Origin of the sequence: Sphingosinicella sp. CPCC 101087 (genome assembly GCF_004151485.1) — a bacterium.
Lineage (GTDB): Bacteria > Pseudomonadota > Alphaproteobacteria > Sphingomonadales > Sphingomonadaceae > Allosphingosinicella.
This window is the reverse complement of record NZ_SBFF01000009.1, coordinates 113,847-167,248: the sequence shown is the minus strand read 5'-3', so window position 1 is coordinate 167,248 and position 53,402 is coordinate 113,847. Positions and strand designations below refer to the sequence as shown.

Below are 53,402 nucleotides of genomic sequence, written 5' to 3'. Positions count from 1 at the left end.
CGCGTGACACGGTGAATCTTGCGGCCGTAGCACGGGTCCGGCCCTCAGGCCGTCCGAAGCGCAATGTGGGGAAGGCAAGTCCCACCGCGCGCCAATATCCCGCCTTGTGCCCATCGGCTGAACGGTCGCGCAGAATCCGTTGCGATTTCCAATTGTTCGCCTCCCCGATTCATTGACTCCTTGGCCCCGCAATGGGAGTTTGCACGAGCGGCAACGGAGTCGCGCTTGCGCCTGTGCCCTCATTCGGGGTGCGCCTGATCGGGAGAAGGCGAAGATGCTCAGCTATGCCGTTCGGCTCGTCACGCGCTACGACGGACTGGTGATTGCGTCCTTCCCGGATCTCCCGGGCGTGACCGCCCTCGGCCGCGACGACGAGGAGGCGCGCGAGGAGGCACGCCGTGCGCTGATCGATGCCCTGACCGGATTCGAGGCCGAAGGCGTTCCGCCGCCGGAGCCGACCACGCGTTCGGGCACGATGTTGAGCGTCGAGCTGGTCGCGCGGCCGCTGCCGGCCTGAGCGCAAACGATTTCGAGTCAGCAGGAAGAAGCGCTGGCGGAAGCGCGGCGGGCTTCCGTGATGGCGAGGATCGCGCTGATCCTGGCCGCGATCGCGGTCGCTTTGTCGCTGCTCGGCATGTTCCTGCCGATCAGCTGACATGCCGCCCGACCGCGGGCTCCCGGGGACCGGGGATCAGGCCTCGTTGGCGATCCAGGCTGTTGCCAGATAGAGCAGGATTGCGATCGGGCCGAGGAGCAGCACCGTCGCCAGGACGGCGCCGAGGCGGATCAGGAGCGGGTCCCAGCCAGTCGACCGCGCCAGGCCGGCGCAGACACCGAGGATCTTTCCTTCGCTTTTGTCGAGGGCGTAGCGGCTGTTCATGACGACGATTCCGATGATGATTGGGTTGTAGGGGGCGGACCGGCCCGATCAGATGATCGGGACCGGACCCACCGCGGCGGAAACGAACAGGCTGCTGGCAACCAGCGCGCCGACGATCGAGAGAGCGATCTGGTGCAGATTGGCGAAGGAAAGAGTCATTTTAGGTCTCCCTGTACTTGGCCACCGGACCATCCGGCGGTCATGTCAGGAAGTTTGCACGGGGTGTGCCAAGTGCGAAAAACGGCTGAAAACTGCCGATTCCTGATGTGAGGCACATTTCTACCAGATGAATGAAGCCCAAATATCGGCGACTTTCACCAACTCTCGGCGTCCGTATCCGAACAATGCTGCCCGGCTCCGGACGGTCAGCGAGGTCCGGGCCTTTCCGGGACCACACCGGCGCGTTCCAGTTCGGGGCCAAGCCGCCCGGACAGCCACAAGGCCCACATTTTGAAGTCCGCGGCCAACGACCAGAGCGGATAGGTGAAGGTCGCCGGCCGATTGCGTTCCACCATCATGTGGGCCGCCCAGGCGAAGCCGTAGCCGGCCACAGGCACCGCGGCGAGCAAGCTCCAGTGCCCCGTGACGACCGCGCCCAGCGCGATCAGGACGACGAGGCTGGTGCCGGCATAATGGAGCCCGCGCGTGCGCGGCCGCGAATGCTCGCGCAGGTAGAAGGGCCAGAATTCAGCGAAGCTGCGAAATTCACGCATTGACGGCTATCGCGTCCGGAGCCCCACGTCGAAGCGGCACCAGGAGTTGGGCGATCGCGCCGCCCGCGAGCGGCCCGAGCACGGCGATCGTCTGCATCCAGATCGGCAGCGGCACCAGGAAGGTGCCCGCCAGCAGGAGAGCGAGCAGGCCGGCGATCGTCCAGCCGGGCCAGGACGCCCGCGAGATGAAACGGGCGGCGGCCGCGCCCGCCAGAGCGGCGGCGAACCACGCAAGCAGCACCGTCACCTGTGCGCCGAGCGGAGCGGCGGCGAGGGCCACCGTCACCGCCTCCGTCTCGCCCGGCACGGGCGCGTCGGACAGAGGCACGAACAGATTGCCGACGAAACCGACGGCGATCATTGCGGCGACTGCCGCCACCAGACCCGCGACCAGTCCAGCAAGGCTTTTCATCGTTGGCATCCCCTCATCCTGTCGGGGGAAGCTATATCACGAAGTCTTCGGCAGGAAGCCTCGACCCTAGCTGCCGACGATCGTGCCGCCGTTCGGATGGAGCACCTGTCCCGACATGTAGCTCGAATCCTCGCAAGCGAGGAAAAGGAAGCTCGGCGCGACTTCGTTCGGCTGGCCGGCGCGGCCCATCGGCGTATCCTTGCCGAAATCCTTGATCTTCTCGGGCGGCGACCCGCCTGACGGGTTGAGCGGCGTCCAGATCGGCCCGGGCGCGACCGCGTTCACGCGAATGCCGTCGGAGATCAGATTCTCGGAGAGCGAGCGGGTGAAGGCGGTGATCGCGCCCTTGGTGGCGCTGTAGTCGAGCAGGAGCTTCGAGCCCTGATACATGGTGATCGACGTGCAGTTGATGATTGCGGAGCCCTGCTTCAGGTGCTGCCGTGCGGCCTGGGTGAGGAAGAACATGCTGAAGATGTTGGTCTGGAACGTCCGCTTCAGCTGCTTTTCGGAAATGTCGGTGATGTCCTCGTCCCAATGCTGCTCGCCGGCATTGTTGACGAGTATGTCGAGCCCGCCGAGCTTCTCGACTGTCTCCCGGACGACCTGATCGCAGAACGCCTTCTCGCCCAGATCGCCGGCAATGGTGATCGCGCGGCGCCCTTCCGCCTCGACGATCTCCTTCGTCTTGGCGGCATCGTCATGTTCGCAGAGATAGGCGATGGCGACGTCGGCACCCTCGCGGGCGAACAAGGCGGCGACCGCCCGCCCGATGCCGCTGTCGGCGCCCGTGACCAAAGCCACCTTGCCCTTCAGCCGACCGGAGCCTGGATAGCGCGGCTCCCAGTCCGGCTTCGGCTCCAATGCGCTTTCGTGGCCCGGCAGCGCGTCCTCGTGGATCATTTCGACGGTTTCGGTTTCGGACATTTCGGAAGGTCTCCTGCATCTGCTGCAAGAACCCGCTTTACCCATGCCACGTTCCGCGAAGCGCGCGGCAGGGATGCTGGGTCGATCGCAGATCTTCGCGCTGACGTCGGCGGCACGATCCAGGGTCCGAATCCCAGGTTTCGAACCCTGGACGTTGGAGCGCCGCGGCGCCTTGCCGATCGTGGAATGGTGCGCCTAGGGTGGCCGCGCCTCTCCCGGAGAAATTCATGCGCTTGTTGCCCTTCGCCTGCACCGTCGCCTTGCTCACCGCACCCGCCGCCGCCCAGGAGCTGGGCGAGCGCACGCGCAGTCCCGAATCGCTGCTCTCGGAGTTCGGCCTCGCGCCCGGTCAGGACGATCTGTCCGAGGCGATCGCTGCCGCGCAGGCCCACCCGCTGGGGTCGCGGGAAAACCCGGTGCGGGTCGGCGGCCCGGAAGGCGAGCGCGCTTACATCGCTCGGCTGCGCTGCGCCGACGGCTCAGCGCCCCGCGTCGGACAGCGCGGCAGCGCCGGCGTCGGCGCGTTCGGTACGGTGGTCGACGTCTATCCGCTCGACTGCGGGTCGGCCGCGCCGGGCCGGACCAGCCTGATCATGGACATGTACCATAGCGAGCATGAAGAGGATGGGGCGCCACCGGGTTTCGCCATCCTTCCCCGCTAGAAGAGGTCGAGCCGTTCAATCTCCTCGGCCGTGAGGTCGATGCCGAACCGTTCGCTCAGAAGACGGCGATATTCCTCCCCATCCGCAATCTCGTGCGTCTCCGCCTTTCCCATGCGGCTGGCGGTGAGGGTGCGGCCGATCAGCGACAAATATCCCTCCGGAGTCGCGGCCGACACGATCCGCAGGGTGGTGAACCGCGTGCCGGGGCAGGTGGCGGTGAAATGATTGGCGGCCTGGAGGTCTCCCGGCCAGACCCGGTCGAGCCCGAAACTGTATTGACGCTGCCAGCCGTCGCCGCCGTCGCGCTCCAGCAGCCAGCCATGGTCGGAATCCTCGGTGAGCCGGTGCCGCGCTCCGTCGGCGGTAACGGCCTGCGCGCCGGCAGCGAGGCGCAGCGGCGGCACGAACGAACCGCCGAAACCGACATCGACGATCGAATCCTCGCCGTCGAGCCGCACCAGGTTGAGCGTGTGGGTGCGCGGCGGCACGCCCTCGGCGGCGAGCCAGACGCGGGCGAGCAGCGGACGCCCCTCGAAGCCGATCGTCTCTGCCATGCCGAAGAACAAGGCGTTCTGCTCGAAGCAATAGCCGCCCCGCCGCCGGGTCACGAGCTTGTCGAACAGCCGCTCGCGATCGAGCACGATCCCGCGACCGAGCGGGATGTCGAGATTCTCGAACGGAATGGCGAAGCGATGAGCACGGTGCAGGCGGTCGAGAGTGGTGGCGTCGGCCCGAACAGGCCCCTCGAAGCCGATCCTCTCCAAATAGGCGTTCAGCTGGTCGTCACGATAAGCCATCGGGCTCCTCTTGCACGGAGCGAGGGGCGCACCAAGGGGGATTGCCCAAGGGAGTTGCCGAGCGGGATTGGTTGCGGCGGGACATGCGGCTATCTGGCGCCGGATGCGGACCTTCCTGCGGCGGCTCGGCGCCTTCCTCCTGTTCCTGCTCGCCGGCCTCTGCTTCGCGCCGACGGTCGTCCCGCCCTTCCTCGACCGGATCTATTATCGCGGCCCGCCCAGCGGCCATTTCGACGGAGAGCGCTTCTTCAACCCCGATGCTGCGGCGCCGAGCCCGGCCCGGCGCAACTTCTTCGCGCGCTGGGCCGTCTCGACCGAGCGGGCCGAATGGCCGGCCGAAGTGCCCGTAACTCCGGCAGTGCCCCCAGGCCGGGTTCTTGGCGACGAGATGCGGGTGACCTGGATCGGCCATGCCACCGTCCTGGTGCAGACCCGCGGGCTCAACATCCTCACCGATCCGATCTGGTCGCAGCGCGCCTCGCCTTTCTCCTTCTATGGGCCGCGGCGCGTGCGCGCGCCCGGAGTGAGGTTCGAGGACCTGCCGAAGATCGACCTCGTCCTGGTCAGCCACAATCATTACGACCATATGGACCTGGCGACGCTTCGGCGCCTCTGGGCGCGGGATCGTCCCCTGATCGTCACCAGCCTGGGCAATGACACGATTCTCGAGCGCGCCGGAATCGAGGCGACGGCGGCGGACTGGAGCGCAGCCGTGCCGGTGAGGCCAGGCGTGGACGTGCTGGTCGAGCGCAATCATCATTGGGGATCGCGCTGGTTCACCGATCGCAATCGCGCCCTATGGTCGGCCTTCACCGTCCGGCTGCCGGGCGGCAACATCTTCTTCGCCGGGGACACCGGCTGGGGAGACGGCACATGGGTCCGCGAGGCGGCGCGCCACGGCCCGTTCCGGCTCGCGATCATCCCGATCGGGGCCTACGAGCCGCGCGACTTCATGCGCGCCCACCATATCAATCCGGAAGAAGCCGTCGCGATCTTCGAAGCGCTGGATCCGGCGCGCGCCATCGGCGTGCACTGGGGAACCTTCCAGCTCACCTTCGAGCCGATCGACGAGCCGCGCCAGCGCCTGGCGGCCCTTCGGCGCGCTCGCGGGATCGATGCCGACCGCTTCGTCGCGGTGGAAGCGGGCGGCGGTCTGGTGGTTCCCTGAACCGCTGGTCGCTCCGAACCCTCAGGCGGGTCCCATGCGGAACACGCAGATCTTGTTGCCTTCGGGGTCCCGGAAATAGGCGCCGTAGAAGGCGCGGTCGCCTTCGGGCCCGCGAAGGCCAGGCCCGCCTTCGTCGCTGCCGCCGAGCTCGAGCGCACGGGCGTGAAAGGCGTCGACCTTGGCGCGGCTGTCCACGACCAGCGCGATCATGTTGCCGTTGCCCGGCGCCGCCGTCCCGCCGTCATAAGGGGGCGTGATGGCGACCCCGGGGCGGCGCCAGTCGGTGCCGTACAGGGTGAATCCGTGGGGAAGCTCCATCAACCGGGAAGCGCCGATGGATTGAAAGAGCGCATCATAATATTCCCTCGCCTTGGCGAGGTCGTTCGTGCCGATCGTCACGTAGCCGATCATCCTGCTTTCTCCTCTGGGCAATCGCCGATCCGGCTGCCCCGCGCGCGCAACTGGAGCGTCATCGTCGCACCGCCGGGCATCGGGCTCTCCATCGCCATGCGAAGCTCGTAGGATTCGGGCCGGTACTGGCCGGACATGCTCGCTACTGCTTCGGGGCAGACCATCGTCCCGCGCATCTCTCCGCCGCGCACGCTGAAGTCGCGATAGGTGCAGGCGCTGTCGGACTGCATCGCGAGGAAGTTCGCGCCGGGGCGCGAGGCTTGCTGCGGGCTGATGCAGTTGCGGATCCGGCTGCGAGGCCCCACCATCCGGTTGCGGACCTCGCGCGGCAGGCCCGGCGCGCTGACCTCGACCACTTCGCTCGTCAGCTCCCAAAGCCCCGGCTCGATCTGCATGTCCGACAGTTCGTCGGCGACCTCCTCGCCGGTCATGTTCCGCGCGACCTCCCCGCCGCAGCCCGCCGCGACGAGACCGGCCGCGGCGAACAGTGCGGCGAGGGGCCGCATGGCAAGGTCAGCCCGCTGCGGCGTTGGACGGTTCCTGGCCGTTCGACGCGTTGTCGCCCTCGGCTTCCGGGGCGCAATCGCCGGTCCGCCGGCCGGTCACCCGGGCGGTGATCTGGACGTCGCCGTCGCTGGCGAGAACGGTGCGAAGCTCGCGGACATATTCCAGCGATTCCGCCTCGAAGCTTCCGTCCACGGTGATCGGAATCGTGCCGGAAAGATCCTCGCGCGCGCACTGCATGGTGACGTTGATGCGGCCGTTGCGCAGATAATAATTGTCGAAGTTGCACCGATAGCCTTCACCGGCGAACAAGGCGGCAGGCGGCCGTCCTCCGCCGACGCAGACCTGCTCGGTGGCGCGGGTGCCGACCGGCGTGTCGATCTTCGGCGCGCCCTGGTCGACGGTCTGGAAGGCGGTCACCTCGGATGTCAGCTCCCATTGGCCGGGCGTCAGGCTCGAAGCCTTGGTCGCGGCGACATTCTGCTCGGCGGCTCCATCGCCGCAACCGGCGACCAACAGCAACGTCATGCAAGCCAGGATACGCATGTCATCCTCCCCCTTTTTCTTATCATTGGAAGCTAGCGTGTGGGGGCGGACTTGGCCATATCCTTGCAGCAATTCCGGTTTGCCGTCGCTCGTCGCCCCTCAGCCTGCCGCTGACCCTGCCGGACAGTCGCCGATCCGGCGCCCGGTGATGCGGCTCTCGAATTCCGTCTCCGCCGCCCCGTCGCCGCTCATCCTGGCGCGGTGCGTCACCTCGTAGCTGGTCGGCGAGAATTCGCCTTCGAAGGTCGCGTTCATCGTCCCTTGCGCGGTGGTGCACTGCACGCTTCCCTGCATCCGGCCGCCCGTCATCGACATATTCTCGTAGGTGCAGCCTTCATTCTCGCCGTTGCCGGTGAGGAAGTCGGCGCCGGGCCGGCTCGCCTCCTCGGGCGTGAGGCAGGTACGGATCGTCGTCGCGGGGAAGTTCGACGCGGCGCCCTCCGGCATGCCGCTCATCCGGACCATCTGCATGGACATTTCCCACTGACCCGGCGCCAAGGCGAGCGATTCGCCACCCCCGTCGCCCCCGGCTTTCGTCGCGGCCGCCTCGCCATTCGTTCCGGCCTCATTCTCGCTCTGGCCGCCGCAGGCCGCCAACGTCAGCGCCGCCGCAGCGGCGATGGACCATTTCGTCATGACGAGCTCCCCCTTCGATCGCGGGCATCAAGGCCGCGTCCGGGACGCTAGCGCCTGGCGGTGGGAATCGCCATATGAAAGCCATGTCCATCGCCATTCGCACCAGCCTAGAGGAGCCCGAGGCCCCGACCTTCGTGCCCCATCGCCCGACGCGCCCGGAAAAAGCGGAGGGCGGCAAGGCCTTCAGGATCGTCTCGGACTATCAGCCGTCCGGCGACCAGCCGCAGGCGATCGCCGAGCTGGTCGAGCAGATCCGCGCCGAGGAGCGGACCCAGGTGCTGCTCGGCGTGACCGGCTCGGGCAAGACCTTCACCATGGCCAAGGTGATCGAGGCGTTGCAGCGGCCGGCCCTCGTGCTCGCGCCGAACAAGATCCTGGCCGCGCAGCTCTATGGCGAATTCAAGAGCTTCTTCCCCGACAATGCGGTCGAATATTTCGTCAGCTATTACGATTATTACCAGCCCGAGGCCTACGTCCCCCGCTCCGACACCTATATCGAGAAGGAGTCGAGCGTGAACGAGGCAATCGATCGGATGCGCCACTCGGCGACCCGCTCGCTGCTCGAGCGCGACGACGTCATCATCGTCGCCTCGGTGTCCTGCATCTACGGCATCGGCTCGGTCGAAACCTATTCGGCGATGACCTTCAGCCTGAAGAAGGGACAGACGGTCGACCAGCGCGAGATCGTGCGGAAGCTCGTCGCGCTCCAGTACAAGCGCAACGACCAGGCCTTCGCGCGCGGCAATTTCCGCGTCCGCGGCGACAATCTCGAAATCTACCCCTCCCACTATGAGGACATGGCCTGGCGGGTGGCCTTCTTCGGTGACGAGATCGAACAGATCGTGGAGTTCGATCCGCTGACCGGCAAGAAGATCGCCAGCCTCGAGCATGTGAAGGTCTATCCCAACTCCCACTATGTGACTCCCGGCCCGACGCTCAAGCAGGCGATGGAGGCGATCAGGCACGAGCTCGCGGAGCGCCTGAAGGAGCTGATCGCCGAAGGAAAATTGCTCGAGGCGCAAAGGCTCGAGCAGCGCACCAATTTCGACCTGGAGATGATCGCCGCGACCGGCTCGTGCGCGGGCATCGAGAATTATAGCCGCTTCCTCACCGGCCGCCTGCCGGGCGAGCCGCCGCCGACCCTGTTCGAGTTCCTCCCGGAAAATGCCCTGCTCTTCGTCGACGAGAGCCACCAGACCGTGCCGCAGATCGGCGCGATGGCGCGCGGCGACCACCGCCGCAAGCTGACCCTCGCCGAATATGGCTTCCGCCTGCCGAGCTGCATCGACAACCGGCCCTTGCGGTTCAACGAGTGGGACGCGATGCGTCCGCAGAGCGTCGCCGTTTCGGCGACGCCGGGCAATTGGGAGATGGAGCAGACCGGCGGAGTCTTCGTCGAGCAGGTGATCCGACCGACCGGGCTGATCGACCCGCCTGTGGAGATAAAGCCGGTGGAGGATCAGGTCGACGATCTGATCCACGAGGCGAAGGAGACCGCCCGCAAGGGCTATCGCACGCTCGTCACCACGTTGACGAAGCGGATGGCCGAGGACCTCACCGAGTTCCTGCACGAGGCCGGCCTCAGGGTCCGCTACATGCATTCCGATGTCGAGACCCTGGAGCGGATCGAGCTGATCCGCGATCTCCGGCTCGGCGTCTATGACGTGCTGGTCGGTATCAACCTGCTGCGCGAAGGGCTCGACATTCCCGAATGCGGTCTGGTCGCCATCCTCGACGCCGACAAGGAAGGCTTCCTGCGATCAGAGACCTCGCTCATCCAGACGATCGGCCGCGCTGCGCGCAACGTCGAGGGCAAGGTGATCCTCTACGCGGACACGATCACCGGGTCGATCGAGCGGGCGCTGAACGAGACCAACAGGCGGCGCGAGAAGCAGGTCGCCTATAACGAGGCGCACGGAATCACGCCGACGACCATCAAGCGCAACATCTCGGACATTCTGTCGGACGTCTCCAATCGCGATTCGGTGCTTATCGACACCGGGGACGCGGAGACGCCGCACCTCGTGGGGCACAATCTCAGGGCCCATATCGAGGAACTGGAAGGGCGCATGCGCAAGGCCGCCGCCGACCTCGAGTTCGAGGAGGCCGCCCGGCTTCGCGACGAGATCCGCCGGCTCGAATCGGACGAGCTCGGACTTCCGGACAGCGAGAAGCGCGCGCCGCTCGTCGGGCACTCCAACGAGGGCAAGCCGGGCACGCGCAAGACCCGCTACGGCAAGCAACAGGCTATAAGGATGGGCCGGCGGGCGAAGGGGCCTTGATCGGCAAGCCCTTGTCGCGCCCGGCGCTCCTCGGCATCGCGCTCGCGCTCGGGGTCGTGATCGTGCTGATCGGGAATGCGGCGAGGGACCTCGTTCTTGGACAGCCGCTGCTCGGCGACGGCGCCCTGGGATCGATCGACGCGCCTGAGGTCGCCATCCTGCACCTGCTGCTCACGTCGCTCCCTTTCATCGGGCTGGCGCTGGCGGGCTCCAGGTCGCGGTCGCTCTGGTGGAGCGGCATCGTGATGAGCGTGGGGTTCTGGACCTTTTTCGTCGTGCAGACCTGGCGGGATTCGCTGACGGGCTTCGCGGGCGGTGCGAATATCGGCCTGGGGCTGATCATGCTTGCCTCGCCTTTCGCGATCCTGGCGCTGCTCGGCCTGATCACCCTGGCGAGTCGAATCCGTCGGCCGCGATAGCAGCCTCGCAGCGTGGCAGGCTCTTCCGCTTCCGGCCGAGCCGCTTCGAGAGCAAGGTTCGGGACGGCAGCCGGACCCGATGCTGTCACAGGAATGATCATGAGTGAAACGGACTGGAGCGCCGTCGAAGCCGAGCTCGACGAACATGGCCATGTGCATCTTGCGCAGCTGCTGAAGCCCGAGCAGGCCGCCGGCCTTGCCTCCCTGTGGGACGAACCGGATCGCTTCCGCAGCGAAGTGGTCATGGCCCGCCATGGCTACGGGCGCGGCGCCTATCGCTATTTCGATTATTCGCTGCCCGAAGCGGTGGCGCGGCTGCGGGCGCAATTCTACCCGCCGCTCGCTCAGATCGCCAATCGGTGGGCGGCGGCTCTGGGCACCGACATCCGCTTCCCGCAGGAGCATGAGGCCTTTCTGGCGCGCTGCCGCGAGGCCGGCCAGGTGCGGCCCACCCCGCTGCTGCTTCGCTACGAGGCCGGCGACTGGAACGCGCTGCACCAGGATCTGTACGGGGAGAATGTCTTTCCGCTCCAGATGGCGATCCTGCTTTCCGAGCCGGGCGAGGACTTTACCGGGGGCGAGTTCGTCCTTGCCGAGCAGCGCCCGCGCATGCAGTCGCGGGCCGAGGTGGTGCCGCTGCGACGCGGCGACGCGGTGATCTTCCCGGTGCGTGAGCGACCCGTGCGCGGCAGCCGCGGCTTTCATCGGCGCGCGATGCGCCATGGAGTCAGTCGGGTCAGGAGCGGCCTGCGCTTCACCCTCGGAATCATTTTCCACGACGCGCGCTGATCCGGCGCGCCGCGGGAGCTTCAGGTCTGCGGTCGGTGCGGCTATGACCGGCGAGGGGGCATAGCGGCCCGCGCCGCGCAGTGGAGGCTCGAAAATGGACCGACACGATTTCGATCCCGAAGGCCGCCGCCTTCCGATCAAGATCGACCGCACGTCCAACGGGGAATATGCGCCGCCCGTCCTGACTCCGGCCCAGCGGCGTGCGCGCCGGCTCGCGCACGAGGCCGCTACCGAGTATGCCCGCGCGCTCGGGCTTTCCCGCCGCGCCTTCCTGGTGTCCGCGGCGGGCGCCGCGTCGACCCTGGCGGCCTGCAACCAGGCCAATCCGGACGCAAAAGGCGGCGCCTTCGCGATTCCGACAGGCGCGGCTCGCGACCAGGAACTGGCCGCCGCGGCCGTCGGCGGCGACGAGTTCATCTTCGACGTCCAGACCCATTGCGTCGAGCCGAGCGGAAGCTGGGCGACCGGCGCCACCGGCGAAGCGTGGCGCAAGACCCTGGAAAGCGTGTTCGGCCAGGCGTCCAAATGCACGAGCGGCAATTTCGACTGCTATTCGGCTCAGATGCTCGCCAAGGAGGTGTTCCTCGACAGCGACACCGACGTCGCCGTGGTGTCGGCGCTGTGGGGGCGGCCCAATCCGACCCCGATCGACTATGCCGCGGAAAGCCGGGAGATCATCGCCGCGCTGGGCGGGGAAGGCGCGAGGGCGCTGATCCACGGCGGCGTGTTCCCGAACGAGCCGGGCGAGATCGAGGCGATGGACGAGAAGGCCGAGCGTTACGGCGTGAGCGCCTGGAAGCTCTATCCGCAATGGGGATCGAACGGCCGCGGCATCTTCCTCGACCGGAGCGACGAGGCGGACCGCTTCTTCGAAAAGGCCCGGCAACTGGGCGTTCGGACGGTCGCGGTCCACAAGGGCGTCCCGCTCCCGGGCCTGGATTATGAATATTCGTCGCCACGCGACATGGGGCCCGCAGCGCGCGCCAATCCCGATCTTACCTTCCTCGTCTATCATGGCGGCTTCGAGAGCGGCGTCCCTGAAGGCCCCTACGATCCGGCGGATCCCAAGGGCGTCGACCGGTTGATCAAGTCGCACCAGGATGCCGGCTTCCGCCCCAATGAAGGCAATCTCTACGCGGAGATGGGCTCGCTGTGGCGCCACTTCATGAGCCGCCCGGATGAGGCGGCGCACGTCATGGGCAAGCTGCTCAAGTTTTTCGGCGAGGATCGGATCATGTGGGGTACCGATTCGATCTGGTACGGCAGTCCGCAGGATCAGATCCAGGCGTTCCGTACCTTCGCGATCAGCGACGAGTTCCAGGAGCGCTACGGCTATCCGCCGCTCACCGCCGAGGCGAAGCGCAAGATATTTGGTCTCAACGGCGCGGGCGTCTACGGGATCGATGTCGCCGCCGTGCGCCGGGGCGGCTTCGACCGCCGCCGCGCCGAATATCGGCAGGAAGCCAATCCGAGCTTCGCGACCTTCGGCCCGAAGAGCCGGCGCGAATTCCTCGCCTTATGGGATGCGCGCGCAGGCCGGCCGGCGTAAGACCGTGCGGCCGAAGTCGCCGTGGCCGACGCGGGAACGTCGCGCCGCGGGATGTTTCCATCCGGCTCGAAATCGCTTTAAGGGGGCCTGAAGGAGGCTGCATCACATGGTTCGTCGCTCGATTTTCCTGGGACTCGTCCTGCTCGCCGGCTGTGCTCGCTCCGAAGATGCGAGCGTCGTCGCCGACCTCAACGAGCTCCAGCCCGTCGAGCGGGTGCGGACGCCCGAGCAGGACGACGAGCAGGTGGCGATCGGCAATTGGCGCGAGACGCTTCAGGAGGACGAATCTTCGCTCGAATTCGGCCCCACCGGAACCCCGCCCTTGTTCAGCCTTCGATGCAATGCCCGGCGGAGCGTCTTCCTGCAGCGCCACGGCACCATTCCGACCGGCGACCTGCCGATGATGCTGGTCTCGATCGGCAGCGAGACCCGAAGGCTCGCCGTCACCGCCTCGGAAGGGCCGGTGCCGATGCTGCGCGCCTCCTTGTCTCCCAGCGACACCCTGCTCAGGTCGCTCGCCGACGCGGCCGAGCCGATCATGATCCGAGTCGGCGACGCGCTCCCGCTCGCGCTTCCGCCAAATCCGAGCGTCGGCGCTTTCCTCGGCCGCTGCGAGAGCGGCGCGGGCGCCGTCGCCGCGGAAACCGACGGCAATGAGACGGAGGCGAACAGCGCCGCCGAGGCCGAGCCTGTCGACGAGGCCGCCGCGCCGGCGCCGGCCGAACGCTGAGCGGAGTCGATTGTCGATGCGTAACCTGATCACCGCCTGCGCCGTGACGGCGCTCGCAATCCTGGCCTCCTGTGCGCCGATTCCGGCCCCGCCCGCTCCGGCGCCTCCGCCTCCGCCGGCGCCCGCTCCGGCGCCGCCTCCGCCCGCGCCGCCGCCTCCGGCTGTCTGGGAGGACGCACCGCCGAGCCCGGGCGACTGGAGGCTGAACGGCCCGTCGGCCGCCTTCGGATCCGCGCAGGGGCCTGAGCTTATCGTCCGATGCGAAGGCGACCGGCAGGTCAGCCTGATCCGTGCCGGCGCCCGCAGCGGCACTTCACTTACGATCCGCACGACCTACGGCGCCCGCGCCTTGCCCGCCGCGCCCCGGCCGGAGGGGCTGGCGGCGCGCCTGGCCGCCTCCGATCCCCTGCTCGACTCGATCGTCTTCAGCCGCGGCCGCTTCGCCGTCGAAGCCCCCGGCCTGCCGCGGCTCGTCGTCCCTGCCTGGCCGGAGCCGGCGCGGATCGTCGAGGATTGCCGGGCCTGAAAAAGCCGCCTCCGGACCAGTGGCCGGGGCGACGCGCGAAGCATGAGATTCTAACGGGAAAATAATCGAGTTCAAGACTTGATCCCGGATTCGAGGAGACTCATACAGGGGGCGTGTTCAACAAGCGAAAGGAGGTGATCCGATGTCTCATGGTTCAGCAGAGAGGTCGGTCAAGTCCGTTCGGGGGATGAAAGCCTAGGCTTTTCAATGTCTTCCGGGCTGGAAAACTTCCGGCCGCTGACCATGTCGAATGGGCCGTCGGGTTTTACCCGGCGGCCTTTCGCACGCTTGGGCCGCACGCATCTGCGCGAGACCGGAGAAAGGCCCTCTCCCGCGCGTTGCGGGTGAGCTTGGCGGCAGTGTCGAATTCGAAGCGGGCCTCGGCCAGTCGGCCGGCCCGAAACAGAAAGTCGCCTCTCGCCGCCGGCAAAGGCGCATAATTGCGCAGGGCCGGGTCTTCGGCGACCTCTTCCAACAGCACCAGGCCTGCCTCCGGTCCGAAAGCCATGCTGTGGGCGATTGCCCGGTTAAGGTCGACGACGGGCGAGGGCATCACGACTCGCAGCCGATCGTAGAGCGCCGCGATGCGCGGCCAGTCCGTATCGTCCGCACTGCGCGCCCGCGCATGGCAGGCTGCCAGAGCGGCCTGCAGGGCATAGGGCCCGTTCCCCCCGAGCGCTTCCGCTCGCGCCAGTGCGGCAAGGCCTCGGCCGATCAGCAGCTGGTCCCAGCGCGCGCGATTCTGCTCCGTGAGCGGCATGAGGGCGCCGTCCGGGCCGATACGGGCCGGGAGGCGGGATGCCTGGATCTCCATGAGGGCGAGCAGGCCGAACACTTCGGCATCGTCGGGCATCAGTTCCGCCAGCATCCGGCCCAGCCGCCCGGCCTCCAGGCACAGGCTCGGCCGGACCAGGTCGTCGCCCGCCGTGGCGGCATAGCCTTCATTGAAGATGAGGTAGATGACCTCCAGCACCGAGGAGAGCCGCGCCGCACGTTCGGCGCCGCGCGGCACTTCGAAGCCCAGTCCAGCCTTGGCGATCGTCTTTTTCGCGCGGACGATCCGCTGGGCGATGGTCGCTTCGTTCGACAGGAAGGCACGGGCGATCTCGTCGGTGGTCAGGCCGCCGATCACCCGCAGCGTGAGCGCTGCGCGGGCGTCGGCGGAAAGCACGGGATGGCAGGCCGTGAAGATGAGGCCCAGCAACTCGTCGCCAAGATCGTCGTCCAGGGACGCCTCGATCGCCTCGGCGGTGTCGTCGACGTCGCCGTCGAGGTCCCGCGCGATCTCCTCATGCTTGCGCTCGCGCATCTTGTCGCGACGGATCGCGTCGATCGCGCGGCGCTTGGCGGCGGTCATCAGCCAGGCGCCGGGATTGGCCGGAACGCCGGTCCTCGGCCATTCCGACAGGGCAATGACCAGGGCATCCTGCGCCAGCTCCTCGGCGAGGTCGACGTTGCGCACGATGCGGGCCAGGCCCGCGATGAGCCTGGCCCGTTCGATCCGGAAAATCGCCTCCGTCGCCTGGTGCGTCTCGCCTGCCGCCACGCCGCCTTTTCGCCCGAAGCCACGAGGGAGGCAAGCAGGCCAGGGATGCCGGCCTCAGTCGCCGGAGTCGGACCCCTTTTGCAGATCGGCCATCTCGTAGATCGGCCGGATTTCGATCTCGCTCGGTCCCGGCATGGGATTGGGGCAGCGCTTCACCCAGGCTACCGCCTCGTCCAGGTCCTTGACTTCCCAGAGCCAGAAGCCCGCGACCAGCTCGCGGGTCTCGGCGAAAGGCCCGTCGATGACCGTACGACGGGGACCATCGAACGCGACACGCTTCCCCCGTGAGGAGGGCGTGAGGCCGTCGGCGGCGAGCAGGATCCCGGCTTTGCGAAGCTCGTCATTGAATCTGCCCATTTCTTCCATCGCTGCCATCGTTTCAGGCGTGGCGACGAATTCCTTTTCGCTGTCCTCGGTCGCCTTCACCAACACCATCACTCGCATCGTCTGTCTCCTTGTTTGCGCCGCCTTCATCGGCCTGGCATTGGAACGACGAGCGGAGTCTTGGGATATCGACATCGTCCCGCAAAATTTTTTCGACGGCCGCGGTGCCGGGCGCGAATAGTCTCCAGGCCAGGGATCGGTCCCTCATCCCTGTTCCGGCCGACGATCCTTCGGAGCCCATCGGACCGGCGGCTTCCCAACCCTTGAGTTGGGACGATCGCACCGGGGCCCCGCACTTTCCGCAAGGCGGGACCGTTCTGGGCGCGGAACGGGGTAGCGAGAATTGCCCGCGCCCAGTCGCGCGACGAAGCCAGGAACGCCGCCGCCGGCCGGTTCGTTGATCGGGCAGAAAAGAGGTGGTGATGACTGAAACCAGGAAACGCGGCGAGCCCGCATCTTTCGATCGCGAAACCGGCGAAGTGCGCGGCAGCGGGTCCGGCGCGGGTGTCGGCGCTCCGGGCGAGGATTATGACGACGATCCGATGGCCGGCGGCGGTAGCGAGCCGACAGGCGCCCAGCGGCCCAACGCCCCGGCGGAGCGGGATCGGGAAACGCGGAGCGACGGCGCGACGAGCGGCAAGGGCCACCCCCTGCCGGCGAGCGCCGAAGCGCGGCACGGCGAAATCCCGGAGCATCTCGAGCGCGAGAAAGGGCGCGGCGACGATCCTGCCGGGCTCACCCAGCCCGGCGAGGAAGCGGTGAGCCCGGAGGGCGAGGCCTATCGCTATGGCGACCTCGGGCGCGGATCCTCGGCTCCGGGCCGAACCGACAAAGGAGCATGACATGAGCGACGACAAGCGAAACGATCAGACGGGCGGCCTTCCGCGGGAGCAGGAGCAGAGCGGCATTCCGCCAAGCGGCCGGCAGGCCGGCGGTGGGCCCGAGGCATCCGATCAGGCGGCGCCGGGCGGAAGCAGCGGATCCGGCGGCTATGGCAAGGCCCAGAACCAGCAATCCCATCAGGGACAGCAGGACCGGAGCCCCTCCGGCGGACGTATCGACGAGACACTCTCGCGTGGGGAACGGTTCGACGAGCAGCAGGGCGGCGGCCGCGGCGACGATTCCGTCAGTCCGGCCGACGCGGCGGAAGAGGGTCGCGTCCCGCATCAAGATCGCGGTCAAAGCATCGCCGAATCCGAAGTGGAGGATCGCTGAGCCCGATGCCCGCGCGGCAGGCTCCGACAAGTCGCTTTATTCATGGAACTGTTCGGCGGCTCGCGGGTCTGTTACGCGGCAGTTACGAACCGCAGGAGAGTCTCTGATGGCGAGAAAGACGTCTTCCGGAAATCAGTCAGGCAGCACGAACGGAAAGGGTGGCGGAAAACGCTCGTCCGCCGAGGCCATTCCCGACGCGCTGCGCGAGGCCGGGAAGCGGGCGGCGGAGCTTGCGCAAAATCCGGTGGCGCGAAGCCTGCTCGCGGCGGGGCTGGTGACGGCGGCCGCGGCGCTCGCGGCCAACAAGTCGGTCCGCGATTCGGCCAAGCGTAGCGCCCGTCAGGCGCAGGACGCGGCCGAGGCGGCGGCGGACGCCGCGGCCGAGAGCGCCAGCAAGATCGGGGCGGCGATGATCAACGCCGCTACGGAAGCCGTGCGCCGGATGATGGCCGTAGGGGACGCCGAAGGCGGCGAGGAAGCCGCCCCGACCGCTTCGCGCTCGACGGGCCGCGCCGGCAAGGCTTCGTCCTCGGCGCGCACCAAGGCCACGAGCGGCGCCGGCCGGACCCGCAAGACCGCAGCGGCGGGCAAGACGAGTGGCCGTTCCGCCAAGCCGGCAGCCGCCAAGGCGCCTGCTGCCCGCGCCGCTCCCAAGCGCGGCGCCTCCGGCGCTCGCAAGACGAGCGGCGCGGCCGGTTCGCGCCGCGGCGGCTCGACCCGGCGAACCGGCGGATCCACGGGCGGTTCGGGCGGCTCCACACCGACCGGCGGCGGATCCGAGGGCGGCGGCGCCTGATCGACCAGCCTGCCGTAGCGGCAAAGCATGACGAAACGGGGCGCCGGTTTCCCGGCGCCCCGTTCCTCTCCTTCAATCCGTTCCTTTAGCGGCAGCGGCGTCGGCTGCCGCGATCGACCTCGCGGCCGAGCAGGGCGCCCGCCGCAGCCCCGAGGATAGTCCCGGTGGTGCGGTCGCGGCCGCCGTCAATCTCGCGACCGATCAGCGCACCCGCCGCGCCGCCGACGATCAGGCCGACGGTGCCGTTGGGGCGCCGACAATAATAGCGACCATCGCGCCCGCGCCAGGTCGGCCCGCCATAATAGCCGTCGCGGCTGTAATAGCGGCGCTGGGCCTCGGCTGAATCGATCGGCAGCGCCAGGGTCGCGGGAACGGCCATCGCAGTCGCCGAAGCTGCAAGAATAAGGGTACGCATGACGTCTCTCCAGTTTGGAAAAGCTCGGGGGATGAACGCCAAGCCTGGATGCCGGTTTCATTAACCCAAAACAACGATTCCGTCATCGCGCCGCAAGCCTGCTGGACGCGGCGCGCGCCGCATTTTAGAGGCGACCCGTCGAGAAGTTGCAGCCCGGACGTTGATTGGGCCGCTCGCTCGGGTGTCTGCGATCGCATCGTCCGGCGACCGCCGCTTCGGCGGAGTCGGCGCGATGCTCTGTTTCGGGGAAGCGGCTTGGCGAATGTGACGGTGATCGGCGGCCAGTGGGGCGACGAGGGCAAGGGCAAGATCGTCGACTGGCTTTCCAGCCGCGCCGACGTCGTCGTCCGTTTCCAGGGCGGCCACAATGCCGGCCACACGCTGGTGATCGGCGACCAGACGTACAAGCTGTCCCTGCTCCCCTCCGGCATCGTCCGGGGCAAGCTGTCGGTGATCGGCAACGGCGTGGTGCTCGATCCGTGGGCGCTGCGCACGGAGGTGGGACGCCTCGGCGAGCAAGGCGTCGCCGTCACGCCCGACGTGCTGCGCATCGCCGACACCTGTCCGCTCATCCTGCCGATCCACCGCGATCTCGATGCGCTGCGCGAGGATGCCAGCGGCGCCGGCAAGATCGGCACGACGCGCCGCGGCATCGGTCCCGCTTATGAGGACAAGGTCGGCCGGCGCGCGATCCGCGTCTGCGATCTTGCCCATCTCGGGCAGTTGGGGCCGCAGCTCGATCGGCTGTGCGCGCATCACGATGCGCTGCGCGCCGGGTTCGGCGAGCCGCCGGTGGATCGAGCCCGGCTCGAAAGCGACCTTGGCGAGATTGCGGGCTTCGTTCTCCAATATGCGGCGCCGGTGTGGAAGACGCTGCACGAATCGCGGCTCAATGGCGATCGCATCCTGTTCGAGGGTGCGCAGGGCGTGCTGCTCGACGTCGACCACGGCACCTATCCGTTCGTGACCTCGTCCAACACGGTGGCGGGGACGGCTGCCGGCGGTACCGGACTCGGGCCCTCCGCGGCCGGTTTCGTCCTCGGAATCGTCAAGGCTTACACCACCCGCGTCGGCTCCGGGCCGTTCCCGACCGAGCTGGACGACGCGATCGGACAGCGGCTCGGCGAGCGCGGTCGCGAGTTCGGCACGGTCACCGGCCGCAAGCGCCGCTGCGGCTGGTTCGACGCGGTTCTCGTGCGCCAGTCGATGGCCGTATCCGGCGTGACCGGGATCGCGCTGACCAAGCTCGACGTGCTCGATGGGCTCGACGAGATCAGGATCTGCACCGGCTACCGGCTCGACGGAAACGTCCTCGATCACCTTCCCGCGCACGCCGCCGACCAGGCCGGAGTCGAGCCCATCTACGAGACGATCGAAGGGTGGGGAGAGTCGACGGCAGGCGCCCGCAGCTGGGCGCAGCTGCCGGCCCAGGCGATCAAGTACATCCGCCGGATCGAGGAACTGATCGCTTGTCCCGTCGCTTTGGTGTCCACCAGCCCGGAACGGGAAGACACGATCCTCGTGCGCGATCCGTTTGCGGATTGACGTTGCCATAGCGTAACAATCGAAATCTAGGATGGCACGAGAATCATGACGACACGGGAAGCCACAAGCCTGCTGCCGCGCGCCGCCGACACGGCCGTGATCGGCGAATATGGGCGCTCGCTGTCCGAATGGGCCGCGGTCGTCGCCTTCGGCGCCATCCAATGGCCCTGGCTGCTGCGGAGCCTCCATGGCGGCACGCTGGCGCAGAAGCACGCGCTTCTCGACCGGCTCGACCTCCCTTATGACGCCTTGCCCTATCTGGGCAGCTGGAAGGCGGATACCGGGCTGCTCAAACTGCTCGTCGACCACATATTGGAGCACAAGCCCGCCTTGGTGGTCGAGTTCGGCGCCGGCGCCTCCACCCTCGTGCTGGCACGGGCGATGCAGCAGGCCGGCGGCGGAACCCTGATCAGCTTCGACCAGCATCCGGATTTCGTCGATGCGACCCGCCAATGGCTGGCCGACTATGCGCTGGAAGCCGATCTCAGGCCGGCGCCGCTCAAGCCCTCCCCGGAAGGCTGGCCGGGCCTGTGGTACGATCATGGTCCGCTGCCCAACGGTATCGAACTGATGCTGATCGACGGGCCGCCATGGTCGGTGCACCCGCTGACGCGCGGCGCCGCCGTCTCGGAATTCGACCACATCGCTCCCGGCGGGACGGTGATGCTCGACGACGCGGCCCGGCCGGGCGAGCGGCTGGTCGCCAGGCGCTGGCGCAAGCTGCGGCCCGACTTCGACTTCGACATGGACAAGAGCGGCACCAAGGGAACCCTGATCGGCCGCCGCCGCCTCTAGCCTGCTAGACCGTCGGCCGCGTCTCGAACCCGCCCGGCGCCTCTTCGGCGCTTTCCGCCACGTCGATGCGATCGACCCGCGCCGAAGCCGGACCGCTGCGGCAGAGTCGGATCATCTGATCGACCGCTTGCGGATCTCCCTGGATCAGCATCTCGACTGTCCCGTCCCGCCGGTTGCGCACCCATCCCTTGAGCCCCAGGCCGGTCGCCTCGTCGCGGCTCCAGGCACGATAGAAGACGCCCTGGACGCGTCCATGGATCGTGAGATGCTTGCGCGTGACCGGCATCGCTCGGCCGCTCAGGCCAAAGCGATGTCGGGGGCGTCCTCCGCCTTCATGCCGATCACGTTGTAGCCCGCGTCGACATGATGGATTTCGCCGGTCACGCCCGAGGCGAGGTCCGAGAGCAGATAGAGGGCGCCGCCGCCGACATCCTCGATGGTGACGTTCCGGCGCATCGGCGAATTCAGTTCGTTCCACTTGAGGATATAGCGGAAGTCGCCGATGCCGCTCGCCGCGAGCGTCTTGATCGGTCCGGCCGAGATCGCATTGACCCTGATCCGCTCGGGCCCGAGGTCCATCGCCAGATATTTGACGCTGGTCTCGAGCGCCGCCTTGGCGACGCCCATCACGTTATAGTGGGGGACGACCTTCTCGGCGCCGTAATAAGAGAGGGTGAGCAGGCTGCCGCCGTCGGGCATCAGCGCACGTGCCCGCCGTGCCACCGCGACGAAGCTGTAGGCGGAGATGTTCATCGTCAGCAGAAAATTGTCGAGGCTGGTGTCGACGAACTTGCCCCTGAGCTCGTTCTTGTCCGAAAATCCGATCGCATGGACGACGAAATCGATCGTCTTCCAGCGCTCGGCCAGCGTCCCGAACGCGCGGTCGAGATTGGCCATGTCCCCGACGTCGCATTCGATCAGGAAATCGGCGCCGAGCTGCTCGGCAAGCGGGCGTACCCTCTTTTCCAGGGCATCACCCTGATAGGCGAAGGCGAGCTCGGCACCATGGGAAGCGAGCGCCTTGGATATCCCCCAGGCGAGGGAGCGATCGTTGGCCAATCCCATGATCAGCCCGCGCTTTCCCTGCATCAAGCCGCTCATTCTTCCTCCTGTTCCGCCTTTGCTTCGGCTCGCTGTTCGGCCTCCTCCGCCGCTTCCTCCGTGACGGCGGCGACGACGTCCTCTTGGCTGGGCGCCGGCGTCTCCGCAAGCGCGGCGTTCAGCTCGGCGCCGATGACCAGGCCGAGCCCGATCAGGAAGAAGAAGATGAGCGCGATGATGACGCCGGCGAGGCTGCCATAAGTGAGGTCATAGCCGCCCAGGCTGGACAGGGCGACCGGCAGGAGCGCCGTCGTGAGCACCCACCAGCCTGCGACGAAGGCGGCGCCGGGCCATTTCGGGCAATCCGTGCTGGTGCGGTAGCGCTTGGGCGTCAGCACGTAGAAGAGCACGTAGAGCGAACCGAAGAGGACGAGCGCCGGCGCCGCGCGCAGAAGGGTCAGCAGCCCGACCAGATCGTCCGCCCCGGGGATCAGCCCGACGAGGAATTGCTGGATGCTCGACAGGAAGACGGAAAGCGCGAAGGCCATCATCGCGACGATCACCGCGCCGACGATCATGCCGGCGGAGCCGAGCCGATATTCCCAGAAGGGGCGGCTGTAGGTGACGCCGTAAGCCCGCCGGATGATGTCCCGAATCGTCTCGATGAAACTTCCCGTGCTCCACAGGCCGATCAGCGCGCCGAGCCAGAGCAGGTTGCCCGAACGGGCCTCGATGACGTCGCGGATCGGCCGCCGCAGCACGTCCGCGACGTCGCTGGGCATGGTCGAGAGCAAGGCGTTGACCGCGTTCAGCCCCTCCTCGGTCTGGCCGAACAGGCGCGCCACCGCGGCAGCGACGATGACGAAGGGAAAGATGGACAGCAAGGCGAGGTAGGCGAGATTGCCCGCATGGATGAAGCCGTCGGAATAGACGCCGACCGCTACCCGCTTGAGGATCTCGAAAGCGCGCGAGCCCCGCCTGAAGTTCTGCCGGAACGTTCCAAAGCGGCCCTGGGCTTTTTCCTTGGCTACGCGCTTGCGGCGCGCTTCCGGTGACTCGGGCGATATGTCGCGCACGAAGGCCTATACGCCCAGGCCCTTGCGGGGGTTTCCCTGGCCCCTGCCGCTCCATCCTTCGAGGAAGCGGGTGAGCTCGGGGTCGTCGGGCACCTCGACCATCAGGGTCACGAGCTGGTCGCCGCGCTGCCCGTTGCGGCCGGTGAATCCCTTGCCCTTGAGGCGCAGCACCTTTCCCGAGCTCGACCCCTTAGGCACGCTCAGCATGACCGGCCCGTCGACCGTCGGCACCCGGACCTTTGCTCCCAGGGCCGCTTCGTCCAGCGACACCGGCAGGTCGAGGCGGATATTGTCGCCGTCGCGCCGGAAGAAGCGGTGCGGTCTGATCGCGATGGTGACGATCGCGTCGCCATTCCCCGCCGGCCCGGCCTGGCCTTGGCCCGCCAGGCGGATTCGGGTGCCGTCCTCGACGCCTGGGGGAAGCTTGATGTTGAGCGTTTTGCCGCTCGACAGCGTCACCCTTTGCTCCTTGAGCGACGCGGCGTCCTCGAAGGACACGTCGAGGCGATAGGCGACGTCGGCACCGCGCTGCGGCGGCGCGCTGCGGCGCCCGAATCCGCCGAAGCCGCGGCTGCGCTTGGAGGCGCCGCCGAACAGGCCTTCGAACAGGTCGGAAAGATCGGCGGCATCGGGGCCGAGGTCGAAGTCCATGCCGTTGGCGCCGCGCCGCGATCCGCCCGCGCCGGGCTGCGGGCCGCCGCCGCCGAACCCGAAGGGCGCCCGCGGATTGCCCTCCTCGTCTATCTCGCCGCGGTCATATTGCGCCCGCTTATCCTTGTCGGTGAGGATGTCGTAGGCGTTGGTCACCTTCGAGAAGCGCTCGGAGGCGGCGGGGTTGTCCTTGTTGCGGTCGGGGTGCAGCTCCTTGGCGAGCTTGCGGTACGCCTTCTTGATGTCCGCTTCGCTCGCGCCGCGCGCGACCCCGAGGGTCGAATAGAGGTCGGCCATGCCGGTTACTTCTCCACCCAGCCCGAAAAGTCCACTGTTGCGCCGTCGCAACAGGCGAAGAAATGGGGCAGGCGGTGGCGATCGGCAAGGGGAGGGGACCGCGGATCAGCCGCCTCGTCGCAGCACTTCGAGCGCCTGCGGGTAGCGCCGCGACAGCGGCACGCTGGTCCCGTCGTCGAGCGTCAGCCCGTAATCGCCGGAGCCTTCCGCCTCCATCTGTGCGACGCGGCGCGCGTTCACCAGCCACGACCGGTGGGTTCGGACGAAGCCCAGCGGCGCAAGCTGGGTCCCAAGGCTGCCCAGGGTCGTTCGCATCAGCGGCCGCCGGCCGTCGCCGAGCAGGAACTCGACATAGTTCCCGCATGATCGGGCGGCCAATAGCTCGTCGGGCGATACCCTGGATACCCTCTGGCCCTCGTCGATGAGGATGGTGTCCGACGTCGTCTCGGCATCGCGGCGGTCGGCCGGCTTCGGGCTGCCGACAAGCCGCACCGAGAGCCAGTAGGTCCCGGCATAAAGGGCGTAGCTGATGACGTCCTTGCGATATTCGTAGAGCCAGGCGTCGTTGAACTCGTAAATTTCCCCCGCCGCCGCATAGGCCGCGTGGCGCAGCGCCACCATCAGGCCGACATGGACGATCGAGAAGGGCACGGTCAGCGCCGCATGGGCGGCAAGGTCGCGGATTCGCCTGTCCCGCGAAATCGGGAACCGCCGGATCGCCGCCATGGGCATCCAGGCCAGCGCCAGGAGGACCACGCCGCTGGTCGCTTCCCAGACGACCGGTTTCCACCAGTCGATCGGCCGGTCCATCCAGTCGAACTGGTCGAGCGCGCTCATCACGTTGACCGAGCCGATCGCCATCGTGGCGACGGCGATGATCGCATAAGCCAGCGCCCAGGGCGGCAGCCGCCCCTTGCCGCTCGTCCCCGTGTCGGCGCCGCTCGTCACAGCCGATTTCCGATCGTCCCGCCGCCGCCGCCGATCGGCCCCGCCGCCTTGCCCGGCGCGAGGCGCGGCGGCCAGCCTCGCGCAACGAATGAGCGCAGGAGGAGCTTTTCATGACCGTCCAGCCCCCGGTGCCGGCCAGGCTTTTCTATCTCGACTGGCTGCGCGTCGCCGCCTTCGGATTGCTGATCCTCTATCATGTCGGCATGTTCTACGTGACGTGGGACTGGCACGTGAAGAGCGATCGTGCCGGGCCGGCGATAGAGCCGCTGATGATGCTCACCAATCCCTGGCGGCTCACCTTGCTCTTCTTCGTGTCGGGGGCGGCGACCCGGTTCATGGCGGACAGGATGGCCCCCGCCAGATTTGCGGGGCAGCGGACCGTCCGGTTGCTGGTCCCGCTCCTTTTCGCGATGTTCGTGATCGTGCCGCCGCAAAGCTATTATGAGGTGGTCGAGAAGTTGGCCTATTCCGGCTCCTACCTCGACTTCATGGCTCGCTATCTCGCCGCGGACGGGAGCTTCTGCCGGGAGAGCGACTGCCTGATCCTGCCGACGTGGAATCATTTGTGGTTCGTCGCTTACCTGCTCGCCTATTCCCTCGTGCTGGCGGCCGGGCTGGCGTTGCTCCCGAACGCCTCGCGCGGCGTCGGCGCGTGGCTGGGCCGGGCGCCGGCCTGGGCGCTGCTGGCCGGACCGATCGTCTATCTGGGGCTCGCGCGCCTCGTCCTGCTGCCGCGGTTCGAGGTCACCCACGCGCTGGTCGACGACTGGTACAATCACGCCGTCTCCTTCGCCGCCTTCCTGCTCGGCTTCCTCATCATGAAGGAGGCGCGCGTCACGGCCGCCTTCGTGCGGCTGCGCTGGCCCGCGCTCATCCTGTTCGGCTGCGCTTATGCCGGATTCATGGCTTATGCCGGGGCTTTCCCGTTCGAGGGCCCGCCGCCGCCGGACTGGCTTTGGGGGACGATGCGCTTCGTCTACGCGGTCGAGCAGTGGGGCGCGATCGTCGCGGCTCTGGGATTCGGCGCGCTCCACCTGAACCGCGACAGCCGCCTGCTGCGCACGCTCACCGTCGCCGTCTTTCCCTTCTACATCGCCCACCAGACGATCATCGTCGTCGCGGGGCATCACCTGAACGCGCTGCGCCTCCCGCTTCTTGCCGAGGCCGCCCTGCTGATCGGCGCGACGGCGCTGGGCTGCTGGCTGACCTTCGAGATCGCCCGCCGGGCCGACCTGCTCAGGCCGCTGCTCGGCCTCGGGCCAAGGCGACCGGCCGGGCCGCCTCTCGACCCGGCGCGCGCCGCCCGATAGAGCGGCGGCATGGCCGTCGACCCCCATGATCTGTTCGCCACATGGTTCGCCGAGGCGCGGCTTGCGGAGCCGGAGCTGACCGAGGCGGTGGCGCTCGCCACCGCCGACGCCTCCGCGATGCCGTCGGTGCGCATGGTGCTGATGAAGGGCCATGACGCTCGCGGCTTCGTCTTCTTCACCAACAGCCGGAGCCGCAAGGGCGGCGAACTCTCGGTCAATCCGAAGGCGGCCTTGCTGTTCTACTGGAAGTCGCTCGGACGCCAGGTCCGCGTCGAAGGGAAGGTGGAGCCGGTGAGCGATGCCGAAGCCGACGCCTATTTCGCGACAAGGGCACGGGAATCTCAGCTCGGCGCCTGGGCATCCGACCAGTCCCGGCCGATGGAGAATCGCGAGGCGTTCGAACGGCGCTACGAGGCGGAGGCGACACGCTACGAAGGCCGCCAGGTGCCGCGCCCGCCGCACTGGTGGGGCTATCGCGTCGTCCCGGAGCGGATCGAATTCTGGATCGACCGCGCCCACCGCCTTCACGAGCGGCGTCTCTTCACCAAGACTCCGGACGGCTGGTCGGAAGGCCTGCTCTATCCATGACCGACGCGCAGCAGGAGATGCGCGCCTCGCTCACAACCCGCGCTGCACTCGCCAGCGTCGTCACCGCTCTCTTCCTGCTCGCACTCAAGGCCTTTGCCGCCTGGACGACCGGTTCGGTGGCCATGCTCGGCTCGCTGGCGGATACCGCGCTCGACGTGGTCGCGTCGCTGATCACGTTGTTCGGCGTTCGGATCGCCGCCATGCCCGCCGATCGGGAGCATCGCTTCGGCCACGGCAAGGCGGAATCGATCGCCGCGCTCGTGCAGGTCGGGATCATCACCATTTCGGCGGTGGCGATAGGCTGGCGGGCGATCGAGCGGCTGGCCGAAGGCGCGACCACCACCCATGCCGAATATGGAATCGCCGTCTCGCTGGTCGCGATCGTCGCTACGCTCGCGCTGGTCGCCTATCAGAGTTCGATCGTCCGGCGGACGGGCTCGGTGGCGATCGGCACCGATCGGTTGCACTATCAGAGCGATCTCTTCCTCAACCTGGCGGTCGTCGCGGCGCTGGGGCTGGATCAATTTGCCGGGCTGACCGGCGCCGATCCTTTGTTCGGGATCGCGATCGCGGCCTGGCTGCTGTTCGGTGCCTGGCGAGCCTCGAGCCGCGCCCTCGACCAGCTGATGGACAAGGAATGGCCGGAGGAGCGTCGGCGGCGCTTCGTCGCCGTCGCTGCTCGCCACCCCGACGGGCGCGGAATTCACGATCTGCGTACGCGCACCAGCGGCGCTCACGAATTCGCACAGTTCCACATGTGGGTGGACCCGCAGATGACGGTCGCGCGGGCCCATGACGTGATGGACGAGATCGAGGAAGCGCTGGCGCGCGAGTTTCCGGGCGTCGAGATCCTCATACACCTCGACCCGGAGGGGCAGATCGACCAGCCGGGCAACCTCCTGGTGGAAAGCGACGAGACGAAAGGATTGGCCGAATGACGGAGTATCGAATCGTTCAGGTGGATGCCTTCGCTGACCGGCCCTTCACCGGCAATCCTGCCGCGGTGATGCCCCTCGACGCCTGGCTTCCGGACGAGACGCTGCAGGCCATCGCGATGGAGAACAATCTCAGCGAGACGGCCTTTACCGTTCCTATCCCCGGGGGCGAATCGGAGTCCGCCGGCGGCGATGCCGATTTCGAGCTGCGCTGGTTCACGCCGACCACCGAGGTGGTGTTGTGCGGCCACGCGACCCTGGCCAGCGGTCACGTTCTCATCCAAGGGGACCGGATTCGCTTCCGCACCCGCCGCGCCGGCATCCTTGAGGTTGCGCGGGCGCCGGGGGGAGAAGGCTACGCCATGTCGCTCCCTGCCTGGAAGCCGGAGCCCAAGCCGTTGGCGCGCATCGTCGAGGCGCTCGGCTGCTCGCCGGTGGAAACCCTGTGGCATCCCCATCGCTACGGTCTCGTCGTCGTCGCGACGCAGGAGGAGGTGCTTGCGCTTCGTCCGGACTTCCGCCGGCTTGCCGAGGAAGGGGACGTGCTGACGATCGTGACGGCGCCAGGCGCCGATGCCGACATGGTCAGCCGTGTCTTTGCGACCGGGGCCGGGATCGACGAGGATCCGGTCACCGGTTCGGCCCACGCGGTTCTGGTGCCCTATTGGGCCGAACGTCTCGGCCGCGACAGCCTGACGGCCTGGCAGGCGAGCCGGCGCGGCGGACGCCTCACGGGGCGGATCGACGGCGACCGGGTCGTGCTGGGCGGGCGCTGCGTCACGGTCATGGAAGGCGTCATGCGGCTCTAGCCGCGCCGCGACTTCGCTTCGGCGCGCTTGCGGAATCGCTCGTCGCATTTCGGCGTTCGCCTGGATTCCCCGTCCCGGCAAATGCGCAGAGACTCGGACCGAAGCGGAGTGACTGGGGAGGAGCGCCGCAGATGCTCAACATCATCCTGGTCGAAGACGAGCCCCTGTTCGCCAAGACGCTCAAGCATCTGATAGAGCTGAATCCCTGCCGGGTCGTCACCGACATCGCCGACGACTGTCCCGGAGCGCTGGCCGCGGTCGCCCGACGCCGCCCCGACCTCGCGCTCGTCGATCTCCAGCTCGCCCGCGGATCGAGCGGCTTCTCGGTCGCAGCGAAGTTCGGTGAGCTCGGAATCCCCTGCCTCTTCACCAGCGGCAAGGCACCGCCCTTCCCCCTCCCCGATCTGGCGCTGGGCTGCCTCATCAAGCCGTTTGGAGAGGAGGATCTGGTTCGCGCCCTCAAGATCGCCGAGGACATGGTGCGCGGGCACGAGCGGCTGCATCCGCGCCGGCCGTCCGGTCCGCCCGAAAGGCTGTGGCTCTATGCGTCGGACGAGGGGCGGGCGGGTGAGCGCCGGGAAGCGCCTCTGCCGGTTTGCGCCAAATCCCGCCGCGCTTGGCTGGAGCGATTCGGCTTCGGGCGGCTCGCCCTCCGCCGCCGCCCGGCAGGGTGACGGCCCCGAAGCTCAGCCCCGCGCGAGCGGGCTGAAGGTCAGATCGAATTCGGTGAGGCCGTCGCGGTAGAAGGATCCGGGCAAGCGAATCGGCGTGCAGCGCACCACCGCCGCGATCGCGGCTTCGGCCATTCGACCGGCGAAGGCCTGGTTGGCTGGCGTGACGCCGTACTGGAGGACGACCTGCGGAAGATCCGCAATCTGGCCGTCGGCATTCAGCCGGACGTGCAGCCGCGTGACGATCTGCCGTCCGTCCGATCCGACCCTCGGCGACCGGTAGCAGCGTTGCACCTGACGCGCCGCTTCGGCGAGGGCCGCCTCGGACATGGCGTCGGCCAAGACCGACGGATCGGGCTCGGTGGAGGCGCAGCCGGCCGCCAGCGTGAAAACGAGCAGCAGCGAGAAGGGGCGCATCCTGGGCTCCGGACTCCGCAACGTGGGCATGGGATGATAACGCATATGGCGCGGGACGGCGCGCCTTTGTCACATCCACCGGTGCGTACGGCGCGTGCGCCGCAAACTTCCTTCCGCTGGCCAACTGGGCTAGCGCCGGCCGTCCAACCCCGGAGAATGTTCATGCGTCGCTTCCTTCTTGCCGCTCTCGCATTGGTTGCCGCCTGCAACGCACCGGGCGCCGGGACCCAGGCCGAAGAATCCGGCGAACGCCAGGTCGCACCGGTCCTCACCGGTGCCGACGCGCGTGACGAGAGCAGCTTCGCCCGGCCGGAAGTGGCGCGGGTCACCCACGTCGCGCTCGACCTCGCCGCCGATTTCGAGGCACGCCGGATGGCGGGCACCGCAACACTCGACATCCAGGCTGCCGATGGCGCGCGCGAGATCGTGCTCGACAGCAAGGGGCTCGAGATCGAGGCCATTGCCGACGCTGAAGGACGGCCGCTGCAATGGGCGCTCGGCGAGGGGGATGAACGACGCGGACAGCCGCTCACCGTGCAGATCGGCGACGCGCGGCGGATCGCGATCCGCTATCGCTCGGCGCCCGAGGCGGATGCTCTGCAATGGCTGACGCCGGCGCAGACTGCGGGCAAGCGGCATCCCTATCTCTTCAGCCAGGGTCAGGCGATTCTCAACCGCACCTGGATCCCGACGCAGGACAGCCCCGGAATCCGCCAGACCTGGGAAGCGCGGATCACCGCGCCCGAGCCGCTCACGGTGGTGATGTCGGGCGAGCGGCTGACTGCGGAGGGCGAACCGGCCGGGGAAGGGCGGCGCGCCTACCGTTTCCGAATGCCGCACCCGGTCGCGCCCTATCTGATCGCGATCGCGGCCGGCGACCTCGCCTTCCGGGAGCTCGGGCCGCGAACCGGGGTGTGGACCGAGCCGGCGATGCTTGAAGCCGCGGCGCGCGAGCTCGCCGACACCGAGCGGATGATGGAGGCGGCGGAAGCGCTTTACGGACCCTATCGCTGGGGCCGCTACGATATGATCGTGCTGCCCCCCGCTTTTCCTTATGGCGGGATGGAGAATCCGACCCTCACCTTCCTGACGCCGACCCTGATCGCGGGCGACAAGTCGCTGGTCGGAACGGTCGCGCACGAATTGGCGCACAGCTGGTCGGGTAACCTCGTAACCAACGCCGTCTGGGCGGACGGCTGGCTCAACGAGGGATTCACCACCTATTTCGAGAACCGGATCATGGAGGCGATCTACGGCCGACCGCAGGCGGCCCAGGAAGCGGCGCTGAGCTGGGACGAGATGCAGCGTGCGCTGGAGGAGCTGGGTCCGGATTCGCCGGCCACCCGCCTCCACAATGATGAAGACACCGGCGGCGGGTCCACCGGCATCGTCTACGACAAGGGTGCGATCTTCCTTCGCACCTTAGAGCGGACGGTGGGCCGAGAGCGGTTCGACACCTATCTGCGCGGCTATTTCGATCGCCACGCCTTCCAGCCGATGACTTCCGCCCGCTTTCTCGCCGACCTGCGCGCCAATCTGGTGCGCGGCGACCGGGCGCTGGAGGAGAGGCTGCAGCTCGACCGCTGGGTGTTCGAGCCCGGTCTTCCCGACAATGCCGCGCGTCCCGATCCTTCGGCCTTCGCCGGAGTAGACCGGGCCGTCGAGGCGTTCGGCGCCGGCGGAGCGGCATCGGCCATTCCCTACGGCAGGTGGAACACCGCCGAGCGGATCCGATTCCTGAACCGCCTGCCGCGGGAGCTTCCCGCCGCAAGGCTTGCCGAGCTGGACGACGCCTTCGGGCTCTCGTCGAGCGGGAATGCCGAGGTCCTGTCCGCCTGGCTGCAGCTCGCGCTGGCCAACCGCTATGATCCGGCCGTGCCGGCGGCGGAGCGTTTCCTGCTCTCGATGGGCCGCGCTAAGTTCGTGCGGCCCTTGTTCGAGACACTGGCGGGAGAGGGCGAATGGGGGCGGCCGATCGCCGAGCGCCTCTACGAGCGCGCCCGTCCGGGCTACCATGCGGTGACCGCGTCGAGCGTCGACCGGGTCCTGGAACTGTAGGCCCGATCGTCCCTTGAAAGGGGCGGCGGACGGCCAGGCAGAGCGGCCTTCGTTTCCGCGGGTTTAACGATCCATCAAACCTCTGCCGGTAGGAGGGGACACCGCATCCCGACCGGTTTGGATCTCAATGCATTACCCCCCCGTTTCCCCGGAAGCCGACCCGACGCGAGAAGACCCGGCAGATGGGGGCGTGGACACGCTCGCTCTGGATCCCTCGAGCGAGCGGCTTCGGGAGGCCCACCTCCATAATCGGCAGGTCGAAGCGCGCGCGCTCTTCGCGCCCTTCTTTGGCGTCACGGCTGTCCTGGCCGCCTTGATCACCGCCTGGGCGATGATCGGTCCGGTCCGGCTCGAGCTGGTCGTGGGTTGGGTCTCTCTCGTCGCCTTCGCCAACTGGGCGGTATGCCGCCGGGCCATCGACGCGGCGGCGCTCGGCGCCAGCCGTACGGCTCGTGCCGGGTCGTCGGGCGCTGCCGTGGCCGAGGCGGTTCTTCTCGCTTTGCTGTGGAGCGCGCTTCCCACCTACGCCTTTGCCACCCAGCCGCCTATGGTTCAGGTCGTCATCGGTGGAGCGATGGCGGCCATGATCGCCGCCGCAGTCGCGCTCGCCGCAATTCCGGCGGCGGCGATCGCCTGGATCGCCACTCTCACAGCTTCGCTGTGCGTCGCCTACTATCTCGGCGCCGGCACGCTCGATCCGAGAGTCGGGCTCACCATTCTGCTCGTTGCCGGTGCGGGTGCCTTCAGCGTCACGTCGCTCACCCGCTGGACCTTCGGCCAGCTCAAGGCGATCGCCCGGATCACGACACACGCCGAGTCGATTCGCCTGCTGCTCAAGGAATATGAGCATCGCGGCGTCGGCTGGCTGTGGCAGGTCGATGCCGAGAATCGCGTCGTCTACATCTCGTCGCGCATGACCGCATTGCTCGGCCGCTCGACCACCCAGCTGATCGGCCATTCGCTCCCGGCGGCGCTCGGCGGCACCAGCGCGCTCGGCCGCACCTTGCTGGCGCGCCAGCCCTTCTCCAATCTCGAGATGGAGCTGAAGACCCGCCGCGGCACGCGCTGGATCAGCCTTGCGGGCGATCCGATCATCGACGTCACTGGCCAGTTCCAGGGCTTTCGCGGGGTCGGCCAGGACATTACCGAGGTGAGGAAGACGCAGGAGCGGCTCACCAATCTCGCTAATATGGACGTTCTCTCCGGTCTGCCCAATCGTGGCCGGGTCCGTCAGCTGCTCGGCGAGGCGCTGTCCGATTCGTCGGGCGGCGACACGCCTTGCGCGATCATGTTCCTCGACCTGGACGGGTTCAAGCCGGTCAACGACACGTTCGGCCACCCCAAGGGCGACGCGGTGCTGAAGAGCGTTTCGCAGCGGCTGGTCAGGGAAGTCGGGGCCTTCGGCCATGTCGGCCGGATGGGGGGCGACGAATTCGCGATCGTGATCAAGGACGCGCAGAGCCGCCGAATGGTGGAGACGCTCGCCGAGCGCGTCATCGCCGCAATTGCCGAGCCCTACCATATCGACAAGGCCGAGATCCGCATCGGCGTGTCGATCGGCTGCGCCTTCGGGCCGATGGACGGACAGAGCGTCGACGATCTCATCCAGAAGGCCGATCTCGCGCTCTATCAGGCAAAGGCCAAGGGCCGCGGCACCTGCTGCTTCTTCAATGCCGACATGCAGAACGAGGCGGAGGACCGGCTGAAGCTCGAGCAGGATCTCAAGGCCGGGATTCGGACCGGACAGTTCCGCTTGCTCTATCAGCCACTGATCAGCGCCGCCGACCAGAGCCTGATGGGCTTCGAGGCGTTGATCCGCTGGCATCATCCCACCCGCGGCATCGTCCCGCCCAACCAGTTCATCACGCTGGCCGAGGAATCGGGCCTGATCCTCGAACTTGGCGAATGGGTCGTCGACGAGGCGTGCCGCGCGGCTTCCTGCTGGCCCGAGAACATCACCGTCGCGGTCAACATCTCGGCCAAGCAGCTCATCTTCCCCGCGCTTCCAAACACGGTGAACGAGTCGATCCGTCGGCACCGGCTGCAGCCCAACCGGCTCGAGCTTGAGGTCACCGAATCGGTGTTCATGGGCGATTCGGCCAACGCGCTCGACGTGCTGAAGCGATTGCGCGCGCTCGGCGTCGGGATCGCTCTGGATGATTTCGGAACCGGCTATTCCTCGCTCGGCTACCTGAACAAGGCGGTATTCCACAAGCTGAAGATCGACGGCAGCTTCGTGCGCGAGGCGACCGACAATCGTGAGACCGTCGCGATCATCCAGTCGATCGTGCAGCTGGCGAAGAGCTTCCGCATGACGGTGACCGCCGAAGGCGTCGAGACGGCCGACGAGTTCACCCGGATGCGCGACCTCGGCTGCCACCAGATCCAGGGCTATCTGTTCGGGCGCCCGATGGAATTCGACCGCGCCAGCGAACTGGTGCACGGCATCCAGCAGCGGCTCATCGCGTGACCGGCGGGCGGCCGATCACGCCGCCGCCGGTCAGATGCGCCCCAGCCTCCGACGCGATCGGGCCGGTCGGCAGCAAAGGTCTCGCGAGCTAAGCCCCCGCCGGTCTTGCCGCGGGGCAGGCCGGTCAACGCTGCCCGGCCGCCATCTGCCGGTCTTCGGAACGCGGCGGGTCGAACCCGGCCAGCTCGGCGCTGCCGTCGCGTCCGGCCGCACACTCGACCTGGTAGCGCCGATCGGCGTTGACGATGAACGTGATTCGGGTGCGGCGGGAGTTGCCGGTGATGGAAGCCACCCGATAGTCCCGGATCTCGCCTTCGGCGAAACGCCCGGTCAGTTCGGCCCGGCAGGCGGCGAGGGCGCGCTCGGCCGGATCGGCGGACGCGGCAGGCGCCGCGGACGGCAGGAGGAATGCCGAGGCGATCAGGGCCGAGACGGCGGCTCCGAACGGTGTCGAACGCGGGAGACTGGTCATCTGAACCTCCATCTGCTATTTATGTACCATACGGTATAGTACATAAATGGGCATGTCGAGGGTTATTTAACGGATGGTACAAAAAAGCCCGGCGCGGGGGCGGCCGCGTGGCTTCGATCCCGACAGGGTCATGGAGGGCGTCCGCGACGTCTTCTGGAAGCATGGCTATGCCGGCACCACGGTGGACCAGCTCGCCGCGGCCACGGGGCTGCACAAGCCGAGCCTCTACGGCGCGTTCGGGGACAAGAGGAGCCTCTATCTCGAGGCGCTGGACCGCTACATCGCGGAGGCCCGGATCCTGTTCGGCGCCGCCTTGCTGAAGCCGAAGCTCGCCGACAGTCTGGACGCGCTCGCGCTGCGGGCGATCGAGCTCTTCTCCAGAGGCGGAAGGGGCTGCTTCATGATGACGACGGCCGTTCCCGAAGCCGGCGGGGACGAGGAGATCACCGCCAAGGTGCGCTCGGCGATGGAGGAACTCGATTCGGCGCTGGCGAGCCGGTTCAGGCAGGCGATCGCCACGGGCGAGCTGTCGCAGGCCGCCGACGCTTCGGCGCTCGCCATGATCGTCGCGGCCAATCATTACGATCTCTCCGCCCGCGCCCGCGCGGGCTATTCGGCGGACGAGCTCCGCACGCTCGCGGACCGGACACTCGACGTCGTGTGGCAGCTCGGCGGGCGCCAAGCCTCTTAGGGGTCGGGCCGGCGATTGCGCCGCTCGTCATGCCATTGGCGCAGCATCTGCTGGGTGCATCCGGTCTGGCCGAAGCTTCCGACCACCGAGCAGCTGTTCGGCCGGCTGTCCCGCTGCGCATCCTCGAGCTCGGCCGCCTGATTGGACCAGGACCGTTCGGAAAGCTCCTCGCCGCGCCGCAGCGGCTCGGGAATGCGGTAGCGCTCCTCGTCCGGCTGGCGGGCGCACACGACGATCTCCTCCGGATCCTCGGCGACCGGACAGGGATCGTCGCCATAGACGATGATGCTGACTTCGCGCTCCGGCGGTTGGCCGGCGGCCGGAACGGAAAGGCATGCGGCGGCGCCGGCCAGGGCGGCGGCAAGGCCCCGCAGCGGCTTGATCATGTTGCATTCCCTTCCCGGCCGGCCTTCGAGCGGCTTTGGCCCGGCCTTCCTGAACGGCGCCTTGCGCGCCGGGATCCTATCATCGCCGCGCCGTCGCCTTCTTCGTCCTCAGGGTCGGGTCGGCCGACGTGGGATCGTCCGGCCATGGATGCTTCGGATAGCGGCCGCGCATCTCCCGGGCGACCGCCGACCAGCTGCCGCGCCAGAAGCCGGGCAGGTCGCGTGTCGTCTGGACCGGGCGCCCCGCCGGGGACGTAAGCGCGAGAACGAGCGGTACCCGCCCGCCGGCGATGGTTGGATGCCGGTCGAGCCCGAACAGCGCCTGAACCCTCACCGTCACGGTCGGACCGGCTTCGGCCGCATAGTCGATCGGATGCCGGCTGCCGGCCGGGCTCTCGAACCAGGCCGGGGCGAGCCGATCGACGGCCTTGCGGCCGTCCCAGCCGAGCCGACCCTCCAGTGCGCCGGTCAGCGCCTGCGGGTCCACGTCGCGAAGGGCGCGCGCGCCGGCGAGCAAGGGCGGCAGCCAATCGTCCAGGCCGTCCGCCAGAGCTTCGTCGGACAAGTCGGCGACGGCGGGATCGAACCTTCGCGCATAAGCGGTCCGTTCGCGCAGCCCCGTCGCCGCTTCGCTCCAGGGGAGAAGGCCCAGACCATGCTCCCGCACCCCGGCGAGGAGGGCAGATTCGATCGCCGCCGGCTCCGCCCGGCTGTCGCGGCCGCCGGAAAGCTGGATCGCGCCGAGCCTTCGCCCGTGGGAGGCACGGGCGGCGCCGGTGGCCGGGTCGAACGTCACCTCGGCGGCAGCGCGGATCCGCCCGGCGAACAGGGACTCCACATCCGAGAGCGCGATCGGGGCGGCGGCCAGGATCCGGGCGCCCGAGGCCGATCCGCTCACCTCGGCGACCGCCAGCCATTCCTCGCGGGCGAGGGACGAAGCCGGGTCCAGGCGAAAACCGCGGCCACCGACGCTGATCCAGTCGGCGCCGCCTGCCCCGGCGGCAGCCTGCACGCCGCGCCGCTTCGATACGCGGTCCGGAAAGGCGAGCGCGAGGCAGGCGCCGAGCGGACCTCTGCCGCCGCGGGCGGAGGGAAACAGGCCGAGCCAACGCCTGGCCAGCCCGCGTGCCGCCTGGGCGCGGGCACCGCGATCCGCGTGCCAGCGGCGCAGCCGCACCTCCAGGTCCGGGTCGTTGCCACCGAGGCCCCGCTCGGAAACGAGCACCGCCGCCTCGGCCGCCGTATCGCCCCAACCGCGCGCATCGGCCTCGATCAGCATGTGGGCGAGCCGAGGCGGCAGCGGCAGCGCCGCGACCAGCCGTCCATGGGGGGTAGGACGACCGTCCTCGCCGATCGCGCCGAGCGCCCGCAGCCGCTTGCCTGCCTCCTCGACCGCGGCGGCGGGCGGAGGATCGAGCCAGCGGAGCTGTCGCGGATCGGCGACGCCCCAGATCGCGCAGTCGAGCAGGAGCGGCGACAGATCGGCCTCGATGATCTCGGGCGGATCGAAGCGCGGCAGGCTCTGGGTGGCCGCTTCCTCCCACAAGCGATAGACGCGGCCTGGCGCCTGCCGGCCGGCCCGACCCGCCCGCTGAACTACCGCCGCCTGGCTTGCGCGTTCCGTGACCAGTCGGGTGAGGCCGGCGGCCCGATCGTAGCGCGGCCGCCGCGCAAGCCCCGAATCGACGACGATGCGAACCCCGTCGAGGGTCAGGCTGGTCTCGGCGATCGAGGTGGCGAGGACGAGCTTTCGCCGTCCAGGCGTCGACGCGGCGACCGCCGCGCGCTGCGCGGCGGGGTCGAGGCTGCCATGGAGGCGGTGCAGATCGATTCCGCGGGGCAGCGGTTCGAGCCGCTCGGCGACGCGCTCGATCTCGGCCACGCCCGGAAGGAAGGCGAGCAGGTTCCCTTCCGCTTCGCCGATGGCCCGACGGCAGGCGGCGGCGACCTCCTCCTCGATCCTTCTCTCTGCCGAGCGGCCGAGATGGACGATGTCCACGTCGTAGCTGCGCCCGCGGCTCTCGATCACCGGTGCATCGCCCAGCAGCGCGGAGAAACGGGCCCCGTCGAGCGTCGCTGACATGGCGAGGAGCCTCAGATCGGGCCGAAGCGCCGCCTGCGCATCGAGCGCCAGCGCCAGCGCGAAATCGCTGTCGAGGCTGCGCTCGTGCACTTCGTCGAAGAGCACCGCCGAAACGCCCGCCAGCTCAGGGTCGGCCTGGATGCGCTTGAGGAAGATGCCTTCGGTGAGGACGAGGATCCGGGTCGCGGCCGACCGCCGGGTGTCGAGGCGGGTGGCATAGCCGATCCTCCCGCCGACCTTCTCTCCGGCCGTTTCGGCCATCCGCTCGGCCGCAGCGCGGGCCGCCAGGCGGCGCGGCGAAAGCAGCAATATCTCTCCGCCGCACCAGGGCTCGCCCAGCAGAGCGGGGGCGACGGCGGTGGTCTTGCCGGCTCCGGGCGGGGCGACAAGGACGGCGTTGGAACGGCCGCGTAGCGTGTCGAGCAGGTCCGGTAGGACGCTGTCGATCGGGAGGGTGGGGTCCGCACTCACAGCCGCCTCCAGCCATGAGTCCGGATTCTAATAAGCCCTCGCAATGGCGAACTCGACCGCTTCGATCAGAGCCGACTTGGCGCTCCCTGCCGGAAAGGGGCCGAGCGCGTCGATCGCGCGCTGGCCGTAATGGCGCGCCCGCTCGAGCGTGTCGTCGAGGGCCCCGGAGCGGCGCAGCAGGCCGGTGGCGTAATCGAGATCGGAATCCTCGGCCCGCGCCCCCGCCATCGCTTGGCGCCAGAAGTCGCGTTCGTCATCATTGCCCCGCGCATAAGCGAGGATGACCGGCAAGGTGACCTTGCCGTCGCGGAAATCGTCGCCGACTCCCTTTCCCATCGTCGCGGCATCCGACGCATAGTCGATCGCATCGTCGATAAGCTGGAAGGCGATGCCGAGATTTCGGCCGTAGGTGTCCAGATGAATCTCGACCGACTCCTCGCGCTCGGCGACGACCGCCGCGATCCGGCACGCAGCGGCGAACAAGGCGGCCGTCTTGGCGCTGATGATGTCGAGATAGCGGTCCTCGCTGGTCTCGACCCGCCGCTGCGCCGTGAGCTGGTTGACCTCTCCCTCCGCGATGACGCTGGACGCGCGCGACAGGATGCGCAGAACCTTCAGGCTGCCGTCCTCGACCATCAGCTCGAAGGCGCGGGCGAACAGGAAGTCGCCGACCAAGACGCTGGCCGGATTGCCCCAGATGATGTTGGCGGTGCGCCGCCCGCGCCGCAGCCCCGATCCGTCAACCACATCGTCATGGAGCAAGGTGGCGGTGTGGATGAACTCGACCGCCGCGGCGAGCTTGTGGTGGCGCATGCCGGGATAGTCGAGCAGCCGGGCGCAGGCCAGGGTCAGCATCGGCCGCATGCGTTTGCCGCCGCCGGCAATGAGATGGCCGGCAAGCTCCGGAATCAGGGCGACCTCGCTCTGCATCCGGTCCAGGATGACCGCATTGACATGATTGAGATCGGCGGCGACCAACTGGATCATCGGGTCCAGGCTGGCGGCGGGGGCGGGCCCGATCGTGTGGAGCGACGCGGTCATGCGCGGGCGATGTGCGCGCGACCGCGTTCAAAGGCAAGGGGCCGCAGGATCGAAAGACGGGCGGCGCCGTTGTGGAGGTGCAACGAACGGATATGGTCATGGACGTGTCGGTCGAAATCCACTGCGGCACCTGCGGCAGCGCCAATTACAGCCTTCCGTCGGACGCTTCCGACGATGGGCTTCTGCTTTGCAACGATTGCTCGACCCGGCTGGGCAGCGTCGCCGAGCTCAAGGCCGAGATGATGGACCAGGCCCTGTCCCGCTCCGCCGAAGCGCTCCGCCGGGAGATCGACTCCTCGGTTTAGACAATTGCCCGCCTCCCGGTGACGGGAAACCGGATTCCGCGTGACGGCTCCAGCGAGAATGGTGGAGGGGCGGCTTGACCGGCCGCCGGACGGCGGCTTCAATGGCGGCTTTTCCGGGGGACCCCCTTATGCGCCTTCTCGCCTTCCTTGCCTTGCCGCTCGTCCTTGCCGTTCCCGCCGCGGCACAGACGGACGCCGACGTCACCGCCGGGGACCGCCTGGCGCACGAGCAGATGCTGGTGCTGGATACCCATCTCGACATTCCGGCACGCTGGGACGACGGCGAATGGGATTTCGGCGCCCTGCACCGTTACGAGTGGGATCTGAGCCAGGTCGACCTTCCACGGATGGAGCAAGGCGGCCTCGATGGCGGCTTCATGGTCATATACACGCCGCAGGGCGACCTGACGCCTGAAGGGTATCGCGAAGCCCGCGACGCGGCCCTGGCACGGGCGGTGGCGATCCACCGGGTCATCGCGGAGAATGACGACCGGATGGGACTGGCCCTGACCGCCGACGATGCCGAGCGGCTGCACCGGGAGGGACGGCGCATCGCCTTCATCAGCATGGAGAATGGCTGGCCGCTGGGCGAGGATCTCAGCCTCCTCTCCACCTTCCGCAGGCTCGGGCTCCGGATGGCCGGACCGGTGCACAGCCGCACAAACCAGCTCGCCGACAGCACGACCGGCGAGGCGCGCTGGAACGGTCTGTCCCCGCTCGGCGAGCAATGGGTCGCGGAAATGAACCGGCTCGGACTGGTGATCGATGGCAGCCATTCGTCCGACGCCGCGCTGGACGACATGCTGGAGCTCAGCCGGGTCCCGATCGTCCTCTCCCATTCCGGGCCCAAGGCGATCTTCGATCACCCCCGCAATCTCGACGATGGACGAATGCGGCGGCTGGCCGAGGCGGGCGGAGTGATGTTCATCAACAGCATCTTCCTTTCGCCCTACGACACCTCGCCCGAGCGCGATGCGATCAACGACCGGCACGGGAATTGGGCGGAGCTGGACGCCGACGAACGGCGCCGGCTGCTGCGCGACCGGGCGGCCCTCGATGCCCAGCGACCCTATACGAGCGCCGACTTCGACCTGTTCATGCGGAGCCTGCTGCATGCCGTCGCCGTGATGGGAGTCGATCATGTCGGCCTCGGCGCCGACTGGGACGGCGGCGGCGGCGTGATCGGAATGGAGGATGTCAGCCGGCTGCCGCGCATCACCGCCAGGCTTCGCCGCGAAGGTCTCAGCGATGCCGATATCGCCAAGATCATGGGCGGCAACCTCCTGCGGGTGCTCCGCCAGGTCCAGGGCGCGGCCGAGCGTCCGGCTTCCTGAAGGCCGACTTTCTTCGGCACGGCGAGCGCCCCTCGCCGCACGAGGCGCGCCGGCGAGATGAAGCTGGCCGCCAGTAACCGCGGCGGGGGCTTTCGCCGGTTTCACAAGCTGCTACCTTGCCGCTCGGGGTGGGGGGCGTTTGATGGAGACGGCGTCGATGCAGTCTGACCGGCCGCCCGCCGCGAATGCCGAGTCCGTTTGCTGGCCACTGCCGGAGACCGGTTCGGCCGCCGAGGCGCAGGACTGGGCGGCCACGCCGCTCGGACCGCGGGAGACATGGCCCGACGCACTGAAGACGGCCGCCGGCATCGCGCTCGGCTCCAATATTCCGATGCTGGTGGCCTGGGGCCCGGACCTGCTGATGGTCCACAATGACAGCTATGGCGAGATCCTTGGCGACCGCCGCCCCGCCCAAGGCCGGCCGATGCGCGAAATCTGGTCGGACATATGGGACGAAGTGGCCGGGCCGAACTGTGAAAGGGTGCTTGCCGGCGGGACGGTCTACATGGAGGCGGCGCCGCGGCCTCTTCGCCGCGGCGGGCGTGAGGAGACCGCCTGGCTGACGGCCTGCTACAATCCGATCCGCGACGGCCGGGGCCGGATATTGGGCATGTTCGGTGTGGTGACAGCGGTCGGCAGCGACGCCCGCACCGAGGAAAGGCTGCGCGAGAGCGAGGAAAGGTTCCGGCTCATTGCCGATTCCGCCCCCGCCTTGATGTGGGTGACCAAGCTCGACCGCCGCCGCAGCTTCGTCAATCGCGCTTATGTCGACTTCCTCGGCATCAGCTACGAGGAAGCGGTGGACTTCGATTGGCGGACCGTCCTCCATCCCGACGACCATGACCGGATCGTTGCCGAGTCGATCGCCGGCGAGGCGAGCCGGCAGCCGTTCGCGCTGGAGGCGCGCTATCGCCGGCATGACGGCGAATGGCGCTGGGTGCGGTCCATCTCCCAACCGCGCTGGGGGGCAGGGGGCGAACATATCGGCTTTATCGGCGTCGCCCACGACATCACCGATTCCAAGGTGGCGGAAGCGGCGTTGCGCAATATCGCCGAGACGCTGGAGCGCCGCGTCGAGGAGCGCACCGCCGACCTCACCGCCGCGCTCGACCGGCTGCGCGACGAAGTCGCCGAGCGCGAGCGTGCCGAAGAGGCGCTGCGCCAGGCGCAGAAGATGGAGGCCGTGGGCCGGCTGACCGGCGGCATCGCCCACGATTTCAACAACCTGCTCACCCCGGTGATCGGCGGCCTCGAGGTGCTTGCCCGGAGCATAGAGGACGTACGGCTGAAACGGATCGCCGAAGCCGCGCTCGATTCCGGGCGCCGCGGGGCGAAGTTGACCACCCAGCTGCTCGCTTTCTCGCGCCTCCAGCGGATCCGCATCGCTCCCGTCGCGATCAATCTGGTGATCGACAATCTGCGCCAGATGCTCATCCACACGATCGGGGCCGACGTCTCCATCGAAACGGACCTGTGCCGGGACTCCGTCCATGCGCTATGCGACGAGAATCAGCTCGAAAATGCCATCCTCAATCTGGCCATCAACGCGCGCGACGCGATGCCCGACGGGGGCCGGCTGACCATCGCCACTGCGGTGGTACGCGAGTCGGGCGATCCCGAGCTCGAAGCCGGCGACTATGTCTGCATCACGGTCGCCGACAACGGCACCGGCATGCCGCCCGAGGTCGCCGCCCGCGCCACCGAACCCTTCTTCTCCACCAAGCCGCTCGGCAAGGGCACCGGCCTCGGCCTCGCTCAGGTGTACGGCATCGCCCGCCAGGCCGGCGGGACGCTGCGCATCGACAGCCGGGAAGGCGAGGGGACGACCGTGCGCGTGCTGCTTCCCCACGTCGTGCCGGAAGCGCCCGGCGCCGCCGCGGTTGCGGCCGGCAAGGCGCGCATCGCCGCCGCCGGTCCGGCGGCGCGGATCATGGTGGTCGACGACGATGCCGACGTCCGCGCCTTCCTCGCCGAGCTGCTCGGAGAGGCCGGTCACCGGGTCGAAACCTTCGATCGACCGGAAGATGCGCTCGCCGCCGTCGACCAATCGCCGCCGGACCTCGCGCTGATCGATTTCGCGATGCCCAACATGAATGGCGCCGAGCTCGCCTGCGCGATCCGGCGCAGTCGTCCGCACCTGCCGATCATCTTCGTCACCGGCTATGCGGAAAGCGAGCAGCTGGAAGGAGCGCTCGGCGCCGACGTCCCGATCCTGCGAAAGCCGTTCGGTGTCGAGGACCTCGCCGAGCTGGTCGCAAAGGCGCTGACCCGGGGAACGCCGGCAGCCGCCTGATGGCGGCTCTTGAACCGCGGGCGTCCTTTCCTAGATCGCGTCCGGACCGGAAATGCGGTGACGGTTTCCGGCCGTTTGCGCGGGGCCCGTGCCCGCTCCGCCGATCCAGCTGGGCCGATCTCGACCGAAGAGGCGGACCAGGGCGGGTCCCGTTCGATGTTGCTCTGACCAAGGAGGACATGAACATGAGAGGGCTCGATTTCTCCCCCTACCGCCGCTCCACCGTCGGCTTCGACAGGCTGTTCGACTATCTCGAAAATTCCAGCCGCGCGGAGCAGGACAATTACCCGCCCTTCGACATCGAGAAGCTGAGCGACGATTCCTACCGGATCACCCTCGCCGTCGCCGGTTTCAAGCGCGACGATCTCGACATCACGGCGCAGCAGAACATGCTGGTGATCTCCGGCCGCCGTTCCGAGAGCCGCAATCGCGACGGCAACTTCCTGCACGTCGGCATCGCCACCCGCGCGTTCGAGCGGCGTTTCGAGCTGGCCGATTTCGTGCGGGTGACCGGCGCCGAGCTTCGCGACGGTCTGCTGTCGATCGATCTGGTCCGCGAGATCCCGGAGGCGATGAAGCCGCGGAAGATCGATATCGGCAGCGGCGAGGCCGAAGCGCTCCGGTCCGAACCGGCCGCCGCCGAAAGCGATGGGGCGCGGGTCGAGCAGGGCCAGACGGCCTGATCGGGCCCCTTGGCGGCCCGCGCCTGCGGGCGCTTGGCGCATGACGGACGGGTGAACCGGTCGTTCAGGGCTGGTTTAAGCGGCTTCGTGCAAGGTCGGAAAGTCGTTGAAATGATGCTTTCGGCTGTGTAACGGGCCCGCTCTCGCGCGCCGCTGCGCGCTGCGGGCACCCAAATTTTGGATCCTTGAGGCCAGTCATGAACTATTGGAAGAAGCTGCAAAATCCGTTCATGCTGGTCGGCCAGGGCTTCGTGCTCGGCGGCATCCTGTTCTTCATGACTCATGCCGACTCGCTGCAGGCCTCGGCTGGATCGCCCGATCGGGCCGATTCGCTCCTTCCATCGGCCGAGATCGTCCGCTGACCGCTTGAACGGCTTGCCTCCGCCTGTATAGGCGAGGGCATGGTTCGCTTTTCGTTCTGCGGCCGCGAGCTGGCGGCGCTGCCTCAGGGCGCCTTGTTCTGGCCGGCGCGCCGCGCCCTTCTCGTCGCCGATCTCCACCTCGAGAAAGCGAGCTGGTTTGCCCGTCTGGGACAGATGCTCCCGCCCTATGATTCTCAGGCGACCCTGTCGGACCTGACGGAGCTCGCGGCGGCGACGGGCGCCGAGGAGATCTGGTGCCTTGGCGACAGTTTCCATGACGCGCAGGGCTGCGATCGCCTGCCGGTGCGGGCGCGCGCGATGCTGACCGCGCTCACCGGCACCCTTCGCTGGACCTGGATCGTCGGCAATCACGATCCGGGATTTGCCGACGATTGCGGCGGCGAGATCGTCGCGGAGGCGGAGCTGGACGGGCTCGTGCTGCGCCACGAGGCGGATCCTGCCGACCCGCGGCCGGAGCTTTCCGGCCATTTTCATCCGAAGCTGAGGGTGAGCCATCGCGGTCGTCTGGTTTCGCGACGCTGCTTCATCGCCACCCGGACCAAGCTCATCCTGCCGGCCTTCGGCGCATTGACCGGCGGGCTCGACGCCGAACATCCCGAAATCGCCCGCGCCGTCGGTGGCCGCGCCGAAGCGCTCGTCCCCGTCGCCGACCGCCTGCTTCGCTTTCCGATCCGCTCGGCCGAGCTGCATTCCGCATAAGCGGCGCCCGAGCCGCCCCGATCATCGTCGTGGCGAAATATTGCTTGGGCCGGCGCTTCGGACAGGCGGCCTTGCAGGGGAGCTCATCCCTTGGAGCGCCGCGGCGGCGCCGGCTCGAACCGCCATTCCGGGCCGCCCCGGCATTTGACTCCGGCGAGAGTCGCCGTGCCGCCGCGATCGAGCGTCTCCAGCAGGCGCGAAAGCTCGTCGCCGCGCGGCTCGGCCCCGGGTGCGATCCGCCTCAGCATCGCGAGAAGCAGGCGGCGGCGAAGCTCGCCAGGCACCCCCGTGACGTCGAGCCGCGCTTCGGCCGTGTCGCCGCCGGCACGTGCCTCGACCAGCCGCTCGACGGTCCAGTCCAGCGCCGCATCGGCCTCGGCCAGCGCGGAAGCGCTTCGCGCGAGCGCCGGCGGGTCGATCCAGCCGGCATCGCCGATGTGCCGGCGGGTCCGGGCTCGGTCGAATCTTTCGTCGACATTGGTCGGATCGGCGACCGGCGCGACCCCGGCGGTGCGAACGATCGCCGCCAGCTCGGCGCGGCGCCATCCGAGCAGCGGCCGCGCAACCCGTCCGTTGACGGCCCGCACGCCGCTGAGTCCCGCCACCCCGGCGCCGCGGTTGAGCCGCATGAGCAAGGTCTCGGCCTGGTCGTCGGCATGATGGGCGGTAAGGATCCAGTCCAGCCCGCATTCCTGGCGCCAGGTCTCGAGCAGGGCATAGCGAGCCCGCCGCGCCGCCGCCTGCACGCTGCCGGTTATCGGTTCGGCGGGACGCAGGATGCGATGGCCGATGCCGATCCGGGCGCACAGGGCGGCGACGAAATCGGCTTCGGCCGCGGCTTCGGCGCGAAGGCCATGATCGACGGTCGCGGCCAGGACCGTGGCGGGCGCCGCCCGTGCGGCAAGGAGGAGCAGGGCCAGGCTGTCCGCTCCGCCCGACACGGCAATCCCGATCCGGCCGGCCGGGCTTCCGGTCAGCGTCTCCAGATCGGCGCGAAACCGCTCGACCTGCTCGGCGGTGGGACCGCCCGCAGCCGCTTTGGGGCCGCTGTCCGTCCTAGCACTCCGCGTCGGCGCGCGCCTGCGGCAGGCGCTGGCGAAGGAAGTCGCGCATGTTTGGGTAGACCTGCTCGAGCTCGCCATAGACGCGGCATGCCTCGGGCTTGCGGTTGAGCCGGGTCAGCGCCTGGCCGAGGAAAAAGAGACTGTCGGCCGCGCGGGCGCCGCGCGGATTGTCCTGATAGTTGGCGAGGAAGATGCGTGCCGCGCTGGCGGGCTTTCCGTCGTCCAGAAAGGCGCGGCCCTGCAGGTTGCGCATCCAGCTCGCCCAGGGGCTGTCCGGGAAGCGCTCCGCCGCGGCGCCGAGCGATTCCTGCGCCTGGGCGAACTGGCCGGAATCCCAGAGGCGGAAGCCGGCATTATAGGCGGCTTCCGCATCGTCCGCGGCCGCAGCGGGGGGCGTGCCCGCGGGGGCGGCATCGGCGGGGTCCTCGCCAGTGGCTTCTTCCTCGGCGGGCTCCGTGCCCGACGACAGCGGCGGCGCGGTCAGCGCGCCCGCGGCCGGGCGGCTGGACTGCTCGATCCGGTCCATCCGACCCTCGAGATCGGTGCGAAGCCGCGCGATCTGCTCCTCCAGCTGCCGGGTGCGATAGCCCTGCTCCTCGACCTGCCCGGTCAGGGTGCGCAACTGCGTCTCGAGCGCGTCGACCCTGGCGGAGAGGCTCGACATGGCATCGCCCGACAGGTTGGGACGCGCCGGGGCGCCGGTCTCGGGAACGATCTCGGGCTCGACGAACTGGGCACGGCCGTTCGGAAAGACGCGGCGCTGGACCGCGCGCATCTCCTGCTCGAGCCGGTCGACCCGTCGCTCGACCGGATCGGCCCGCTGTGCGAGCGCCGGCGACGACGCGCCGGCGAGAAGGACCAGTCCGATCAGAAGGCTACGCATCACTCTCCCCCAATGGCATTTTCGCGGGTGACATTATTGGACGATCGTTCCTGTCGCCACCCTTAAGCGGCTCGAATTCGGAACCTTTCGGCTATTGCGGCGGGACCGGTGCCGCCGTGGCCGGCGGCGCGGCCTGCTGGAGCCGTGCGGCGAGCGCCTCGGGCCTCAAGCTGACGTCGGCGACGGTGCGCTCGACCGGCTCGAGCGGACCGATGTCGCGATCGCCGATCAATACGCGAAGGACCTGCGGCCGTGCGGTGCGGATCACCGGCTGCTGCGCAGCCGGCGGGATCGCGTAGCGCTGGCCCGGCGCCATGATTCCCTGGAAGAGCGTCCCGCCTTCCGCCTGGTCCTCGATCCGGACCCAGACCTCTTCGGTCGCGGCGAGGGTCACCGGCTGTCCGGCGAGCGTCTGGGGCTGCGCCGCCGGCGCGGGACCGGCGGATCCGGCCGCCGCCGGCGCCTCGGCGGGCGGCAGGGTGACGGTTGCGGCCGGCTGGTCCTGCGCGTCGAGCGAACTGCGCCAGACCAGATAGCCGATGATCAGCACGACGAGCAGAGCGGCGGCGATCAGGGCCAGCGAAAGTGGCGGCACCCGCGCGGGATCGGCGGGCTCGTAATATTCGGCCACCGGCGCGCGCGAGCGCAGCCCGCCCAATTTGTCGCGCAGCTCGCGACCGAGTTCGGCGCCGTCCAGGCCGACGGCATTCCCGTAGGAGCGCACGAAGCCGACGCAATAGGTGACGGCGGGAAGCGCGTCCCACTCTTCGTTCTCGATATGCTGCAGATGCCGGATCGGGATGCGCGTCTGGCTCGCGACGTCCTCCAAGGCGAGCCCCTTGGCCTCGCGCGCCTTCTTCAGCCGCTCGCCGATCGACGCGGTCTGGAATTGAGTCTCATATTCCTGCTCCGCCATCAGCTAATCCCGTTTCCCTGCGCCTCGCCTCCCTTGCCGCCATCATCGGAAGGGGAGGCGGTTGTCAACCGGCGCCTGCGCCGGCACGGCCGCACCGCCGCTCAGGCCATGGCGACCTTGTTCTTCTCCGCCCAGGCGGCGAGCGCCGCGCGCATGTCCGGCGGCGGCTTGTCGAGCAGCCGGTCGAGCAGCGCCGTGGCCGCCCCGCCGTCGAGCGAACGGATCATCGCCTTCACCGGCCCGACGCCGGCGGGGGTGATCGAAAGGCGCCGGACGCCGATCCCGACCAGGGCCATCGCTTCCAGCGTACGACCGCCCATCTCCCCGCACACGCCCACCGGCACGTTCGCGGCGTCGGCGGCGCGCACCACTCGCCTGAGGAAGCGCAGGATCGCCGGCGAAAGCCAGTCGTAGCGCTCGGCGAGCAGCGGATTGGAACGGTCGGCCGCGAACAGGAACTGGGTGAGATCGTTGGTGCCGATCGACATGAAGTCGATCCGCGGGAGCAGCAGGTCGAGCATCTCGGCGAGCGCCGGAACCTCCAGCATCGCACCGTAGCGGACGCGCGTCGGCAGCCTCTTCTTCCGGCCGGCGAGCCAGGCGCGCTGCTCCTCGACCAGCGTTTTGGCCTGGTCGAACTCCCACGGCTCGGACACCATCGGAAACATGATGTCCAGGTTCCGGCCGGCGGCGGCCTCCAGCAGGGCGCGGGCCTGGGCCTTCATCAGCGTGTCGCGGTCGAGCGCGAGCCGCAGAGCGCGCCAGCCGAGCGCCGGATTCTCCTCGCCATTGCCGCTGGCGTGGAGATAGGGGAGCTGCTTGTCGCCGCCCACGTCGACGGTGCGGAAGATGACCGGCTTGTCCCCGGCGGCTTCGAGCACGGCGCGATAGAGCCGCTGCTGGCTTTCCCGCCGCGGCAGCGTCGCCGAGACCAGGAACTGGAATTCGGTGCGGAACAGCCCGATCCCGTCCGCCCCCGTCAGCCCGAGCGCCGCGACGTCGTCGCGAAGGCCGGCATTGACCATCACCGCGATCCGCGTCCCGTCGCGGGTGATCGGCGGCAGGTCCTTGACCGCCGCATATTCGGCCCGCCTCTTCTGGCTGGCGGCGAGCTTGGTCTCGAACGCCTCCTGCACCGCCGGCGTCGGTCGGGCGAAGGCGGCGCCCTCGCCGCCGTCGAGCAGGACGAGGTCGCCCTCTTGGATCTGCCGGCGCACGTTCCGGGCGCGCCCGATCATCGGCACGCCCATGGCGCGGGCAACGATGGTGACGTGGGCGGTCAGCGATCCTTCCTCCAGGATCACGCCCTTGAGCTTGCGCCGGTCATATTCGAGCAGTTCGGCCGGTCCCAGGTTGCGCGCGATCAGGATCGCATCCTGCGGCAGGCCGGCCTGCGCCGCGGTGCCGAGCTGGCCGGAGACGATGCGCAAAAGCCGGTTCGACAGGTCGTCGAGATCGTGCATCCGCTCCTGCAGCAACGGATCGTCGATCTGCCGCATCCGCGTCTGCATCCGCTGGCGAACCCGCTCGATCGCCGCCTCGGCGGTAAGGCCGCTGTCGATCGACTCGTTGATCCGGCGCGACCAGCCCTCGTCATAAGCGAACATCTTGTACGTCTCGAGCACCTCCTGATGCTCGCCGACGGTGCCGAACTCGGCATGGCCCATCATCGTGTCGATCTGCTCGCGCATCCGCGCGAAGGCGGCATAGACGCGGTGCCGCTCGGCCTCGATATCCTCGGCGACCGTATGCTCGATGAGGACGCGCGGCTGGTGATAGACGGCATGGCCCTTGGCCATGCCGACCACCAGCTTCTGGCCGGCGATCCGGGCGGTGCCGGACCCGCGGCTCTCGGTCGCCGCGCTGGCGGCGCGGTCGGCGAGTCCGGCATTGGCGATCAGCTCGGACAGCACCATCGCCACCGTCTGCAGCGCCTCTATCTCGATCTCGTCATAAGCGCGCGGCTCGGCATGCTGGACGGCGAGCACGCCGATGGCCCGTTCCTTGCGCACGATCGGAACGCCGGCGAAGCTGTGGAACACCTCCTCGCCTGTCTCCGGGCGATAGGCGAATTCGGGATGGCTGGCGGCTTCGGCGAGGTTCAGGACGGCGACGTCCTTGGCGATCGACCCGACCAGCCCCTCCCCGAGCGCCAGCTTGGTGACGTGGACCGCTTTCTGGTTGAGGCCCACCGTCGCGAACAGTTCGAGCACGCCGTCGCGAAGCAGATAGATGGAGCAGACCTCGCTCGCCATCGCCTCGGCGATGATCTTGACCACCTTGTTGAGCTTGGCCTGCGCGCTGGCCTTGGATGCCATCACGTCGTGGAGGCCGGTCAATATCTCCCGGGCGGACGTGGTGGACGTGGTCGGCATGTACCGGCGCTATCATAAGGCCGGTCCGCTTCCAAATCCCGACGGCGGCCGGAAGGGTGCGGAACGAGGCTATTTCTGCTAGGATGGCGGTTCAGGAGGGTGCCATGTTCGCCATGATCCTTTCCGCCGCCGCTTTGTCCGTTGTCACGGCGTCGCCGGCCGCGAACTTCCCGCCGCGCGAGGCGCCTGCCGCCGCCACCGACGCCGCTCCGGCCTGCCCGAACCTCGCCCCGCGCTACGCCGACGAGGGCTGGGTCGTCCGCAGTCGACCGCGCCGGCTGATCGAGCTCCCGCCCGGCCGCCTCGAGCTTGCGGTGCACCGCGTGGTGGATGGCTGCCCGGTCCCGGCGGTTCTGCGCGACGGGATCGGCGGCGCCCCGGCGGATGTAAGCCGGCGCTGACGGGACTCCGGTTTCTCGGCTGTTCCGGCAGCCGCCTGCGCCCCGAGCGGCGCCCGACCCGCTTCAGCCGATCCCCATGCCGCCGATCGGCTCGGTCTCGACCGAGCTGTCGAAGCCGGCGATGAGCGGACGGGCGCGGGCGATGGCGTCGCGCACCTGCGGCAGCTGGAGCGAGGCCCGGTGGCTCTCGCGGCTGTCCCACACCTCGGTGATCCAGATCGCATCCGCGTCGGCCGGATCCTTCGCGACCACGTAGGAAAGGCAACCCGGCATCGCCTCGGTACCTTCGAGCAGGATCGCGATCAGCGCGTCGCGCCGGCCGGCGGCCGCGCGCATCTTGCCGATGAGCCCGTGCATCGCCTGTCCGGCCTGTCCGGGGACCGCAGAAGCCGGCAGCGCGACCAACCCGGCCGCGCCGGCGACGAAGGCCCTGCGCCCGAGCGCGATCATGCGTGTCCCGACCGCCTCTCGAGCGCGTGGGCCGCTTCGTCGACCAGCTGGCCCATGATCTCGGCCACCGTCTGCTCCTGCTTGACCATGCCGACCGACTGGCCGGCCATCACCGATCCGGTCTCGACGTCGCCGTCGATCACCGCGCGGCGAAGCGCGCCCGCCCAATATTGCTCGATCTGGAGCTGGGCCTCGGCCATCTCCACCTCGCCGCGGTCGAGCAGCTCGGCGACCTCGCGCTGCTTGCGCGCGAACGATTCCATCTCGCGATTCTTCAGCGCCCGCACCGGGATGACCGGCAGGCGCGGGTCGATCTGGACCGAGGTGACGGCGTCGCGAGCCGATGCGCGGATGAACGCCTTCTTGAAATCGGGATGGGCGATGCATTCGTGCGCGCAGACGAAGCGGGTGCCGAGCTGGACCCCGACCGCGCCCATTTCCAGATAGCCGGCGATCAGCCCGCCATGGCCGATCCCGCCCGCGACGAAGATCGGCACGTCGGCCGACAGCGGCGGCAATATCTCCTGGGCGAGCACCGACGTCGAAACCGGCCCGATATGGCCGCCCGCCTCCATCCCCTCTATGACCAGTGCGTCGACGCCCGATCGCACCAGCTTCTTCGCCAGGGCCAGTGCCGGGGCGAAGCAGATGAGCTTCGCGCCCCGACCCTTGATCCGCTCGATCGCGCCGGCCGGCGGGAGCCCGCCGGCGAGCACGACATGGCTCACCTCATGCTTGGCGCATATGTCGATCAGCTCGGACAGGGCGGGATGCATGGTGATGAGGTTCACCCCGAACGGCCGGTCGGTCCGTTTGCGCGTCTCGGCGATCTCCGCATCGAGCATGTCGGGCATCATCGCGCCGCAGGCGATCACGCCGAAGCCGCCGGCATTGGAGATGGCGGACACGAGATTGCGCTCCGAGATCCAGCTCATCGCGCCGCCCAGGACGGAATATTCGCAGCCCAGGAAGTCGGTGCCGCGCCGCATCAGCCGCTTCAGCCGGTCGAGCCCGACGCCGTCCGACTTCACCGCCTCCGCCTCGAGCGCGACTTCGCTGGTCATGCCGCATCCTCCGCGTCCAGCCCGTAGGCGGTGTGCAGGACGCGCACCGCCAGTTCGGTATATTCCTCGGGGATCAGGACCGACACCTTGATCTCCGACGTCGTGATGGCGAGGATGTTGATCCCGCGCCCCGCCAGCGTCCGGAACATCTGGGCGGCGATGCCCGCATTGGAGCGCATGCCGACGCCGACGGCGCTGATCTTCACGACATTGGTGTCGGTGACGATGTCGGCGAAGCCGATCTTCTCCTTCACCTTCTCCAGCTCGGCGACGCTGTGGGCCAGCGAGGCGCGCGGAACGGTGAAGGTGAGCGTGCTCTCCGCATCGCGGCGCGGCGAGGCCTGGACGATCATGTCGACATTGATGCTCGCCTCGGCCAGCGGCGAGAAGATCTCGGCGACCGTCCCGGCCCGGTCGGGCAGGCCGGTCAGGGTAACCATCGCCTCATTCTTGTCATGGGCGATGCCGGTGATGACGTTTCTTTCCATTTCCCTGTCCTCGATCGCTTCGTCGCCGACGATCAGGGTGCCCGGCCGGTCCTCGAACGAGGAGAGCACCTGAAGCGGCATGTTGGTTCGCATGGCCAGGCCGACCGAGCGCGTCTGCAGCACCTTGGCGCCGACGCTCGCCAGCTCCAGCATCTCCTCATAGGTGATCAGGTCGAGCTTGCGCGCCCGCGGCACGATCCTGGGATCGGTCGTGTAGACCCCGTCCACGTCGGTATAGATGTCGCAGCGGTCGGCCTTCATCGCCGCCGCGAGCGCCACCGCGGAGGTGTCGGAACCGCCGCGGCCCAGCGTCGCCAGGTCGCCCTCGGCGGTCACGCCCTGGAACCCGGGAATGACCGCGATCCCGCCGGTCTGGAACACCCGCTCGAGCACGGCGGCGTCGATATGGTCGATCAGGGCGGCGGCATGGCCGCTGGCGCGGATCGGCAGCTGCCAGCCCATATAGGAGCGGGCGTTGACGCCCATGCCCTGGAGCGTGATCGCGAGCAGACCGCTGGTGACCTGCTCGCCGCTCGCCACCACCACGTCATATTCACGCGGATCGTAGAGCGAGGCCGCCTCGCGGCAGAGCTGCACCAGCCGGTCGGTCTCGCCCGCCATCGCGGATACGACCACCGCTACCTGGTTGCCGCGCTCCGCCTCGCGCTTCACCAGAGCGGAGACATGGCGGATTCGCTCGATGCCCGCCATCGAGGTGCCGCCGAACTTCATCACGATCCGCGCCATCAGGTCTCCGCCATGAGCTGGACGTTCGAACCGAAGGAAAAGGGTCCAAAACGAGGCCGCGCCCTGATAGGGAGGTGCCATGCCACAGGCAAGCGACGCCGCGCCGACCATCGATCCCGCCGAGGCCGAGCATTTCGGCCGGATGGCGGCTGACTGGTGGGATCCGAAGGGATCTTCCGCCACGCTTCACCAGCTCAACCCGGTCCGTCTGCGCTACCTGCGCGACCGGGTCGATCAGCATTGGAGCCTCGACGAGCA

The 53,402-nt window shown here is 68.5% G+C and carries 59 protein-coding genes (1 of these 59 only partly in view); 30 read left to right on the top strand and 29 right to left on the bottom strand.

Annotated elements, in window-relative coordinates:
* Positions 1-274 precede the first annotated feature (274 nt).
* The gene (locus tag EKM57_RS15285) at positions 275-517 is read left to right on the top strand and encodes a type II toxin-antitoxin system HicB family antitoxin (RefSeq protein ID WP_129793384.1); all 243 of its coding nucleotides are present in this window, start codon (positions 275-277) and stop codon (positions 515-517) included.
* Between the two features lie 174 nt (positions 518-691).
* Here the strand turns inward: EKM57_RS15285 and EKM57_RS15280 are convergent, their stop codons facing one another.
* From EKM57_RS15280 to EKM57_RS15265, 4 genes are all read right to left on the bottom strand, one after another.
* Positions 692-880 (bottom strand): PspC domain-containing protein, encoded by a 189-nt coding sequence (locus EKM57_RS15280; RefSeq protein WP_129793383.1) that lies wholly within the window; start codon positions 878-880, stop codon positions 692-694.
* A 365-nt stretch (positions 881-1,245) separates the two neighbouring features.
* Entirely contained in the window at positions 1,246-1,593 is a 348-nt protein-coding gene (locus EKM57_RS15275; protein ID WP_129793382.1) for a DUF962 domain-containing protein, read from the bottom strand.
* Complete coding sequence (locus EKM57_RS15270; protein ID WP_129793381.1) at positions 1,586-2,005, bottom strand: hypothetical protein; 420 nt, start codon at positions 2,003-2,005, stop codon at positions 1,586-1,588. Before EKM57_RS15270 ends, EKM57_RS15275 begins: the two co-directional genes overlap by 8 nt.
* Before the next feature lie 66 nt (positions 2,006-2,071).
* Positions 2,072-2,929 carry an SDR family oxidoreductase gene (locus EKM57_RS15265; RefSeq protein WP_129793380.1) on the bottom strand — a complete coding sequence of 286 codons (858 nt, stop codon included), beginning with the start codon at positions 2,927-2,929 and terminating at the stop codon, positions 2,072-2,074.
* Between the two features lie 227 nt (positions 2,930-3,156).
* Here EKM57_RS15265 and EKM57_RS15260 point away from each other — a divergent pair, with 227 nt between their 5' ends.
* On the top strand, positions 3,157-3,591 hold the full coding sequence (locus EKM57_RS15260) for a hypothetical protein (RefSeq protein WP_129793379.1): 435 nt from the start codon (positions 3,157-3,159) through the stop codon (positions 3,589-3,591).
* Here the strand turns inward: EKM57_RS15260 and EKM57_RS15255 are convergent.
* Positions 3,588-4,388, bottom strand: a complete 801-nt coding sequence (locus EKM57_RS15255; protein ID WP_129793378.1) for an arylamine N-acetyltransferase — start codon at positions 4,386-4,388, stop codon at positions 3,588-3,590. The two genes, EKM57_RS15260 and EKM57_RS15255, sit on opposite strands and share 4 nt — an antisense overlap.
* A gap of 103 nt (positions 4,389-4,491) precedes the next feature.
* Here EKM57_RS15255 and EKM57_RS15250 point away from each other — a divergent pair, with 103 nt between their 5' ends.
* Positions 4,492-5,556 (top strand): MBL fold metallo-hydrolase, encoded by a 1,065-nt coding sequence (locus tag EKM57_RS15250; RefSeq protein ID WP_129793377.1) that lies wholly within the window; start codon positions 4,492-4,494, stop codon positions 5,554-5,556.
* A gap of 21 nt (positions 5,557-5,577) precedes the next feature.
* Here EKM57_RS15250 and EKM57_RS15245 read toward each other — a convergent pair whose 3' ends face one another.
* The 4 genes from EKM57_RS15245 to EKM57_RS15230 form a co-directional block, all read right to left on the bottom strand.
* Positions 5,578-5,967, bottom strand: a complete 390-nt coding sequence (locus EKM57_RS15245; RefSeq protein WP_129793376.1) for a VOC family protein — start codon at positions 5,965-5,967, stop codon at positions 5,578-5,580.
* The gene (locus EKM57_RS15240) at positions 5,964-6,473 is read right to left on the bottom strand and encodes a DUF3617 domain-containing protein (protein ID WP_129793375.1); all 510 of its coding nucleotides are present in this window, start codon (positions 6,471-6,473) and stop codon (positions 5,964-5,966) included. Before EKM57_RS15240 ends, EKM57_RS15245 begins: the two co-directional genes overlap by 4 nt.
* Positions 6,474-6,480: 7 nt before the next feature.
* A complete protein-coding gene (locus tag EKM57_RS15235) occupies positions 6,481-7,017 on the bottom strand; it encodes a DUF3617 family protein (RefSeq protein ID WP_129793374.1) in 537 nt (178 codons plus the stop codon).
* A 99-nt stretch (positions 7,018-7,116) separates the two neighbouring features.
* Positions 7,117-7,653 carry a DUF3617 domain-containing protein gene (locus EKM57_RS15230; RefSeq protein ID WP_129793373.1) on the bottom strand — a complete coding sequence of 179 codons (537 nt, stop codon included), beginning with the start codon at positions 7,651-7,653 and terminating at the stop codon, positions 7,117-7,119.
* Between the two features lie 83 nt (positions 7,654-7,736).
* On the opposite strand from EKM57_RS15230, the gene uvrB reads away from it, so the two are divergent.
* From uvrB to EKM57_RS15200, 6 genes are all read left to right on the top strand, one after another.
* Positions 7,737-9,935, top strand: a complete 2,199-nt coding sequence (uvrB, locus tag EKM57_RS15225; protein WP_129793372.1) for an excinuclease ABC subunit UvrB — start codon at positions 7,737-7,739, stop codon at positions 9,933-9,935.
* The gene (locus EKM57_RS15220) at positions 9,932-10,354 is read left to right on the top strand and encodes a hypothetical protein (protein WP_243451068.1); all 423 of its coding nucleotides are present in this window, start codon (positions 9,932-9,934) and stop codon (positions 10,352-10,354) included. Before uvrB ends, EKM57_RS15220 begins: the two co-directional genes overlap by 4 nt.
* Positions 10,355-10,447: 93 nt before the next feature.
* The gene (locus EKM57_RS15215; protein ID WP_206185458.1) at positions 10,448-11,143 is read left to right on the top strand and encodes a 2OG-Fe(II) oxygenase; all 696 of its coding nucleotides are present in this window, start codon (positions 10,448-10,450) and stop codon (positions 11,141-11,143) included.
* 94 nt (positions 11,144-11,237) lie between these two features.
* Positions 11,238-12,692 (top strand): amidohydrolase family protein, encoded by a 1,455-nt coding sequence (locus EKM57_RS15210; protein WP_129793370.1) that lies wholly within the window; start codon positions 11,238-11,240, stop codon positions 12,690-12,692.
* 106 nt (positions 12,693-12,798) lie between these two features.
* On the top strand, positions 12,799-13,422 hold the full coding sequence (locus tag EKM57_RS15205; RefSeq protein WP_129793369.1) for a hypothetical protein: 624 nt from the start codon (positions 12,799-12,801) through the stop codon (positions 13,420-13,422).
* Positions 13,423-13,438: 16 nt separating this feature from the next.
* Positions 13,439-13,948: a hypothetical protein gene (locus EKM57_RS15200; RefSeq protein ID WP_129793368.1), complete on the top strand. Its 510-nt coding sequence runs from the start codon at positions 13,439-13,441 to the stop codon at positions 13,946-13,948.
* 265 nt (positions 13,949-14,213) lie between these two features.
* Here the strand turns inward: EKM57_RS15200 and EKM57_RS15195 are convergent, their stop codons facing one another.
* Both EKM57_RS15195 and EKM57_RS15190 read right to left on the bottom strand, forming a co-directional pair.
* On the bottom strand, positions 14,214-15,494 hold the full coding sequence (locus EKM57_RS15195) for an RNA polymerase sigma factor (protein ID WP_129793367.1): 1,281 nt from the start codon (positions 15,492-15,494) through the stop codon (positions 14,214-14,216).
* 54 nt (positions 15,495-15,548) lie between these two features.
* On the bottom strand, positions 15,549-15,938 hold the full coding sequence (locus EKM57_RS15190; protein ID WP_129793469.1) for a YciI family protein: 390 nt from the start codon (positions 15,936-15,938) through the stop codon (positions 15,549-15,551).
* A 362-nt stretch (positions 15,939-16,300) separates the two neighbouring features.
* Here EKM57_RS15190 and EKM57_RS15185 point away from each other — a divergent pair, with 362 nt between their 5' ends.
* From EKM57_RS15185 to EKM57_RS15175, 3 genes are all read left to right on the top strand, one after another.
* Positions 16,301-16,720, top strand: a complete 420-nt coding sequence (locus EKM57_RS15185) for a hypothetical protein (RefSeq protein ID WP_129793366.1) — start codon at positions 16,301-16,303, stop codon at positions 16,718-16,720.
* A 1-nt stretch (position 16,721) separates the two neighbouring features.
* On the top strand, positions 16,722-17,093 hold the full coding sequence (locus EKM57_RS15180; RefSeq protein ID WP_129793365.1) for a hypothetical protein: 372 nt from the start codon (positions 16,722-16,724) through the stop codon (positions 17,091-17,093).
* Positions 17,094-17,199: 106 nt separating this feature from the next.
* Positions 17,200-17,889 carry a hypothetical protein gene (locus tag EKM57_RS15175; protein ID WP_129793364.1) on the top strand — a complete coding sequence of 230 codons (690 nt, stop codon included), beginning with the start codon at positions 17,200-17,202 and terminating at the stop codon, positions 17,887-17,889.
* 85 nt (positions 17,890-17,974) lie between these two features.
* On the opposite strand, the gene EKM57_RS15170 is transcribed toward EKM57_RS15175, so the two are convergent.
* Positions 17,975-18,304 carry a glycine zipper 2TM domain-containing protein gene (locus EKM57_RS15170; RefSeq protein ID WP_129793363.1) on the bottom strand — a complete coding sequence of 110 codons (330 nt, stop codon included), beginning with the start codon at positions 18,302-18,304 and terminating at the stop codon, positions 17,975-17,977.
* Positions 18,305-18,559: 255 nt separating this feature from the next.
* On the opposite strand from EKM57_RS15170, the gene EKM57_RS15165 reads away from it, so the two are divergent.
* Positions 18,560-19,849, top strand: a complete 1,290-nt coding sequence (locus tag EKM57_RS15165) for an adenylosuccinate synthase (RefSeq protein WP_129793362.1) — start codon at positions 18,560-18,562, stop codon at positions 19,847-19,849.
* A 45-nt stretch (positions 19,850-19,894) separates the two neighbouring features.
* Positions 19,895-20,644, top strand: a complete 750-nt coding sequence (locus EKM57_RS15160; protein ID WP_129793361.1) for a class I SAM-dependent methyltransferase — start codon at positions 19,895-19,897, stop codon at positions 20,642-20,644.
* Positions 20,645-20,648: 4 nt separating this feature from the next.
* On the opposite strand, the gene EKM57_RS15155 is transcribed toward EKM57_RS15160, so the two are convergent.
* The 5 genes from EKM57_RS15155 to EKM57_RS15135 form a co-directional block, all read right to left on the bottom strand.
* A complete protein-coding gene (locus tag EKM57_RS15155) occupies positions 20,649-20,930 on the bottom strand; it encodes an acylphosphatase (RefSeq protein WP_129793360.1) in 282 nt (93 codons plus the stop codon).
* An 11-nt stretch (positions 20,931-20,941) separates the two neighbouring features.
* A complete protein-coding gene (gene fabI / locus EKM57_RS15150; protein WP_129793359.1) occupies positions 20,942-21,745 on the bottom strand; it encodes an enoyl-ACP reductase FabI in 804 nt (267 codons plus the stop codon).
* Positions 21,742-22,761 (bottom strand): YihY/virulence factor BrkB family protein, encoded by a 1,020-nt coding sequence (locus tag EKM57_RS15145; RefSeq protein WP_129793358.1) that lies wholly within the window; start codon positions 22,759-22,761, stop codon positions 21,742-21,744. The genes fabI and EKM57_RS15145 overlap by 4 nt, the downstream gene beginning before the upstream one ends.
* Positions 22,762-22,767: 6 nt before the next feature.
* On the bottom strand, positions 22,768-23,709 hold the full coding sequence (locus EKM57_RS15140) for a DnaJ C-terminal domain-containing protein (protein WP_129793357.1): 942 nt from the start codon (positions 23,707-23,709) through the stop codon (positions 22,768-22,770).
* 105 nt (positions 23,710-23,814) lie between these two features.
* A complete protein-coding gene (locus EKM57_RS15135; protein WP_129793356.1) occupies positions 23,815-24,657 on the bottom strand; it encodes a LytTR family DNA-binding domain-containing protein in 843 nt (280 codons plus the stop codon).
* Between the two features lie 110 nt (positions 24,658-24,767).
* Here EKM57_RS15135 and EKM57_RS15130 point away from each other — a divergent pair, with 110 nt between their 5' ends.
* From EKM57_RS15130 to EKM57_RS15110, 5 genes are all read left to right on the top strand, one after another.
* Positions 24,768-25,967: an acyltransferase family protein gene (locus EKM57_RS15130; RefSeq protein ID WP_129793355.1), complete on the top strand. Its 1,200-nt coding sequence runs from the start codon at positions 24,768-24,770 to the stop codon at positions 25,965-25,967.
* 9 nt (positions 25,968-25,976) lie between these two features.
* Positions 25,977-26,555, top strand: a complete 579-nt coding sequence (gene pdxH / locus EKM57_RS15125; protein WP_129793354.1) for a pyridoxamine 5'-phosphate oxidase — start codon at positions 25,977-25,979, stop codon at positions 26,553-26,555.
* The gene (locus tag EKM57_RS15120) at positions 26,552-27,493 is read left to right on the top strand and encodes a cation diffusion facilitator family transporter (RefSeq protein WP_243451067.1); all 942 of its coding nucleotides are present in this window, start codon (positions 26,552-26,554) and stop codon (positions 27,491-27,493) included. The genes pdxH and EKM57_RS15120 overlap by 4 nt, the downstream gene beginning before the upstream one ends.
* Positions 27,490-28,299, top strand: a complete 810-nt coding sequence (locus tag EKM57_RS15115; RefSeq protein ID WP_129793353.1) for a PhzF family phenazine biosynthesis protein — start codon at positions 27,490-27,492, stop codon at positions 28,297-28,299. Before EKM57_RS15120 ends, EKM57_RS15115 begins: the two co-directional genes overlap by 4 nt.
* A 131-nt stretch (positions 28,300-28,430) precedes the next feature.
* A complete protein-coding gene (locus EKM57_RS15110; protein ID WP_129793352.1) occupies positions 28,431-28,973 on the top strand; it encodes a response regulator in 543 nt (180 codons plus the stop codon).
* Between the two features lie 12 nt (positions 28,974-28,985).
* Here EKM57_RS15110 and EKM57_RS15105 read toward each other — a convergent pair whose 3' ends face one another.
* Entirely contained in the window at positions 28,986-29,387 is a 402-nt protein-coding gene (locus EKM57_RS15105; protein WP_129793351.1) for a hypothetical protein, read from the bottom strand.
* A 162-nt stretch (positions 29,388-29,549) separates the two neighbouring features.
* On the opposite strand from EKM57_RS15105, the gene EKM57_RS15100 reads away from it, so the two are divergent.
* Both EKM57_RS15100 and EKM57_RS15095 read left to right on the top strand, forming a co-directional pair.
* The gene (locus tag EKM57_RS15100; protein WP_206185457.1) at positions 29,550-31,445 is read left to right on the top strand and encodes a M1 family metallopeptidase; all 1,896 of its coding nucleotides are present in this window, start codon (positions 29,550-29,552) and stop codon (positions 31,443-31,445) included.
* Positions 31,446-31,572: 127 nt separating this feature from the next.
* Entirely contained in the window at positions 31,573-33,915 is a 2,343-nt protein-coding gene (locus EKM57_RS15095; RefSeq protein ID WP_129793349.1) for a bifunctional diguanylate cyclase/phosphodiesterase, read from the top strand.
* Between the two features lie 124 nt (positions 33,916-34,039).
* Here EKM57_RS15095 and EKM57_RS15090 read toward each other — a convergent pair whose 3' ends face one another.
* The gene (locus EKM57_RS15090) at positions 34,040-34,387 is read right to left on the bottom strand and encodes a hypothetical protein (protein WP_129793348.1); all 348 of its coding nucleotides are present in this window, start codon (positions 34,385-34,387) and stop codon (positions 34,040-34,042) included.
* A gap of 130 nt (positions 34,388-34,517) precedes the next feature.
* Between EKM57_RS15090 and EKM57_RS15085 the strand changes: the two genes are divergently transcribed.
* Positions 34,518-35,078 carry a TetR/AcrR family transcriptional regulator gene (locus EKM57_RS15085; protein ID WP_206185456.1) on the top strand — a complete coding sequence of 187 codons (561 nt, stop codon included), beginning with the start codon at positions 34,518-34,520 and terminating at the stop codon, positions 35,076-35,078.
* Here the strand turns inward: EKM57_RS15085 and EKM57_RS15080 are convergent.
* From EKM57_RS15080 to EKM57_RS15070, 3 genes are all read right to left on the bottom strand, one after another.
* On the bottom strand, positions 35,075-35,464 hold the full coding sequence (locus tag EKM57_RS15080; protein ID WP_206185455.1) for a hypothetical protein: 390 nt from the start codon (positions 35,462-35,464) through the stop codon (positions 35,075-35,077). The two genes, EKM57_RS15085 and EKM57_RS15080, sit on opposite strands and share 4 nt — an antisense overlap.
* A gap of 79 nt (positions 35,465-35,543) precedes the next feature.
* Positions 35,544-38,018, bottom strand: a complete 2,475-nt coding sequence (gene hrpB, locus EKM57_RS15075; protein ID WP_129793346.1) for an ATP-dependent helicase HrpB — start codon at positions 38,016-38,018, stop codon at positions 35,544-35,546.
* Positions 38,019-38,045: 27 nt separating this feature from the next.
* On the bottom strand, positions 38,046-39,059 hold the full coding sequence (locus EKM57_RS15070; protein ID WP_129793345.1) for a polyprenyl synthetase family protein: 1,014 nt from the start codon (positions 39,057-39,059) through the stop codon (positions 38,046-38,048).
* A gap of 77 nt (positions 39,060-39,136) precedes the next feature.
* Between EKM57_RS15070 and EKM57_RS15065 the strand changes: the two genes are divergently transcribed.
* The 6 genes from EKM57_RS15065 (at position 39,137) to pdeM (ending at position 44,756) form a co-directional block, all read left to right on the top strand.
* Positions 39,137-39,364 carry a hypothetical protein gene (locus EKM57_RS15065; protein ID WP_206185454.1) on the top strand — a complete coding sequence of 76 codons (228 nt, stop codon included), beginning with the start codon at positions 39,137-39,139 and terminating at the stop codon, positions 39,362-39,364.
* Between the two features lie 128 nt (positions 39,365-39,492).
* Entirely contained in the window at positions 39,493-40,698 is a 1,206-nt protein-coding gene (locus EKM57_RS15060; RefSeq protein WP_129793343.1) for a dipeptidase, read from the top strand.
* Between the two features lie 157 nt (positions 40,699-40,855).
* The gene (locus tag EKM57_RS15055) at positions 40,856-42,991 is read left to right on the top strand and encodes a PAS domain-containing sensor histidine kinase (protein ID WP_165357478.1); all 2,136 of its coding nucleotides are present in this window, start codon (positions 40,856-40,858) and stop codon (positions 42,989-42,991) included.
* Positions 42,992-43,170: 179 nt separating this feature from the next.
* Positions 43,171-43,674: an Hsp20 family protein gene (locus EKM57_RS15050; protein WP_305849912.1), complete on the top strand. Its 504-nt coding sequence runs from the start codon at positions 43,171-43,173 to the stop codon at positions 43,672-43,674.
* Between the two features lie 197 nt (positions 43,675-43,871).
* The gene (locus EKM57_RS21945) at positions 43,872-44,036 is read left to right on the top strand and encodes a hypothetical protein (RefSeq protein WP_165357477.1); all 165 of its coding nucleotides are present in this window, start codon (positions 43,872-43,874) and stop codon (positions 44,034-44,036) included.
* Between the two features lie 39 nt (positions 44,037-44,075).
* Positions 44,076-44,756, top strand: coding sequence for a ligase-associated DNA damage response endonuclease PdeM (pdeM, locus tag EKM57_RS15045; RefSeq protein ID WP_129793341.1), 681 nt, complete (start codon positions 44,076-44,078; stop codon positions 44,754-44,756).
* An 83-nt stretch (positions 44,757-44,839) separates the two neighbouring features.
* Here the strand turns inward: pdeM and tilS are convergent, their stop codons facing one another.
* The 4 genes from tilS to ptsP all read right to left on the bottom strand — a co-directional run bounded on the left by tilS (position 44,840) and on the right by ptsP (position 49,994).
* Complete coding sequence (gene tilS / locus EKM57_RS15040) at positions 44,840-45,697, bottom strand: tRNA lysidine(34) synthetase TilS (protein ID WP_243451066.1); 858 nt, start codon at positions 45,695-45,697, stop codon at positions 44,840-44,842.
* Positions 45,698-45,812: 115 nt separating this feature from the next.
* A complete protein-coding gene (locus EKM57_RS15035; protein WP_129793339.1) occupies positions 45,813-46,703 on the bottom strand; it encodes a YbgF trimerization domain-containing protein in 891 nt (296 codons plus the stop codon).
* A 91-nt stretch (positions 46,704-46,794) separates the two neighbouring features.
* A complete protein-coding gene (locus EKM57_RS15030; RefSeq protein WP_129793338.1) occupies positions 46,795-47,619 on the bottom strand; it encodes a helix-turn-helix domain-containing protein in 825 nt (274 codons plus the stop codon).
* Positions 47,620-47,720: 101 nt separating this feature from the next.
* The gene (gene ptsP, locus EKM57_RS15025; RefSeq protein WP_129793337.1) at positions 47,721-49,994 is read right to left on the bottom strand and encodes a phosphoenolpyruvate--protein phosphotransferase; all 2,274 of its coding nucleotides are present in this window, start codon (positions 49,992-49,994) and stop codon (positions 47,721-47,723) included.
* Positions 49,995-50,098: 104 nt separating this feature from the next.
* On the opposite strand from ptsP, the gene EKM57_RS15020 reads away from it, so the two are divergent.
* Entirely contained in the window at positions 50,099-50,395 is a 297-nt protein-coding gene (locus EKM57_RS15020; protein WP_129793336.1) for a hypothetical protein, read from the top strand.
* A 63-nt stretch (positions 50,396-50,458) separates the two neighbouring features.
* Here the strand turns inward: EKM57_RS15020 and EKM57_RS15015 are convergent, their stop codons facing one another.
* From EKM57_RS15015 to EKM57_RS15005, 3 genes are read right to left on the bottom strand one after another with little or no spacing between them, the layout of a single operon-like run.
* A complete protein-coding gene (locus EKM57_RS15015; protein WP_206185453.1) occupies positions 50,459-50,845 on the bottom strand; it encodes a putative quinol monooxygenase in 387 nt (128 codons plus the stop codon).
* The gene (locus tag EKM57_RS15010) at positions 50,842-51,909 is read right to left on the bottom strand and encodes an NAD(P)H-dependent flavin oxidoreductase (protein WP_371414152.1); all 1,068 of its coding nucleotides are present in this window, start codon (positions 51,907-51,909) and stop codon (positions 50,842-50,844) included. The genes EKM57_RS15015 and EKM57_RS15010 overlap by 4 nt, the downstream gene beginning before the upstream one ends.
* The gene (locus tag EKM57_RS15005) at positions 51,906-53,144 is read right to left on the bottom strand and encodes an aspartate kinase (protein WP_129793335.1); all 1,239 of its coding nucleotides are present in this window, start codon (positions 53,142-53,144) and stop codon (positions 51,906-51,908) included. The genes EKM57_RS15010 and EKM57_RS15005 overlap by 4 nt, the downstream gene beginning before the upstream one ends.
* A gap of 79 nt (positions 53,145-53,223) precedes the next feature.
* On the opposite strand from EKM57_RS15005, the gene ubiG reads away from it, so the two are divergent.
* Positions 53,224-53,402 carry the 5' end (the start) of a bifunctional 2-polyprenyl-6-hydroxyphenol methylase/3-demethylubiquinol 3-O-methyltransferase UbiG gene (gene ubiG / locus EKM57_RS15000; protein ID WP_129793334.1) on the top strand. The gene runs 556 nt beyond the window's last position, so 179 of the gene's 735 nt are visible here — the first part of the coding sequence; it begins with the start codon at positions 53,224-53,226; its stop codon lies beyond the right edge, outside the window.

Excerpts from the sequence above, each read along its gene's own strand:
- EKM57_RS15050 (WP_305849912.1), top strand. The coding sequence starts at position 43,171 with ATGAACATGAGAGGGCTCGATTTCTCCCCCTACCGCCGCTCCACCGTC.
- EKM57_RS15110 (WP_129793352.1), top strand. The coding sequence starts at position 28,431 with ATGCTCAACATCATCCTGGTCGAAGACGAGCCCCTGTTCGCCAAGACG.
- EKM57_RS15270 (WP_129793381.1), bottom strand. The coding sequence starts at position 2,005 with ATGAAAAGCCTTGCTGGACTGGTCGCGGGTCTGGTGGCGGCAGTCGCC.
- pdeM (WP_129793341.1), top strand. The coding sequence starts at position 44,076 with ATGGTTCGCTTTTCGTTCTGCGGCCGCGAGCTGGCGGCGCTGCCTCAG.
- EKM57_RS15120 (WP_243451067.1), top strand. The coding sequence starts at position 26,552 with ATGACCGACGCGCAGCAGGAGATGCGCGCCTCGCTCACAACCCGCGCT.
- EKM57_RS15005 (WP_129793335.1), bottom strand. The coding sequence starts at position 53,144 with ATGGCGCGGATCGTGATGAAGTTCGGCGGCACCTCGATGGCGGGCATC.
- EKM57_RS15280 (WP_129793383.1), bottom strand. The coding sequence starts at position 880 with ATGAACAGCCGCTACGCCCTCGACAAAAGCGAAGGAAAGATCCTCGGT.
- EKM57_RS15255 (WP_129793378.1), bottom strand. The coding sequence starts at position 4,388 with ATGGCTTATCGTGACGACCAGCTGAACGCCTATTTGGAGAGGATCGGC.
- EKM57_RS15210 (WP_129793370.1), top strand. The coding sequence starts at position 11,238 with ATGGACCGACACGATTTCGATCCCGAAGGCCGCCGCCTTCCGATCAAG.
- EKM57_RS15140 (WP_129793357.1), bottom strand. The coding sequence starts at position 23,709 with ATGGCCGACCTCTATTCGACCCTCGGGGTCGCGCGCGGCGCGAGCGAA.
- EKM57_RS15235 (WP_129793374.1), bottom strand. The coding sequence starts at position 7,017 with ATGCGTATCCTGGCTTGCATGACGTTGCTGTTGGTCGCCGGTTGCGGC.
- EKM57_RS15285 (WP_129793384.1), top strand. The coding sequence starts at position 275 with ATGCTCAGCTATGCCGTTCGGCTCGTCACGCGCTACGACGGACTGGTG.
- EKM57_RS15175 (WP_129793364.1), top strand. The coding sequence starts at position 17,200 with ATGGCGAGAAAGACGTCTTCCGGAAATCAGTCAGGCAGCACGAACGGA.
- EKM57_RS15260 (WP_129793379.1), top strand. The coding sequence starts at position 3,157 with ATGCGCTTGTTGCCCTTCGCCTGCACCGTCGCCTTGCTCACCGCACCC.
- EKM57_RS15160 (WP_129793361.1), top strand. The coding sequence starts at position 19,895 with ATGACGACACGGGAAGCCACAAGCCTGCTGCCGCGCGCCGCCGACACG.
- EKM57_RS15020 (WP_129793336.1), top strand. The coding sequence starts at position 50,099 with ATGTTCGCCATGATCCTTTCCGCCGCCGCTTTGTCCGTTGTCACGGCG.
- EKM57_RS15230 (WP_129793373.1), bottom strand. The coding sequence starts at position 7,653 with ATGACGAAATGGTCCATCGCCGCTGCGGCGGCGCTGACGTTGGCGGCC.
- EKM57_RS15265 (WP_129793380.1), bottom strand. The coding sequence starts at position 2,929 with ATGTCCGAAACCGAAACCGTCGAAATGATCCACGAGGACGCGCTGCCG.
- EKM57_RS15035 (WP_129793339.1), bottom strand. The coding sequence starts at position 46,703 with ATGCGTAGCCTTCTGATCGGACTGGTCCTTCTCGCCGGCGCGTCGTCG.
- EKM57_RS15030 (WP_129793338.1), bottom strand. The coding sequence starts at position 47,619 with ATGGCGGAGCAGGAATATGAGACTCAATTCCAGACCGCGTCGATCGGC.
- EKM57_RS15205 (WP_129793369.1), top strand. The coding sequence starts at position 12,799 with ATGGTTCGTCGCTCGATTTTCCTGGGACTCGTCCTGCTCGCCGGCTGT.
- EKM57_RS15190 (WP_129793469.1), bottom strand. The coding sequence starts at position 15,938 with ATGCGAGTGATGGTGTTGGTGAAGGCGACCGAGGACAGCGAAAAGGAA.
- EKM57_RS15130 (WP_129793355.1), top strand. The coding sequence starts at position 24,768 with ATGACCGTCCAGCCCCCGGTGCCGGCCAGGCTTTTCTATCTCGACTGG.
- EKM57_RS15180 (WP_129793365.1), top strand. The coding sequence starts at position 16,722 with ATGAGCGACGACAAGCGAAACGATCAGACGGGCGGCCTTCCGCGGGAG.
- EKM57_RS15060 (WP_129793343.1), top strand. The coding sequence starts at position 39,493 with ATGCGCCTTCTCGCCTTCCTTGCCTTGCCGCTCGTCCTTGCCGTTCCC.
- EKM57_RS15115 (WP_129793353.1), top strand. The coding sequence starts at position 27,490 with ATGACGGAGTATCGAATCGTTCAGGTGGATGCCTTCGCTGACCGGCCC.
- ptsP (WP_129793337.1), bottom strand. The coding sequence starts at position 49,994 with ATGCCGACCACGTCCACCACGTCCGCCCGGGAGATATTGACCGGCCTC.
- EKM57_RS15155 (WP_129793360.1), bottom strand. The coding sequence starts at position 20,930 with ATGCCGGTCACGCGCAAGCATCTCACGATCCATGGACGCGTCCAGGGC.
- EKM57_RS15085 (WP_206185456.1), top strand. The coding sequence starts at position 34,518 with ATGGAGGGCGTCCGCGACGTCTTCTGGAAGCATGGCTATGCCGGCACC.
- EKM57_RS15080 (WP_206185455.1), bottom strand. The coding sequence starts at position 35,464 with ATGATCAAGCCGCTGCGGGGCCTTGCCGCCGCCCTGGCCGGCGCCGCC.
- EKM57_RS15275 (WP_129793382.1), bottom strand. The coding sequence starts at position 1,593 with ATGCGTGAATTTCGCAGCTTCGCTGAATTCTGGCCCTTCTACCTGCGC.
- EKM57_RS21945 (WP_165357477.1), top strand. The coding sequence starts at position 43,872 with ATGAACTATTGGAAGAAGCTGCAAAATCCGTTCATGCTGGTCGGCCAG.
- EKM57_RS15070 (WP_129793345.1), bottom strand. The coding sequence starts at position 39,059 with ATGACCGCGTCGCTCCACACGATCGGGCCCGCCCCCGCCGCCAGCCTG.
- EKM57_RS15100 (WP_206185457.1), top strand. The coding sequence starts at position 29,550 with ATGCGTCGCTTCCTTCTTGCCGCTCTCGCATTGGTTGCCGCCTGCAAC.
- EKM57_RS15095 (WP_129793349.1), top strand. The coding sequence starts at position 31,573 with ATGCATTACCCCCCCGTTTCCCCGGAAGCCGACCCGACGCGAGAAGAC.
- EKM57_RS15015 (WP_206185453.1), bottom strand. The coding sequence starts at position 50,845 with ATGATCGCGCTCGGGCGCAGGGCCTTCGTCGCCGGCGCGGCCGGGTTG.
- EKM57_RS15170 (WP_129793363.1), bottom strand. The coding sequence starts at position 18,304 with ATGCGTACCCTTATTCTTGCAGCTTCGGCGACTGCGATGGCCGTTCCC.
- uvrB (WP_129793372.1), top strand. The coding sequence starts at position 7,737 with ATGTCCATCGCCATTCGCACCAGCCTAGAGGAGCCCGAGGCCCCGACC.
- fabI (WP_129793359.1), bottom strand. The coding sequence starts at position 21,745 with ATGAGCGGCTTGATGCAGGGAAAGCGCGGGCTGATCATGGGATTGGCC.
- EKM57_RS15105 (WP_129793351.1), bottom strand. The coding sequence starts at position 29,387 with ATGCGCCCCTTCTCGCTGCTGCTCGTTTTCACGCTGGCGGCCGGCTGC.
- EKM57_RS15200 (WP_129793368.1), top strand. The coding sequence starts at position 13,439 with ATGCGTAACCTGATCACCGCCTGCGCCGTGACGGCGCTCGCAATCCTG.
- EKM57_RS15245 (WP_129793376.1), bottom strand. The coding sequence starts at position 5,967 with ATGATCGGCTACGTGACGATCGGCACGAACGACCTCGCCAAGGCGAGG.
- EKM57_RS15055 (WP_165357478.1), top strand. The coding sequence starts at position 40,856 with ATGCAGTCTGACCGGCCGCCCGCCGCGAATGCCGAGTCCGTTTGCTGG.
- EKM57_RS15090 (WP_129793348.1), bottom strand. The coding sequence starts at position 34,387 with ATGACCAGTCTCCCGCGTTCGACACCGTTCGGAGCCGCCGTCTCGGCC.
- EKM57_RS15240 (WP_129793375.1), bottom strand. The coding sequence starts at position 6,473 with ATGCGGCCCCTCGCCGCACTGTTCGCCGCGGCCGGTCTCGTCGCGGCG.
- EKM57_RS15250 (WP_129793377.1), top strand. The coding sequence starts at position 4,492 with ATGCGGACCTTCCTGCGGCGGCTCGGCGCCTTCCTCCTGTTCCTGCTC.
- EKM57_RS15010 (WP_371414152.1), bottom strand. The coding sequence starts at position 51,909 with ATGACCAGCGAAGTCGCGCTCGAGGCGGAGGCGGTGAAGTCGGACGGC.
- EKM57_RS15185 (WP_129793366.1), top strand. The coding sequence starts at position 16,301 with ATGACTGAAACCAGGAAACGCGGCGAGCCCGCATCTTTCGATCGCGAA.
- EKM57_RS15215 (WP_206185458.1), top strand. The coding sequence starts at position 10,448 with ATGATCATGAGTGAAACGGACTGGAGCGCCGTCGAAGCCGAGCTCGAC.
- pdxH (WP_129793354.1), top strand. The coding sequence starts at position 25,977 with ATGGCCGTCGACCCCCATGATCTGTTCGCCACATGGTTCGCCGAGGCG.